At 71.6% G+C, this 49529-nt stretch carries 41 protein-coding genes and 1 pseudogene; 24 read left to right on the top strand and 18 right to left on the bottom strand.

What is annotated here, in order from left to right; all coding sequences use genetic code 11:
- Together AB0D04_RS05495 and AB0D04_RS05490 are read left to right on the top strand one after the other, a co-directional pair.
- Positions 1-510, top strand: a pseudogene (locus AB0D04_RS05495) (ABC transporter permease subunit); the annotation flags it as partial.
- A gap of 103 nt (positions 511-613) precedes the next feature.
- Positions 614-2011: a tyrosine-type recombinase/integrase gene (locus tag AB0D04_RS05490; protein ID WP_362699653.1), complete on the top strand. Its 1398-nt coding sequence runs from the start codon at positions 614-616 to the stop codon at positions 2009-2011.
- A gap of 361 nt (positions 2012-2372) precedes the next feature.
- On the opposite strand, the gene rfbD is transcribed toward AB0D04_RS05490, so the two are convergent.
- Positions 2373-3260: a dTDP-4-dehydrorhamnose reductase gene (gene rfbD, locus AB0D04_RS05485; RefSeq protein WP_362699668.1), complete on the bottom strand. Its 888-nt coding sequence runs from the start codon at positions 3258-3260 to the stop codon at positions 2373-2375.
- Positions 3261-3319: 59 nt separating this feature from the next.
- Positions 3320-4552 carry a class I SAM-dependent methyltransferase gene (locus tag AB0D04_RS05480; RefSeq protein ID WP_362699651.1) on the bottom strand — a complete coding sequence of 411 codons (1233 nt, stop codon included), beginning with the start codon at positions 4550-4552 and terminating at the stop codon, positions 3320-3322.
- Positions 4553-4917: 365 nt separating this feature from the next.
- Between AB0D04_RS05480 and AB0D04_RS05475 the strand changes: the two genes are divergently transcribed.
- Positions 4918-5733, top strand: coding sequence for an AfsR/SARP family transcriptional regulator (locus AB0D04_RS05475; RefSeq protein WP_362699649.1), 816 nt, complete (start codon positions 4918-4920; stop codon positions 5731-5733).
- 110 nt (positions 5734-5843) lie between these two features.
- Here the strand turns inward: AB0D04_RS05475 and AB0D04_RS05470 are convergent, their stop codons facing one another.
- The 4 genes from AB0D04_RS05470 to AB0D04_RS05455 form a co-directional block, all read right to left on the bottom strand.
- A complete protein-coding gene (locus tag AB0D04_RS05470) occupies positions 5844-7481 on the bottom strand; it encodes an FAD-dependent monooxygenase (protein ID WP_362699647.1) in 1638 nt (545 codons plus the stop codon).
- A complete protein-coding gene (locus AB0D04_RS05465) occupies positions 7471-7770 on the bottom strand; it encodes an antibiotic biosynthesis monooxygenase family protein (protein WP_362699645.1) in 300 nt (99 codons plus the stop codon). Before AB0D04_RS05465 ends, AB0D04_RS05470 begins: the two co-directional genes overlap by 11 nt.
- Before the next feature lie 72 nt (positions 7771-7842).
- Positions 7843-9417 carry a class I adenylate-forming enzyme family protein gene (locus AB0D04_RS05460; RefSeq protein ID WP_362699643.1) on the bottom strand — a complete coding sequence of 525 codons (1575 nt, stop codon included), beginning with the start codon at positions 9415-9417 and terminating at the stop codon, positions 7843-7845.
- Between the two features lie 48 nt (positions 9418-9465).
- Complete coding sequence (locus tag AB0D04_RS05455; RefSeq protein WP_362699641.1) at positions 9466-10515, bottom strand: ketoacyl-ACP synthase III family protein; 1050 nt, start codon at positions 10513-10515, stop codon at positions 9466-9468.
- Positions 10516-10776: 261 nt separating this feature from the next.
- Here AB0D04_RS05455 and AB0D04_RS05450 point away from each other — a divergent pair, with 261 nt between their 5' ends.
- On the top strand, positions 10777-11793 hold the full coding sequence (locus AB0D04_RS05450; protein ID WP_362699639.1) for an acyltransferase domain-containing protein: 1017 nt from the start codon (positions 10777-10779) through the stop codon (positions 11791-11793).
- Between the two features lie 114 nt (positions 11794-11907).
- Here AB0D04_RS05450 and AB0D04_RS05445 read toward each other — a convergent pair whose 3' ends face one another.
- From AB0D04_RS05445 to AB0D04_RS05425, 5 genes are all read right to left on the bottom strand, one after another.
- A complete protein-coding gene (locus AB0D04_RS05445; protein WP_362699637.1) occupies positions 11908-12351 on the bottom strand; it encodes a nuclear transport factor 2 family protein in 444 nt (147 codons plus the stop codon).
- Between the two features lie 31 nt (positions 12352-12382).
- On the bottom strand, positions 12383-13156 hold the full coding sequence (locus AB0D04_RS05440; RefSeq protein WP_362699635.1) for a cyclase family protein: 774 nt from the start codon (positions 13154-13156) through the stop codon (positions 12383-12385).
- 75 nt (positions 13157-13231) lie between these two features.
- Positions 13232-14455, bottom strand: a complete 1224-nt coding sequence (locus tag AB0D04_RS05435) for an FAD-dependent monooxygenase (protein ID WP_362699633.1) — start codon at positions 14453-14455, stop codon at positions 13232-13234.
- Positions 14456-14468: 13 nt separating this feature from the next.
- The gene (locus AB0D04_RS05430) at positions 14469-15227 is read right to left on the bottom strand and encodes an SDR family oxidoreductase (RefSeq protein WP_362699631.1); all 759 of its coding nucleotides are present in this window, start codon (positions 15225-15227) and stop codon (positions 14469-14471) included.
- The gene (locus tag AB0D04_RS05425) at positions 15224-16201 is read right to left on the bottom strand and encodes an SRPBCC family protein (protein WP_362699629.1); all 978 of its coding nucleotides are present in this window, start codon (positions 16199-16201) and stop codon (positions 15224-15226) included. The genes AB0D04_RS05430 and AB0D04_RS05425 overlap by 4 nt, the downstream gene beginning before the upstream one ends.
- 202 nt (positions 16202-16403) lie before the next feature.
- Here AB0D04_RS05425 and AB0D04_RS05420 point away from each other — a divergent pair, with 202 nt between their 5' ends.
- From AB0D04_RS05420 to rfbA, 5 genes are read left to right on the top strand one after another with little or no spacing between them, the layout of a single operon-like run.
- Positions 16404-17336: an aldo/keto reductase gene (locus AB0D04_RS05420; RefSeq protein ID WP_362699627.1), complete on the top strand. Its 933-nt coding sequence runs from the start codon at positions 16404-16406 to the stop codon at positions 17334-17336.
- 26 nt (positions 17337-17362) lie between these two features.
- On the top strand, positions 17363-18310 hold the full coding sequence (locus AB0D04_RS05415) for an ATP-binding cassette domain-containing protein (RefSeq protein WP_362699625.1): 948 nt from the start codon (positions 17363-17365) through the stop codon (positions 18308-18310).
- Positions 18307-19089 carry an ABC transporter permease gene (locus tag AB0D04_RS05410; protein WP_362699623.1) on the top strand — a complete coding sequence of 261 codons (783 nt, stop codon included), beginning with the start codon at positions 18307-18309 and terminating at the stop codon, positions 19087-19089. Before AB0D04_RS05415 ends, AB0D04_RS05410 begins: the two co-directional genes overlap by 4 nt.
- Entirely contained in the window at positions 19055-22111 is a 3057-nt protein-coding gene (locus tag AB0D04_RS05405; RefSeq protein ID WP_362699621.1) for an amino acid adenylation domain-containing protein, read from the top strand. The genes AB0D04_RS05410 and AB0D04_RS05405 overlap by 35 nt, the downstream gene beginning before the upstream one ends.
- Before the next feature lie 39 nt (positions 22112-22150).
- A complete protein-coding gene (rfbA, locus tag AB0D04_RS05400) occupies positions 22151-23020 on the top strand; it encodes a glucose-1-phosphate thymidylyltransferase RfbA (protein WP_362699619.1) in 870 nt (289 codons plus the stop codon).
- A gap of 95 nt (positions 23021-23115) precedes the next feature.
- Here the strand turns inward: rfbA and AB0D04_RS05395 are convergent, their stop codons facing one another.
- The 4 genes from AB0D04_RS05395 to AB0D04_RS05380 form a co-directional block, all read right to left on the bottom strand.
- Positions 23116-24273 (bottom strand): nucleotide disphospho-sugar-binding domain-containing protein, encoded by a 1158-nt coding sequence (locus AB0D04_RS05395; RefSeq protein WP_362699618.1) that lies wholly within the window; start codon positions 24271-24273, stop codon positions 23116-23118.
- A gap of 63 nt (positions 24274-24336) precedes the next feature.
- A complete protein-coding gene (locus tag AB0D04_RS05390; protein ID WP_362699616.1) occupies positions 24337-25350 on the bottom strand; it encodes a Gfo/Idh/MocA family oxidoreductase in 1014 nt (337 codons plus the stop codon).
- On the bottom strand, positions 25347-26696 hold the full coding sequence (locus AB0D04_RS05385) for an NDP-hexose 2,3-dehydratase family protein (protein ID WP_362699614.1): 1350 nt from the start codon (positions 26694-26696) through the stop codon (positions 25347-25349). The genes AB0D04_RS05390 and AB0D04_RS05385 overlap by 4 nt, the downstream gene beginning before the upstream one ends.
- Positions 26697-26794: 98 nt before the next feature.
- Positions 26795-27979 carry a nucleotide disphospho-sugar-binding domain-containing protein gene (locus tag AB0D04_RS05380; protein ID WP_362699612.1) on the bottom strand — a complete coding sequence of 395 codons (1185 nt, stop codon included), beginning with the start codon at positions 27977-27979 and terminating at the stop codon, positions 26795-26797.
- A 179-nt stretch (positions 27980-28158) separates the two neighbouring features.
- On the opposite strand from AB0D04_RS05380, the gene AB0D04_RS05375 reads away from it, so the two are divergent.
- The 4 genes from AB0D04_RS05375 to AB0D04_RS05360 all read left to right on the top strand — a co-directional run bounded on the left by AB0D04_RS05375 (position 28159) and on the right by AB0D04_RS05360 (position 31869).
- Entirely contained in the window at positions 28159-28899 is a 741-nt protein-coding gene (locus AB0D04_RS05375) for a glucose 1-dehydrogenase (RefSeq protein WP_362699610.1), read from the top strand.
- A gap of 145 nt (positions 28900-29044) precedes the next feature.
- A complete protein-coding gene (locus tag AB0D04_RS05370) occupies positions 29045-30310 on the top strand; it encodes a beta-ketoacyl-[acyl-carrier-protein] synthase family protein (RefSeq protein ID WP_362699608.1) in 1266 nt (421 codons plus the stop codon).
- Positions 30307-31527: a ketosynthase chain-length factor gene (locus AB0D04_RS05365; protein WP_362699606.1), complete on the top strand. Its 1221-nt coding sequence runs from the start codon at positions 30307-30309 to the stop codon at positions 31525-31527. Before AB0D04_RS05370 ends, AB0D04_RS05365 begins: the two co-directional genes overlap by 4 nt.
- Positions 31528-31590: 63 nt before the next feature.
- Positions 31591-31869 (top strand): acyl carrier protein, encoded by a 279-nt coding sequence (locus tag AB0D04_RS05360; protein ID WP_362699605.1) that lies wholly within the window; start codon positions 31591-31593, stop codon positions 31867-31869.
- A gap of 68 nt (positions 31870-31937) precedes the next feature.
- On the opposite strand, the gene AB0D04_RS05355 is transcribed toward AB0D04_RS05360, so the two are convergent.
- Positions 31938-32780, bottom strand: a complete 843-nt coding sequence (locus AB0D04_RS05355; RefSeq protein WP_362699603.1) for an AfsR/SARP family transcriptional regulator — start codon at positions 32778-32780, stop codon at positions 31938-31940.
- Between the two features lie 220 nt (positions 32781-33000).
- Here AB0D04_RS05355 and AB0D04_RS05350 point away from each other — a divergent pair, with 220 nt between their 5' ends.
- Positions 33001-33624, top strand: a complete 624-nt coding sequence (locus tag AB0D04_RS05350; protein WP_362699601.1) for a dTDP-4-dehydrorhamnose 3,5-epimerase family protein — start codon at positions 33001-33003, stop codon at positions 33622-33624.
- Entirely contained in the window at positions 33621-34595 is a 975-nt protein-coding gene (gene rfbB, locus AB0D04_RS05345) for a dTDP-glucose 4,6-dehydratase (RefSeq protein ID WP_362699599.1), read from the top strand. Before AB0D04_RS05350 ends, rfbB begins: the two co-directional genes overlap by 4 nt.
- 65 nt (positions 34596-34660) lie before the next feature.
- Here rfbB and AB0D04_RS05340 read toward each other — a convergent pair whose 3' ends face one another.
- Positions 34661-35950 (bottom strand): ATP-grasp domain-containing protein, encoded by a 1290-nt coding sequence (locus AB0D04_RS05340; RefSeq protein ID WP_362699597.1) that lies wholly within the window; start codon positions 35948-35950, stop codon positions 34661-34663.
- Positions 35951-36113: 163 nt separating this feature from the next.
- Between AB0D04_RS05340 and AB0D04_RS05335 the strand changes: the two genes are divergently transcribed.
- The 4 genes from AB0D04_RS05335 to AB0D04_RS05320 are packed head-to-tail and all read left to right on the top strand — an operon-like array spanning position 36114 to position 42527.
- Complete coding sequence (locus tag AB0D04_RS05335) at positions 36114-37157, top strand: class I SAM-dependent methyltransferase (protein WP_362699595.1); 1044 nt, start codon at positions 36114-36116, stop codon at positions 37155-37157.
- Complete coding sequence (locus tag AB0D04_RS05330) at positions 37147-40203, top strand: AMP-binding protein (RefSeq protein WP_362699593.1); 3057 nt, start codon at positions 37147-37149, stop codon at positions 40201-40203. The genes AB0D04_RS05335 and AB0D04_RS05330 overlap by 11 nt, the downstream gene beginning before the upstream one ends.
- Positions 40204-40257: 54 nt before the next feature.
- A complete protein-coding gene (locus tag AB0D04_RS05325; protein ID WP_362699591.1) occupies positions 40258-41256 on the top strand; it encodes a dTDP-glucose 4,6-dehydratase in 999 nt (332 codons plus the stop codon).
- A 41-nt stretch (positions 41257-41297) separates the two neighbouring features.
- Positions 41298-42527 (top strand): nucleotide disphospho-sugar-binding domain-containing protein, encoded by a 1230-nt coding sequence (locus AB0D04_RS05320; RefSeq protein WP_362699589.1) that lies wholly within the window; start codon positions 41298-41300, stop codon positions 42525-42527.
- Here the strand turns inward: AB0D04_RS05320 and AB0D04_RS05315 are convergent.
- A complete protein-coding gene (locus AB0D04_RS05315) occupies positions 42524-43264 on the bottom strand; it encodes an NAD-dependent epimerase/dehydratase family protein (protein ID WP_362699587.1) in 741 nt (246 codons plus the stop codon). The genes AB0D04_RS05320 and AB0D04_RS05315 overlap by 4 nt on opposite strands.
- A gap of 168 nt (positions 43265-43432) precedes the next feature.
- Between AB0D04_RS05315 and AB0D04_RS05310 the strand changes: the two genes are divergently transcribed.
- The 5 genes from AB0D04_RS05310 to AB0D04_RS05290 are packed head-to-tail and all read left to right on the top strand — an operon-like array spanning position 43433 to position 49522.
- Entirely contained in the window at positions 43433-44659 is a 1227-nt protein-coding gene (locus AB0D04_RS05310; RefSeq protein ID WP_362699585.1) for a nucleotide disphospho-sugar-binding domain-containing protein, read from the top strand.
- Between the two features lie 11 nt (positions 44660-44670).
- On the top strand, positions 44671-45924 hold the full coding sequence (locus AB0D04_RS05305) for a nucleotide disphospho-sugar-binding domain-containing protein (protein WP_362699583.1): 1254 nt from the start codon (positions 44671-44673) through the stop codon (positions 45922-45924).
- Positions 45925-45935: 11 nt separating this feature from the next.
- A complete protein-coding gene (locus AB0D04_RS05300; protein WP_362699581.1) occupies positions 45936-47174 on the top strand; it encodes a glycosyltransferase in 1239 nt (412 codons plus the stop codon).
- Positions 47175-47204: 30 nt separating this feature from the next.
- Positions 47205-48446 carry a nucleotide disphospho-sugar-binding domain-containing protein gene (locus AB0D04_RS05295; protein WP_362699579.1) on the top strand — a complete coding sequence of 414 codons (1242 nt, stop codon included), beginning with the start codon at positions 47205-47207 and terminating at the stop codon, positions 48444-48446.
- Entirely contained in the window at positions 48443-49522 is a 1080-nt protein-coding gene (locus AB0D04_RS05290; RefSeq protein WP_362699577.1) for an NAD(P)-dependent oxidoreductase, read from the top strand. The genes AB0D04_RS05295 and AB0D04_RS05290 overlap by 4 nt, the downstream gene beginning before the upstream one ends.
- The last annotated feature ends 7 nt before the right edge of the window (positions 49523-49529 follow it).

The raw sequence follows: 49529 nt of genomic DNA, 5'->3' as shown, positions 1-49529 counted from the left end.
CCGCGATCGGCCCGATCCTGAGCGGACTGCAGTCCCTCCCCTCAGTGGCCTGGGTCCCCGCGGCGATCATCTGGTTCGAACTGAGCGACGCCACCCTCTACGCGGTGGTACTGCTCGGCGCCGTCCCCTCCCTCGCCAACGGCCTGGTGGCCGGCGTCGACCAGATCTCCCCCCTCTACCTGCGCCGGCCGCACCATCGGCGCCACCGGCCTCGCCGGCGTACGGCATGTCCTCCTCCCCGCCGCCCTCCCCGGCTACATCGCCGGCCTCAAACAGGGCTGGGCCTTCTCCTGGCGCTCCCTGATGGCCGCCGAACTCATCGTCAACGCCCCCGACCTCGGCACCGGCCTCGGACAGATGCTGGAGCAGGGCCGCGAGCTCGGAGACATGTCCTTGGTACTGTCCGCAATCCTGCTGATCCTCATCGTCGGCATCGGAATCGAACTGCTGATCTTCGCGCCGATCGAGCGGCGGGTACTGCGCAGCCGCGGCCTCCTCGTCAAGAGCTGAAGGCGCCTGCAGCGCACACCACCCTCGCCCAGCCGTCTCAGGCGCAATTGGCGTTGCCTCAGCCCAACTTGGTGGTCGGGGCGCCTCCCGCATGGAGGAGCACATGAGCCCCCGTAAGCCCAACATGGAGCCGTCCATCTACTTCGGCGCCGACGGCTGGTGGCACGGCCGCGTCACGATGGGCGTGAAGAGTGACGGCGGCCCCGACCGCCGGCACCGCCGCGCCAAGACCGAGACCGAAATCAAGCGCAAGGTCAGAGACTTGGAGCGCCTGCGCGACCAGGGGCGCGCCCCGGCCGCAGGCCGCAAGCCGACGGTCGCGCAGTGGATGGAGACCTACCTGACCGACATCGCGAGCCTGAAGCTCAAGCCTCGCTCCCTGGATGACTACTGGTCCAAGACCCGCCACGACATCATCCCGGGCGTAGGAAGGCACCGCATCGACAAGCTCCAGCCTGAGCACCTGGAGCGGATGTACCGAGCACTGCTCGATGCCGGACATGCCCCCTCCCACGTGGTGAAGGTTCACCGCATCCTGTCGCGCGCCCTGAAGATTGCTCACCGCCGCCGCATCGTCGGTGAGAACGTCGCCACGCTCGTGGACCCTCCTAGCGTCGATGAGACCGAAGCGAACCCCTTCACCAAGGAGGAGGCCAAGGCGTTCCTTGAAGCAGCGGCGAAACGGCCCACCTCCATGCGGTGGATCGTGGGTGTCGGTATGGGGTTCCGGCAGGGCGAGACGCTTGGTCTGCGGTGGCCGTACGTCGACCTGGGCGCGGAGCTGTTCCGGCCGGAGTGGCAACTCCAGCGCCTCACGTGGCGCCACGGATGCGACGACCCGCAAGCCTGCGGCTCACGCCTCCACCGCTTCGAGCCATGTCCGCCCGACTGTGCCACGCACCGGAACTACAAGCGGGGCTGCCCGAAACCCTGCCCCAAGGCATGCGCCCAGCATGCAAGCGCCTGCCCGCAACGCAAGGAAGGCGGGCTCGTCTTCACCCGGCCCAAGACCAAGAAGAGCCGGAACGCCGTCCCGATCCCGCCCGTCTTCGTGCCGTTCCTGCGCGACCACAAGGCTCAGCAGGAGGAGATGCGAGCCGCCGCCGCGGAACTGTGGCAGGAGCACCACGTCGTGTTCTCTCGGCCCGACGGGCGCCCCCTCGATCCGCGCGCCGACTACGAGGAGTTCAAGGAGCTGCTCGCCGAGGCCGGGATCGACGACCGCCGCCTGTACGACGGGAGCCGCCACACGGCCGGCACGATCCTGAACGAGCTGGGCGTCGACATGCCCACGATCATGGAGATCCTTCGCCACACCCAGATCAGCCAGACGCGGCGGTACGTGAAGGGCAGATCACACCTGTCGAAGGACGCGATGCGGCGCATGGGCGAGTTCTTCGTGCCCGCTCCCCCGGCTCCCGATCCGGGCCCCACTGAGACCAAAACTGAGACCCTCGACGGCCGCGCAGCCCGCTCCCGCCGCCGACGCCGCATCCGTTGAACGAAAAAACCCCAGGTCGGGATGGTTCCGACCTGGGGTTTCTCACTGAGCCGCCTTCGGGATTCGAACCCGAGACCTACGCATTACGAGGGCATGAGCGATCATGCCGCCGGGTGACAGCTCATGCTGTCGCATACCGTCTTGCCTGATCAGAGCACATGCTTCGTCCTCGGCGCAGATACCCCGTGCCGCCCCGTCCAAAGGCATCCGGCCACCCCGTGGCCACCCATGGCCACACGGGAACGATCATTATGGCGCCACACACCAATTGTGGTGCTCCCACAGCGCGGCTTGCTCATCGACGCTCGAAGGCTCCAGGCGCGTATGCGCAGCACCGTGAGCAAGTCGACAGTGCGCGTGCTCATCCCCTCTGGGGCCGCAGCCCGTGTTCGGCGGCCACGAGCTCGGGAAGGGCCTCGGTCAGGGCATCGCGCCAGGGCCGGATGGGTGGGAGCCCGGCCGACTCCAGTCGGTGGTGCCCAAGGACGCTGTAGGCCGGGCGGCGTGCGGGGCGGGGGTGGGAGCTGCTGTCGACTGGGCGTACGCGTAGGGGGTCGGCGCCGAGCAGTCGAAAGGTCTCGCGCGCCAGCTCGAACCAGGTTGTCTCGCCGCGGCTGGTGCCGTGGAAGACTCCGGCCGGCGCCGTGCCAAGGACGGCCGCTTCTCCCAGGAGTACCAGCAGATCTGCGAGGTCAGCGGCCCAAGTCGGCTGGCCCCGTTGGTCGTTCACGACTTCGAGCGTGCTTGTGCTGCGCTCCATGCGAATGATGGTGCGAACGAAGTTCCCGCCGCCCGCCCCGTAGAGCCATCCGGTCCGTATGACGTAGCCGGTGCGCGGGAGCAACGTCAGCACGGCGCGTTCGCCTGCCAGCTTGCCCCGTCCGTAGGCGGTGCGCGGGTCCGGCTTGTGGTCCTCGGCATATGGCGTGTCCGCGACGCCGGAGAAGACATAGTCGGTGGAGATGTGCAGCAGGCGGGCGCCCGATGCCGCGCACGCGGCGGCCAGGTGCGCGGGCCCGCGGCCGTTGACCAGGAAGGCCTCGTCCTCGTGCGATTCCGCGTCGTCGACCGCCGTCCAGGCGGCGCAGTTCACCACGACGGCCGGGCGGTGGGTGTGCACCGCTCGCCGTACGGCCGACGCCTTGGTGATGTCGAGGCTTCGCCGGCCGAGGCCCACCGCGGCGCGGCCGCCCCGTGCGAGGCGGTCGAGCACCGCGTGGCCCAGCATCCCTTCCGCGCCCACGACCATCCAAGGGCCGGCCGGCGGAGCCTCGGGCGGTCGATGGAGAGGCATCGAGCCGGCCGCCCTCAGCCGTCCTGAGCCGGATAGAAGTAGTTGAGCGGGGTGCGCTTGACCCAGGTGGGGATGGTGCCCTCGTTGTTGACGCCTTTCTGGATGAAGGCGAGGTTGTGGTAGAGGTGCAGCCCCACCACGTGCTGGTCGGTGTAGGACGGGGAGAAGTCGCGGTGGTGGTTGGCCTCCTGGTATTCCAAGCCCTCCATGAGCTGTTTGAGCAGGCCGATGCTCGTGCCCGCGCCCGCCTGTGCACCGCTGGTGCCACCGTACTGCGGCCAGTACGAGGTCTGGATGTCCTCGATCACATACCACCCACCGGGGCGTACATAGGGGAGAAGGGCGTCGAAGGACGCCAGAATGTGCTCGTTCACATGGCTGCCGTCATCGATGATGATGTCGAACGGACCGTGCCGCTCGGCGAGTTCGCGCAGAAAACTGGCGTCGTTCTGACTGCCGACGAAGGTACGCAGACGTGGTTCGTCCAGCCCTGACTTGTCGTAGATGTCCAGGCCGTGGACGAGGCCTCGGGGAAAGTAGTTCTTCCACATCCGCAGGGATCCGCCTCCCGCGGCCGGGTCGGAGTAGCCCCCGATGCCGATCTCCAGGACGCGCACCGGCTCGTGGCGCAGCGGGGCGAAATGGCGGTCGTAGTGTTGCGTGTACCAGTGCCAGATACCCCATTTGTCGCTGCCGAAGCGCAGGGCAAGGTCACCGAGGTCGCGGTCGCGTCCGGCCATCGCGGACGAGACGGCCTGGGCGGCGAGCGCGGCTGGATGGGGGCTGTCCGCCCTGCGCAGTGCGCGCGAGCCGATGCCGAACTCGCGGGCCGGGCGCCCCTCGGACGACTGATCGGCCGCCGGAGTGACCAGCTCGGGACGGACGGTCACCTGCCGGGTGGCCGCGCCGTCGAAGGAGGGCGGACCGTAGACGCTACGGGCCAGGGAGAGCGCGTCCGTCGTGATGTGGGCCAGCGCCCCGCCGGCTGGGCCGCGTCGGCAGTCCACGCCGCCCGGCGACACCGTGAGCAGATACTCGGTCCCCCGGTCATCATGGGTGACCCGCAGGCCGACCGGCACTTCCCGCTCCAGCACCGGAGGCTCGCAGCGGCCCGCGATCTCCGCCACGAGCACGTCGGTGACGACCTCCAGGCCATGCTCGTCGATCAGGCGGAGCAGGTCTCCGTCCCGCGCCCCCGCCGCGAGGATCAGGGGTTCCACGAGGGATCCGTTAAGTGCGTTCTTCATGTCTACGCCTCCAGGGCCGAGTTCGGGGCGGTGACAGTGTCTGGGCCGGACGTCGGGGCCTGGTCGAGGACCGCTGGAGACGTCCACCCCGCCCCCAAGGCGGACAAAGAGGACGGAACTCCTTTTCGGCGACATTGAGTCAAACGATGTTAAATATTCCTTGAATAGAACTTTAAGAAATTGAACGAATCTTTATTGAAACAAAGATTCACTTGATGGCGATTTGAGAGGATGCATCCACAGACCGGACTAATGTGCGATTGACACTGCGGTCGGGGGCCGCGGTGCTCGATTGAGAATTAGGGGGCGTCGGCGTGCGGTGTGAGAGCCCGACAGATGCGGGGCTGAGTCCGGTAGATGAGGGGATGCGATTCAACATTCTTGGCCCCCTTGAGATCCTGCGCGGCGGAAGGGACATCACGCCGAGCGCGGAGAAGCTCCGCTGGCTGCTGGCTCTCCTTGTGGCTCGCGGCAGTCAGGTGGTGAGCATCTCGTCGCTGATCGACGAGGTGTGGGGGGAGAACCCGCCGCGCAGCGCCATCGCGACCACCCGCGGCTACATCTGCCAGCTGCGCACGTCCTTCCGGAAGGCGACGGACTACTCGACCACCGACTCGCTGATCGTCACCCGCCCACCGGGGTACGGCCTGCGGCTCAGTACGGGGCAGGTGGACGCCAAGGCATTCGAGAAGGCGACCGAGGGGGGCCGGAACCTGCTGGCCGCCGGCCGGCCGCGAGAGGCCGCACAGCGGCTCGGTCAAGCCCTGGGGCTGTGGCGCGGTCCCGTCCTCGCCGACCTCCCGACCGGCCGCCTGCTGAGGGCACACATCGCTCACCTCCACGAGATGTGGACCACGGCCCAGGAACTGAGCATCACCGCGCGGATGCAGGTCGGGCTGCACCGTGAACTCATCCCCGAACTTCGCTCCCTCGTCATCGAGTTCCCGTTCAACGAATGGCTGCACGGTGCGCTGATCGAGGCGCTCAACAGGTCCGGACGGCGTGGGGAGGCGCTGCGCGCCTACCGCGACCTCCAGCGCATTCTCGACGATGCGCTCGGTCTGGCCCCCTCCGCACCACTGCAGCGCCTGCAGCGGCAGCTCCACGTACCGGAGCAGGAACGCGAGGAGCCCGGGCTCCCGTTCGCCCGTGGGGTGGTGCCGGGACTCCGGTCGGCCTGAGGCACGACGGCCGGTGGCGCTGGGCAACGCACCCTCCACAGGTCCGTACGGCTCTTTCGCACGCCGGTCACCTCGGGGCCGTGGCAGTGGTGCCACGGCCCCGAGGTGCGTCAGGCGAGGATGTGCGCGGCGGCGAAGGCCGGCTTGAGCGAGTCCTCCCCCAGCCTGCTGCCCCTGGCGCAGAGGTAGCCGTCGGGGCGGATCAGCATCCAGTCAGCGGCGGCGAGTCCGAGGTCGGCACCGAGCGTCCGGTCCGGATCGGGGAGCGGACGGGGAGTACCGGCGCCGGCCCTGCTGCTTTCGGGGTCCTCCGTGGCGCCGACGGTCCGTACGGAGAGCCAGGCGGCATGACGCTCGGCGAGTCCGGCGGCGGTGCTCCGGGCCGTGGTGTCACCCGCGGCGACCAGCAGAGTCCAGCGCGGGTCGCGCAGCTCGCCGAGGAGCGCACCCCAGCCCGTCGTGGCGCCGCGCTCCGGAGAGACCTTGGCCACGCGCTCTCCCGGCACAGGCCCCCGCCGGGCTCCTGCGGAGGAGGGGGAGATGGTCAGCGGGCTCTCCGGATAGCGGAGGTTGAGCCCGGAGACCCCGCCCAGGATCTTCCGCTGCATCTTCTTCCTGACCTGCTTCACGTTGCGTACCACCGCGAAGACCAGCGGCAGCGCGACGCCCGCCAGGGAATTCTTCAGCTGCACCAGGAACGTCGCCCGCTTGGTCGAGCCGAGCAGTGCGCGGCCCACCGGTACGCGCTCGGCGCTGTAGCTCTCCAGCAGGCCGTCCCCGGCCCAGCCGTGCTCGACCATGGCCAGCTTCCAGGAGAGGTTGACGGCTTCTTGAATGCCGGTGTTCATCCCCTGGCCCGAGGCCGGGCTGTGGACGTGTGCCGCATCGCCTGCGACGAAACAGCGCCCAGCCCTCATGGCCTGCACCATCCGCTGCTGAAAAGTGAAGACCGACACCCAGTCCGCGGGCTGCACGGTGACCGGACGGCCCAGTCCCGCACGGAACTTGCGAGCGAACCGCCTGGACACTTCCTCGGGGCCCGCCGCCTGGTCGACGTCAGCGGTGTCCAGCATGCGCCAGCGGCCGGGCTCGGGCATGGGCACGGTCATCACCGTCCGGCCGCCGGTGTGCACCCAATAGATGCTGTTGCGAGGCAGGTCGACGTCCATCCGTGCGTCAGCGATCAGCCAGGTCTCGCTGGATTCACCAAGGAGCTGGAGACCGAGCTGCTTGCGTACGGTGCTGTGACCACCGTCGCAGCCGACCAGCCGGGACACCTCCAGCCGCTCCCGGCCGCCCTCCGGCAGCCTCAGCGTCGCCCGCACGCCGCCCTTTTCCTGGCTGAACTCCTCCAGCCGCACGCCCCATTCGATCTTCACGCCGAGCCTCGCCACCGCTTCGCGCAGTACGGCCTCGGTGCTGACCTGGTCGATCGCCACGGTGAAGGGGAACCTAGTCGGCATCGTGGAGTAGTCCGCGTCCAGCTTCGCCAGCCGGGTGCCCTCGCGGAACATCGTGAAGCCTTCGATGCGCCGGCCTCTGTCCAGGATGTCGGAGACCACGCCCATCTGGTCGTAGCTCTCCAGCGTGCGCGGGTGGGTCGCGATGGCCCGGCTGGTCGTGGCCGGACCGGACTTGCCGTCCACGATGCGCACCCGTAGCCCGTGCCGGAGCAGTTCATGGGCCATGGTCAGCCCCACCGGCCCGGCACCGACCACGAGGACCTGGGGCGTACCGTCAGGCGTCACCGGCACGTCCCTCGCGAACCAGCGTGTAGACGTCCGGGTCCACGGTGGCCAGCGCGCCCAGTGGCTGGACCCTCTGCCGGAAACCCTCGCTCCGGACCGCCGTGAGGTGCGACTCGGCGTCCGTCCACTCCGCGATCTCGACGAAGACGTTCTCGTGCCGCACCGAGCGCAGCAGCTCGAAGCGCAGGTACCCGGGCTGCTGCCGCATGTAGGCGGTCAGCTCCTCGGACACCTTCTCGAACTCCGCGACATCGCCGGTCACGGTCAGCTTGTTGACCAGCTTCACCATCGTCAGGCTCCTCTGCTCTGTGGGTGGTCAGGCTCGGCCCAACCCGGTCTGATGGGGTGTGGCACGGCCCGCTCAGCGGGCCGCGGGGGCCATGGGGGAATCCGCCCGTACCTGCTCGCGCAGCGTGCGGCGCTGGATCTTCCCGGTGGCCGTCCGCGGGATCTCCGGCACGGCCCTGATGTGCTGAAGCCGCTGGAAGACGGCCACCTTGGCGTTGACGTACTCGACGATCGCGTCCAGCGCGCGCGTCTCGTCCGCGGCCCGGTGCGAGGGTTCGAGCACGACCAGTCCGAACGGCACGGCGCCGCTGAACCGGTCCGGAAAGTCGACCACGGCGCAGTCGGCCACCAGGGGGTGGGTGACCAACACCCGTTCCACCTCGGTCGGCGACACCAGCTCGTTGTCGCACTTGAACACGTCTTTGATGCGGTCCGTCAGGAACAGCGCGCCCTCCAGGTCGATCAGGCCGATGTCGCCGGTGGAGAACCAGCCGTCCTCGTCGATTTCGGCGGCGTGTTCCCGGCCCAGGTAGCCGAGCATCAACTGCGGTCCCCGGACCTGCACCTCGCCCTTCTCGCGGTAGCGCAGCGGGGTCCGCCGGTCGACGTCGACGACACGGCATTCCGTGCCGGTCACCGGGTAGCCGACCGAGTCCCACTTGGGTCGGTCGATCCGATCGCAGTGGGTCAGCGGCGAGGTTTCCGCCATGCCGTAGCCCTGGAGGACGGGCACGCCAAAGTGCTCGGTGAGCGTTCTGGCCACGCCGCCCGGGAGCGCCGAGCCACCCGAGAGCACCGCCTGGACGGTGTCCAGGCGGAGTTCCGGAAGCCTGGGATCGGCCGCCAGCCGGGCCAGCCACACCGGCAGGCTGTAGAGACGGTCCGCCTTGTGCTGGTTGGCCAGTTCGATGGAGGCGGCCGGGTCGGCGTCGCGGCAGAGCACCTGGGTAGCCCGGGCGTACACGGCGGAGTTGAGGTGCATCAGGTGATAGCCAGGGATGTGATTGACCGTCAACGAACTCTCGTCGAGCCCGTGCGCCACCGCCACCTGGACGGCGTTGGCCACCACGTTGCGGTGGGAGAGCTGGACGCCCTTGGGGGCGCCGGTGGAGCCGCTGGTGAACTGGATACAGGCCGGCTCATCAGGGGCGGTTGCCGGGCCCGGGGTGGCAGGGTGGGCCGGGGCGGCTGCCATGAAGGCGTCGAACGACAGCGTTCCGGGGACGGAGGCGGGACCGTCCATGACGACGATCGTCCTCAGCTGGGGGAGGCGGTCCAGAGCCGGGGCCAGCTCCTCCAGCATGGCCGAGGTCAGAAAAGCCGTCCGCACCTCCGCGGTACGGCAGATGTGCTCCAGAGTGTGGCCGCGCAGCATCGGATTCATCGTCACGACGACATTGCCCGCGCGGGGAATGCCGTAGTAGGCGGTGGCGAAGGCCGGGTCGAGCACCATCGCGAGCCCCACGGCACCATCGGTGCCGGACAGAGCGGCCGCGCAGCGGTCGGCCGCCGCGTCCAGTTCCGCGAAGGTGAGCCGGTGGCGCTCTGTGACGATGGCCACGCGGTCCGGGTCCTTGGCTGCCGCTCGGCGCAGCAGTTCGTCCACGGTGACGCGGTCCGGGAGCAGGTGCTTGTCGGCAGGGGGCACGGTGGGAGTCCTCTTCTTGCTCGTTCGGGGAGGGCGGGGAGCTGGTTGCTACAGCTGGGGCGGCTCGGCGGCCCAGCCAGGGGTGTCGAGCATCTCGACCACGGCGCAGGACCAGGTGAATCCGGAGCCCACGCCAACGAGGAGGCACCGCTGTCCGGCGCGCAGCTGCCCGGAGGACACCAGGTGGTCCAGGCCGGCGAACTGGTCCCCGGCTCCCAGGTGGCCCACCGTCCGGCCCCATGACCAGGTGGTGCGCTCGGGGTCGATGCCGAAGGGACGGAAGTAGACCGAACTCAGCCGGCGCCTGCCGAAGTGCGGCAGCACGAACCAGTCGATATCCGGAAGGTTGAGGTCCGCATCGGCCAGTGCAGCCTTGATCGCCGCACGCTGGCCGCTTCGGACCTTGGCCGCGCTGAAGGACATGCCGAACACATCGAGAAACTCGTTCCGGGTCGCGTCCAGGTCCACGGGCAGCACAGGATTCACGGTGGCGGGGCCGGTGCTCGGGCCGGCCCGGTGCATGCCCTCCAGCTCGGGGTCGGAGACCGTGACCAAGCTGCTGATTCGGGCGAAGCCGCCGGCCGGAGAAAGCACCAGGGCGGTGCCACCGTCGGCGTAGACGGTGCCCGAGTCGCTGCGCCACCTGTCGACGGAGGGGAGGGGCCAGGTGTCCCCCGTGGTCAGCAGGGCTCCGCCGTCCTGCGGGTGAGCGCGGAGCCGGGGGGCGGCGAGTTCGAGCGCGGCCATACCCCCGTTGGACGCCTGCCGGACCTCGATCGCCGGGCAGCCGTTGCCCAGGGTCCGCCGCTGGACGTAGGAGGCCGGGGCCCACAGCCGGTGCCCCTGGTAGTGGACATGGGCGTGCAGGATCAGGCCGATGTCCCCGGGGTCCGTCCCGGCCCTGTCGAGGGCCACGGTGGCTGCCCGTGCCGCCAGCTCGGGCGGCGCTTCCGGGGAGTCGCAGACAGCCACCGACGCGATGTCCGCCTTCCGGACGACCGCGGGGGCGGCGAGCTCGCGCCGCACCGCGTCCTGTGCCGTCATCCTCGGCGGCAGCGCGCAGCCGGTACCGGTGACGTACAGGTTCTCGTGTCTCACTTCACCACTCCAGGCAGGCGGGCCGACGAGCCGGCCACGCGGGTCGGCGATCTGAGAAGAGGCTGACGGGTGCTTCTCGAAGCTGCCCGGAACGGCGCTTGAGCTGGGCCGGGCCCCCCTTTCTCCGCTCGCGGCCCGAACCGGTCGTCTGGGAGTCCAGCGGTGATCCGCCGCGCTTGGATCCGGCGGGGCGACGCTGCCGGGCGGGGCGGTCCAACCGACGACAGCTCCGGTCCCGTACGAGAGCTGGGAAGGCCGACGATGACCACACGCACCCTCACCATGGGGGCGGCAGACGCCGCCCTCCCCGAACAGCGGCTGCCGCTGGCCTTGCTGTTCCCGGGGCAAGGGGCACAGCACCCCGGCATGGCGGCCGGACTCTACGGCGCCGAGCCGGAGTTCACCGCCGCCGCCGACGAGGTCTTCGGCCATCTCGGAGATGAGGGCGCGCGGATCCGCACGGACTGGCTGTCCGATACCTCGACCGTGGGCATCGATGACCCGGTACGGGCCCAGGTCATGCTGTTCGTCGTCGACTACGCGCTGGGCCGGATGGTGCTGAGCTGGGGACGGCGGCCGGCGGCGCTGCTCGGGCACAGCGTCGGCGAGATGGCCGCGGCCACCCTCTCGGGGGTGTTCGCCCTGCCGGACGCGGTGGCCCTGGTGCGCGGGCGGCTCACGCACTTGATGGACTCCCCGCCCGGCGGCATGCTCGCGGTGGCCGGCTCGACCGGCGAACTCCTGCCGTTTCTGCGCGGCGGGGTGGCGATCGGCGCGGTGAACGCTCCCCGGCAGACCGTCCTCTCCGGACCGTCTGGCGCACTCGCTGAGGTGCGTGGGGATTTGACCGAGGCCAGCTTCGTCTGCCGCCGAGTGGCCGCCGAAGTGGCCTTCCACAGCCCCGGGCTGGCGGACCAGGCCATGGCGTGCGAACCGGACTTCGCCCGCGTACCGCTGAGCCCGCCCTCGATTCCCGTGTTCTCGACCGCCTCCGGCGCGCTGCTGTCCCCGCAGGACGCGACCAGGCCGTCCTTCTGGGCAGCGCAGCCGGCCGCTCCGGTGCTGTTCTGGCCCGCGTTGAACGAACTGCTGGCACAGGGGCCGCACTTGATCGTTGAGGCCGGTCCGGCCGGGGGGCTCGCCGCGCTGGCCAGACAGCACCCCTCGGTACGTTCCGGGCAAAGCGAGGTGCTGGCGGTCCTGCCGACGCGGCCGCGGAGCCGGCAGGACGATCTGCGCGCCGCGCGGGCAGTCGCGCTCCGCGTCCGCTCCGCGTGACGGCAGCACCGCCGTTTCACCCGCGCGGGGCCGGGCCTCGCGCCACGGCCGGGTGGCGGTGGGATCCGGCTCTCTTCGGCCGGAACCCACCGCCACGCGGACACCTGGCCCGGTTCAGCGGGGCAGGTCGTCCCGGTGCACCCGGCGCTCCGCCACCCGCAGGCCGTCGTCCGTGTGGACGAGAACGTCCTCGCAGATGCACGTCAGATGCAGCCGGGGTTCCCCGCCGGCCGGAGTGACGAAGATCAGCGCATAGCAGCGGACGAAGACCGAGCCGTCCTCCCGCGGTCGCACATCGACCATCCCGTGCCAGTGCCGCCGCTGTACGCCCTGCTCCTCGAAAGCGGCGTGCGCCTTAGCGGCACCGGCGGCGAGTGCCGCGCGGCCCCGTACCGGCTCCGGCAGGGTGGGCGGGAAAAAGGCTCCGTCAGGGGTGAAGGTGTCCGCCCACGCCTGGGTGTCGCCACCGTCCAGGAGCTGGAAGTGACGTGCGTAGAAGAGCTGGACCTCGGCGTACAGCTCGGTGACCGGCCGCTGCTCCGTCTGGCTTGCCGTCATGACAGGTCGTCCTCCGTCTCCGTGTGCGGGCTCAGTCTTCGAGCAGCGCGACGGCGCGCGTCCACCCGGCGCTGCCGCCGGCGAGCTTGAAGGGGAAGCAGGCCACGGTGAAGCCGGTGGACGGCAGCTGGTCGAGGTTGGCCAGCCGCTCGACATGGCAGAACTCCCGCTCCCGGCCGATGAAGTGGGCCGGCCAGAGCACGCCGGGGTCCTTGGTCTCGTTGTAGCGGCTGATCATGTCCCCGAAGGGGGCGTCCACGCTGAAGGCGTCCGTGCCGATCACCTTGATGCCGAAGTCCAGCAGCAGTTCGGTCGCGGAGCGGTCCAGGCCAACGAATTCGGAGAAGTACATCGGGGTGCCCACCCACTCGCTGGCCCGGGTGCGCAGGAGCGCGATGTCGTTGGGCTTCGGGGTGTAGTCGATGCGTGCCAGCTCCGCGCGCAGGAAGTCCGCGTCGGCCACCTGCTCGGGCGCCGCCGTCAGGTCGAGCACAAAGCCCGGATTGAAGAACCACTCCAGTGGCATCTGGTCGATGGAACGCGGCTTTCCGTCGCCGTAACTGACCGAGGAGCCGTAGTGCGCCGGGGCGTCGACGTGCGTGCCGGTGTGGGTGGTGAGCGTCATGGTGTCCACGGACAGCAGTTCGCCGTTGGGGAGCACCGAGGGGTCGATTTCCAGCCCGAACTCCTTCATCTCCGAGGCCATATGGGCCGCGCCGGCCGCGTGGTCCATGACCTCGTGCACCACCGGCTCCGGCTCCCAAGCGGACGCGTCCACCGCGACCGACAGGTCGATGATTCGCATGCTCTGCTCTCCTGTACTCATTGGTTATGGGCGAATTCGGTAGTTCTTCATGAGGCCGGTGCACTCGCCCGGTGTTCAGGCGGCGGCGAACAGGTCGGTGCGGACCTCGACGGCGGGATTGCCGAAGGCGATCCGTCGGGTGACCTTGGCCCCGATCGGGGTGTGCTGGATGAGCCGGGCCGCGACGGGCCGGACGAGATCGCCAAGCCCGTCCCTCCCGAGCATCCCCTTGCTCTGCATCCGCTGGACCTTCATCACCCGGTCGATGTCCGGCTGCCGCCGGCGCCGGAAGGCGGCCAGCCGCCGCGCGCCGAAGTCGTCGTGGCGCAGCGCGTCCAGGAGGACCGGGTGCAGCAGGGCGGCGTCCTGCACCGCCAGGTTGATGCCCTGGGCCCCGAGCGGCCCGTGCGTGTGCGCGGCATCGCCCAGCAGCACGAGGCCGTCGCGCTCCCAGTGGGGGGCGCAGCCGCCGAAGACATCCAGCAGGGTCAGCTCGCGCAGGCTGGTCAGCTGCTCGTCGATGAGGTCCGCGTAGCGCGGCACCGCCTCTCGCAGCCGGGCCTTCACCTGCTCCACGCCCTGTTCGGCGAGTGTGCGGTAGCCACCGTGGGGCAGGGTCCAGCCGATCTGGAGCCGGTCCGGGTAGGAGTCGTGCACCAGCACAGCCCCGGCGGCGGCCCGGAAGATACGCACCCGGCCCGCCGTCCGCCCGGCCGCCTCCAGCTTGAACCAGAGGACATCCTGGTCGAAGACGTCGGCGCGGCCCGATCCGATGCCCGCCAGCTTCCGGACCTTGGAGTAGCGGCCGTCGGCACCGACGACGCAGCGGGCCCGCACCGTGACCGACTCCGAGGTCCCGGTCACCTCGGCGCCGGTCACCCGGGTGCCGGCCAGGACGAGATCGCGTGCCCGGTGGCCGGCGAGGTAGCGGAACCCCAGGTAGCGCTCGCAGTGGGCGAGCAGCTCCGCCAGTACGTGCCGCTGCGGCACGCTCAACAGGGTGTTGTGCGGCGGATCGAGACGCCCGTAGTCGATGTTCATCAACACCCGTTCCCCCTGGAGCAGCTGGAAGCCGTCCAGGCGATGGGCGCCGCGGGCCACGATGCCGTCGAGGACGCCGAGCCGCGCCAGCACCGCCTGCCCGCCGGGCTGGAGGATCTCGCCGCGGTAGGCTCTCTCCAGCGATCCGGAGCGCTCGGCCACGGTGACCCGCGCCCCTGAGCGCAGCAGCAACAGAGCCAGGGACAGCCCGGCCGGGCCGCCGCCGATCACGCAGAAATCCGTGGACACCACGGTCATGTGCGCACCTCTCTCAAGGGGCCCGCAGGGCGAGGCCGTAGTCCGCCTCCACCACCTGCCCCTGGATGCACCGGGCCTCCCGTGCGCACAGCAGCCACACCACGTCCGCGAGATCCTCCGGGGTAGTCAGCCGTCCGGAGGGCGAGCGGCCGGCAAGCGCCTGCGAGACGGGATCGGCGGGGCCGCCCTTGTCGAGCTTGGCGGCCGACACCGCGTTGACGGTGATCCCCCGGCCCGCCAGCGCGATCGCGAGATAGCGGACCAGGCTCTCCAACGCGGCCTTGGCCACGCCCAGGCCGACGTACTGGGGAACCACCCGGCGCGCGCCGACGCTGGAGACCGCGACGATCCGCCCTTCGCCGTGCGCCATCAGCCCGGCCAGCCGCTCCACGCCGTATAGCAGCGGGTCCAGGGCGGTGGCCAGTGAGGCGTGGACGTCCTCAGGGCGCGGGGCTGCGGCGTCCATCGGACGCAGCGAGGCCACGTTGTGCACGAAGACATCGAGCCGGCCGGTCTCCGCTTCGGCACGGTCCAGCACCGCGCCGAGGGCGGCCGGGTCGGTGGCGTCGCCCTTGACGGCGGTCGCCGTGCCGGGGAGGCCGCGGAGCCGGGCGAGCGCCCGTTCCGCATCGGCCTCCGAGTGGGCGTAGTTGAGGAGAACGTGGAACCCTTCGGAGCACAGCCGGTGGGCGACGGCCAGGCCGACGCCCCGCGTCGCACCGGTGATCAGAGCGGTCCGGCCGGCCCCTGCCGGAGCGCCGTCCCGGGTCACGCCGGGTTCCCGTTGATCGTCTTCTCCTCGGCGTAGGCCTTCGCCAGCCGGAGGTTGGTCATGCTGTTGTTCCCTAGCACTCGCCGCAGATACCGCCGGGCGTCCGCCACGGTGGTGCCCTCGCCCAGCAGGTGCAGGGCGCCGGCCTTGATGACCGCGGTGTGCCGGGCGCTGACGACCAGTCCCTCGGGGGTGGGGCTGAATTCCCAGTGGCCGGTATGGACTTCGAGCAATGGGGGGAGGGAGATCTGCTTGTAGACGATGCGGTCGTGCGGCAGGCAGATGCGCACGGACCGGGTGGTGTGCTCGTTGCCGTCCGGCGAGACGCTCACCATGTCGAAGAACTGGATGCCGGGGACGTCCTCGGTCATGTCCAGGCGGGCGACATGCGGCAGCCACTCAGGCCACCGGTCGGCCTCGTACAGCATCCGGTAGGCATCCTCGACCGTGCCGCAGACGAACAGCGGGTCCTCGAATTCCACGGTGAGTTCCGCGAGTTCGCCGGCTCGCTCCACGGCCGCCTTGAGCTCGGCGAGCTGCCGGCGGCCAGCGGCCTCGAACTCGCCGGCGAGCCGTTCGACCTCAGACGCCGGGGTGCCTTCCGCGGGGGTGAGGCGGTGCCGCAGGCCGATGGCGGTGCCTTCCGCGGTGTCGGCGAAGGTCCACTCGCCGTCGGCCCTGTCCAGGCCGGGTGGAGCCGTCTCGTTCTCGAATCCGATCCGCAGGGCCGCGCGGTCCACGGTGCGGCGCGAGGTCCAGTGGCGCACGGCGTCACCGCCGCGCAGCGCCCAGACCGTGACGCGATCCTGTTCGGCGCCCGCCTCCGCGGACCCGTCCTTGGCCCGCTCGGTGTGCACGACCGCCGAAAAGTACTGCGGCCAGCGGGACACGTCAGCCATCAGGCCGAAGGCGAGGCCGGCCGGCCCCTTGGCGTCCGTGCTGCACTCGATGCTGTGCGGCCCTCTCTCGGCCATGGAATCCTCTCTCCCACTTGGTTTCCGGGCCGCCGGCATGCGATGACACGGCGACCCGGGACACTGTCGACGGCGGACCTTGACACCGCCTGGAGCGGTCCTGGAGCCCCGCGCCGCGACCGGCGGCGGCGCCCCGGCAGGGCCGGTCCGGCCCAGTGGGGGTCCAGTGACGCTTGAGCCGCTGTACCTAACGTCAGCGCCCATGAGGCACAGACAGCTCGGTACCGGCGACCCGACCGCCGCGGCGATCGGCTTCGGCACGCTGGCGCTGGTCGGCGGATACGGCGCGGTCGACGGGGAGACGGCACAGGCCACGGTGCGGCATGCGCTCGACCTCGGGGTGACCCTCCTGGACACTGCCGACTTCTACGCCGGCGGCGAGATCGAGCGACTGGTGGGCCGGGCGGTCGCCGGGCGGCGCGAGGACGCGCTGATCGCCACCCGCGGCGGCGCCGTGTTCACGGGCGCCGCGCGGCCCACAGCCTTCGACTGCAGCCCGGAGCGGCTACGCCGGGCCTGCGAAGCCTCGCTGCGGCGCCTGGACGTCGACCACATCGACCTCTACTACTTGGCGCGCGTCGACCCTGCCGTCCCGGTCGAGGAGAGCGTCGGAGGCCTCGCCGAGCTGGTCGCCGCCGGCAAGATCCGCTGGATCGGGCTCTCCGAGGTCTCCGCGGAGCAGCTGCGCCGGGCGCACCGGGTGCACCCGGTGACCGCGCTGGAGAGCGAGTACTCCCTATGGGAGCGCGGCATCGAGAACGAGATCCTGCCTGCGGCCCGCGAACTGGGCGTCGGCCTCGTGGCACACAGCCCGCTCGGCAGGGGGTTCCTGGCCGGAGGCCTCGGCTCGGCACACGACCTGGTCCCCGGTGATTTCCGTCGCCGGCAGGAGCGGTTCGCCGACGAGAGGCTGCGGCGGGACCGGCGCCGTCTGGCCACCGCCGAGGGCATCGCCGCCGCCCACGGGCTCAGCCTCGCCCAGCTCTCGCTCGCCTGGCTGCTGGCACGCGGCGAGGACATCGTGCCGATCCCCGGTACGCGCACGGCGGCACACCTCGCGGAGAACGCGGCGGCCGCCGACGCCGTGCTCGACCCGGACGAAGCCGAACAGCTCTCGGCCGTCCTCATGGGCTGATCAACATCTGCTCCGAAGGGAGAGCCATGCCTCAGGCCGCTCGCCACACCCCCGTGATCTGGTTCGACTCCGTGCACCGGGCCCCCTCCGAACCCCCGTCAGCCGAACTCTCGTTCACCGTCCCGGCGGGACAGCTCGCCGCGGTGGTGAGCCCGGAGCCCTCGGTCGCCGCGTCCGTGGCGGACCTGGCCACGGGGCTGGCCGCGCCGGCAACCGGGACGGTACGCCTCTTCGGGAACGACCCCTTGGCGGCGCTGCGTGATGGCCGGGCCGGGGCGGTCTCCCGACGCTGCGGACTGCTGCAGCAGGTGACGGTATCCGAACTGCTCTCCATCGTCGGTGAATTGGCGGGCGACCGGTGCCCCGTGGCCGACCTGGCGGAACGGGCCGGGGTGGGCGGACTGCTGCGTCGCCGCACGGAGTCCCTGACGGCGGGCGAACAGGCGCGGGTGAGCCTCGCCGTCGCCCTGGCCGGCGCGCCCGAGCTGCTGATCCTGGAGGAGCCCGCGGACGGCCTGGACGAGGCGGAGCGCGCAGAACTCCTCGTCCCGGTCCGTGCCGAGGCGGCGGCCGGGCGCACGGTGCTGCTGGTGACCTGCGACATCGATACCGTCAGCGAGCTCGCCGACCGGTTCCTGATCGTGGACCGGAGTGGCCTGGTCGCCGACGCTCCCGCTGCCGGGCTTGGCGCCGGAAGTACCGCGCACACTCTGGCCTTCTACGCCCCCACGGCCACCGAGGACCTGCTACGGGAGCTGCCCGGCACCCTGCGGATCCGGCTGTCCCAGGGGTGCGCCCGGCTCAGCACCACGGACGTGGCGGCGACCCTGGCCGGCTTACGGGACGCGGGCATCGAACCCCGACGGCTTGAGGTCGGCGACGGCGGGGTGGCGGACCGCTACCTGCGGCTCGTGGAGCCGGGCGGCGGGCAAGCCTCAGGGGCCGGGGAGACCACCGAAGGAGCCGCACGGTGAGGACCTTGTTCCGGGTGGAGCTGCGGCGTGTGCTGCGCGACCCCGCCTACCTGTGCGGCAACCTCATCATCCCCGTCGGGATGTGCCTGCTGCTGTCCCTGAGGTTTTCGCCGCCCGTGCCGGACGGGGTGGACCCGATGACCCGTATCGCGGTCTCCATCGCCCTCTTCAGCTCGGTCAGCGCGGCACTGAACAGCACCGGGCTGCGCATCCTGAAGGAGCGGCACACGGGCTGGACCACCAGGCTCGGTCTGACGCCGCTGCCCGCCCACCGCTATCTGCTGCTCAAGCTCGGTGTGGGTGCGGTGGCCTGTCTGCTGCCGGTCCTGCTGATCCCGGGGCTGATGGCCGGGATCATGGGCACCCAGGTGCACTGGACCGCGTTCCTGCTCTCGCTGCTCACGGCCTGGCTGGGGACACTGGTGTTCTGCGTGCTGGGCGCCCTCGTCGGATGCCTGCTCGGGGAGGCCGTCGGCGGACTGCTCTGCGTCGGCCTGCACGTCGTGCTGTCCGTACTGGCCGGAGTGTTCTGGCCGGTCTCCGCGATGCCCGGCTGGCTGCAGGCGGCCACCCTGGCCAACCCGCTCCGCCACCTGCTCGAAGCGGTCGGTCACACGCAGGCGGGCGGGGTGCCGGGGTTGGCCCACGTCCTCGTGCTGCTCGGCGTCCTGTTGTGCGTCAGCCTCGCCCTGGTGATGACCCACCACCGCGTTCTCGTCCCCCGGACACGACTGGAGGTTCCCCGTGGCGCCCAGCCACCGACCGTACCGACGCAGTGAGACCGTCCACGGCCTCTTCCGCTGGTGCGCCGAGCGGTGGCCGGGCGCCGTCGCTCTGGTGCACGGGGACCGGCGGATGACCTACCGGGAGCTCGATGCGCTCTCCGACGACTACGCGGCCGAGCTGGCCGCCCGCGGGGTGCAGCCGCGCTCCTTCGTCCCCGTACTGCTGCCGCGCGACCCGGAGATGGTCGCGGTGCTGCTCGCGGTGCTCAAGTGCGGTGCCGCTTACGCCGCGCTCGACCCGGCCTGGCCTCGCGAGCGCCGGCTCGCGCTGATCGGGCAGCTGGACGCCCGGCTGGTGGTCGCCCGCGAAGGCGGCTGGCCGGTCCCGTCCTGGGCGCCGGTGGCGGGCGCGACGGGACGCGGACGGCCGGCGCCCGCGGTCGAGGCGGACGGCGAGGACCCGTGCCAGGTCTTCTTCACCTCGGGCTCGACCGGCCGACCCAAGGGCGTCGTGGTGCCGCACAGCGGCACCGCGCGGCTCTACGACGCCTGCGTCTGGGGGGACTTCGGCCCGGGCACGGTACAGGTGCAGACCCTACCCGCGCACTGGGACGGGTCGATCGTCGACCTCTGGAGCGTGCTGCTGTGCGGGGGCACCTCGGTCTTCGTCGACGAAGTGCTGCGCCCGGAGCTGCTGCGACGGCTGCGCGGGGAGCAGGGGGTGAACACGGCGTGGCTGCCGACCGCCGTCTTCAACATGATCGTGGATGAGAGCCCGGATGCCTTCGAGGGGCTGCGGCAGGTGTTCATCGGCGGCGAGCAGGTCTCGCCGGCGCACTGCCGCCGCTTCCTCGAACACCACCCCGGCATCCCCCTCAGCAACACCTACGGGCCGGTCGAATCGGCCGGCATCGTCACCCACCACCGGATCACGCCGGCCGACACCACCGATCCCCTGGGCGTCCCTATCGGCGTGCCGGTGTCCCACAGCGAGGTGTACGTCCTCGACGGCGACCGGTCCTGCGGCCCCGGCGAGTCCGGCGAACTGTGTCTGGCGGGCGACGGGCTGGCGATCGGGTATCTCCGCGAACCGACGCTCACAGAGCGGCAGTTCACGGACGTCGACACCCCCGAGGGCCCGCGGCGGATCTACCGCACAGGGGACTGCGGGCTCCGTACCGAGCGGGGCGTCCTGCACATCCAGGGGCGCACGGACCTCCAGGTCAAGATCCGCGGCCACCGGGTCGAGCCCAGCGAGGTGGAGTGCGCCGCCGAGGAGCTGCGGGGAGTGCGTCAGGCCGTGGCCGTCCCGCTCCGGGACGCCGAGGGCGCCTGCACCGACCTGAGGCTCTGCTACGTCGCCGAGCCTGGTGACCCGCTCGACGAGGAGACCCTGTGGGGGGCTCTCGTCCGGCGCCTGCCCCAGTACCTGGTCCCCCGCGAGATCATCAGGGTGGGAGCGATCCCGCTGACGCGCAACGGGAAGACCGACCGCGCGCGTCTGGCCGCCCCCCGTGCGGTGGCGCGGCCTCACGAGGACCCGCTCACGGGCACCGTGGCCACCACGGTGGAGATCTTCCGCCAAGTTCTGGCCCGCCCGGGCGTCTCCCCTTCCGCGTCACTGCTGTCCCTCGGGGCGAATTCGCTCGAACTCGCCCGGATCTGCACGCGTGTGGCGACGGAGACCGACCGGCCGGTCCCGCTCTCGCAGCTCTACCGGACACCGTCTGCCGCCTCCCTCGCCGGCTGGCTGGAACGAGCCCCGGCGGCCGCAGACCCCGCCCCGGGCGCGGAGGACGACCTGGGAGGTGCAGTGCCGTTGACGGTGGGCCAGCTCAACTACCTCCACAGCTCCGACAGCACCAGCTCGCTGCTCGCCTGGCGGGTCGAGGGCGCACTCGATCTCGATGCGATGGAGGCGGCGCTGAATGACCTCCACCGGCGGCACCCGGCCCTCCGCGCGCACTACCGGCGCACCGATCCGCCGACGCTGCAGGTGCCGTCGGCGCCGGGCGAGGTGGAGTTCGTCCGACTGCCACGGGACGCGGCCGACGGCACCCGTCGGGAACGCTTCTTCGCGGCGCTGCAACAGCCGCTGGCTCCCACTCAGGGGAAAATCTGGCGTGCCGTGACGGTGCCTGAAGACGACGCGGGGGCATGGCTGTTCGGCCTCGCCCTGCACCACATTGCCTTCGACGCCAGCTCCAGCGGCCTGATCACGGACGACCTGACGCTGGCCTACGCCGCCCGGCTCGGCGGCCGGGAGCCGGTGTGGCCACGACCCGTGCCGCATCTGGCACAGGTCGCGGCAGAGCACCTCAAGCGGCTGGAGGCGAGCGACCTGCCGGCCCAACGGGACTACTGGCGACGTACGTTGCGCGGGCTTCCCCCGATACGGCTGCCGGGCGCGGCCGCCGCGAGCGCCGTGGCCGGCCCGGCGCTCGGTCGGGTGCGGCGGCTGCCTGCGGAGGTCCTGGTGCCCTGGGAGGAGGAAGTGAAGTCCGGGCGCACCACCCGCTTCGGCTACTTGGCGGCGGTCTTCGGCGAGGCTCTGCGGTCGCTGACGGGCCAGTGGGACATCGGCTTCCTGGCCCCCGTCGCGGCCCGCGGCAACCCGCTGCAGGACGCCACCGTCACCTGCCGGGTCAACCCGGTCTGTCTGCGCCTGCGTCGGCCCCGGGGCTCGCGTGCGGATGTGCTGACGCAGACGCAGCAGGTGATCAACGAGGCGTTCGCCGGGCAGGACCTCTCCCTCGGCGAGGTCGTCGCCGCGCTGTCCGCCTTCGGGCCGTTCGGCTCGGTGCTGCGGACGCTGCCGGTCCTGTTGGTCCAGGACGACAACCGCAGGCAGCTGTCCCTGCCCGGGTGTACGGCCGAGTTCATCGACGACCGGCCGGGGAAGGACATGCCGAGCCCGCTGGCGGTCGAGGTGCTGCTGGACCAAGAGGGAGCGACACTCCGCGTCGGGGTGCGTACCGATCTGCTGCGGGTCGGGTTCGCGGACACCGTCGCCGAGGAGTTTCTCCGGGTCTTGCGCGCCGGCCCCGGCAATTCCCGTCCTGCTGAGGTCGGTTGACCGCATCTGCGGATGCGCCGGAAATACGAGGGGGAGCCCATGCGTGGAATCATTCTGGCCGGTGGGACCGGCTCACGGCTCTGGCCGATCACCCAAGCTGTGTCCAAGCAGCTGATGCCCGTCTTCGACAAGCCAATGATCTACTACCCGTTGAGCACGCTGGTGACGGCCGGCCTCCGGGAGATTCTGATCATCACGGCCCCGGAGGACCAGCCGCAGTTCGCCCGGCTGCTCGGAGACGGGAGCCAGTGGGGGCTCCGGCTGGAGTACGCCGTGCAGGAGCGCCCCGAGGGCCTGGCCCAGGCGTTCGTGATCGGCGCGGATTTCCTCGACGGCGGCCCGGTGGGGCTGATCCTGGGGGACAACATCTTCCACGGGGCCGGCCTGGGCCGGCAGCTGGACTCGGACCGCGAGCCGGCCGGCGGGCAGGTCTTCGCCTATCCGGTGTCCAACCCGTCGGACTACGGAGTGGTGGAGTTCGATCCGCAGGGCCGTGCGGTGTCCATCGAGGAGAAGCCCGCCCGGCCCAAGTCCCGCTACGCCGTGCCGGGACTGTACTTCTACGACAACCGGGTCGTGGACATCGCCAAGAACCTGACGCCCAGCACCCGCGGCGAACTGGAGATCAGCAGCGTCAACGCGGCCTATCTGGAGGCGGGCGAACTCTCCGTGCGGCCGCTCGACCGCGGCACGGTTTGGCTCGACACCGGGACCTTCGCCACCCTGATCCAGGCGTCGGAGTACGTCCGGGTGATCGAGGAGCGGGAAGGGCTCAAGATCGGGTGTGTGGAGGAGGCCTGCTGGCGGGCCGGCCTGATCGGCGACGACCGGCTGTACGAACTTGCCGAACCGCTGGTCAAGAGCGGTTACGGCGCCTATCTGCGCGGGCTGCTGGAGCAGGAGCGCTGAGCCCGCCGCGCGCCCGGACCAGGGCGCGCACACCGAACGGGCACCGCGGCGCCCGCGGCGCCCGTGCTCGTTGACCACCTGGCGGCCGACCCGGCTCAGACCGCCCGGCCGGCCGCCAGCTTCGCCAGCTGTCCGACCACCTCGTGCGGGGAGGGCTGCGCGACCATCTCCTCTCTCAGCCGTGCGGCCGAGGCCCGGTACTCCTGTCCCCGCAGCAGGTCGCGCACATGGCTCCGGGCGAGCGGACCGGACAGCTCGTCGACCTCGATCGTCCGCACCGCCCCGGTCTGCGCGAAGCGTGCGGAGCCGAACCGCAGGTCCGGCAGGTAGGGGATGGCCAGCTGCGGCACCCCGGACAGTGCGGAGGTGAACAGCGTGCCGTCTCCGCCGTGGTGGACCACCGCGTCGCAGGTGGGCAGCAGCGCGCCGAGCGGGCAGGAGCTGACGACCCGTACGAAGTCCGGAACGTCTCCCAGGGCGGCCCGGTCGGCCGCCGAGACCGCGAGCCGCAACTCGGCGTCCAGGTCCCGCAGCCCCTGGAGCAGCGGGGACTCCCCGAAGCCCGGGCCCGTGACGAACTCCCGCATGGCGATTCCCGAGCCGAAGGTCAGACAGACCCTGGCTCGCTCGCCCCGCTCGAACAGCCCGGCGGGCACCTTGCCGTTGGGGCTGTAGGGCACATAGCGCACCGGCAGGCGGCGGTGCCGCAGCGAGTCCGGGACGATGCTCGGCGGACAGGGGTCCACGGTCCACCAGTCGGGGTCTTCCGGTACCTCCTGGCCGAAGCGTCCGAACAGCTCATGGAACGCGGCAGGCAGCCGCTCCACCAGCGTGGCGCCGCGCCCGAGGATGTCGACGCCCCAAAGGCAGCGCACGCTGAGTGCGCCGGTGACCGCCGCGGCCAGCGGCCCCGCGAAGGCGGCCGGATCCCAGACCACCGCGTCCGGCCGCCAGATCCGGGCCAGCGCCACCACCTCGTCCGCCATCGCGTCGGCGACGCGGCAGAACAGCAGCTTGGGGTCGTAGCGCAGCTCGCCGCGCGCCACGCGCCCGACCATGTCCCGGTGCAGCCGCTCGAAGTCGACGGACGGTCCCGCGGTACGGACCGGCAGCCCGGACCGCACCGCCACGGGAGCGAGATCCGGGGAGGTCACGACCTGGACGCTGTGGCCGGCGGCCATCGCGGACCAGGCGAGAGGAACCATGGTGAAGTGGTGTGACGCCAGGGCGGACGTCACGAACAGCAGGCGCACAGCAGCGGTCTCCTTGGGATGACGAACACGGAGTGCGGCGGCCCGGACGTGCGGGCCGGAGGGTCATGCGAGGGTGCGGATCTGCGCGGCGTGGCGCACGGCGGCCACCAGCGCGGCCTGGCGGACCATCGCGTCCGCCGCGTTGATGCCACCCGCCGCCGCGGTGTCGTCGACGCGCGCTCCGGTGAGCACGTCCCGCGCGAACGCCGCCGCCACATTGCGGAATTGGTCATCGGCCGCCAGATCGAGGTGCCGCACTCCGCCCGGGCGCTCCACTCGGACCGACGGCGCCAGGTCGGCCGGCGCGGTGTACGCGCGCTCCACGACGATGCGGCCCTCACTGCCCCACAGCTCGTACGCGCCGCGGTAGTGGCGGTCGAAGCCGAACTCCACCTGGGCGGTGAGTCCGGACACGGTGGCCAGTAGAGCGCTGCCGCCGATGTCCACCCCCGAAGTCCGGTCCACCCGCAGCCGGGCTCCGGCCACCTCCAGCGGGCCGGAGAGCAGCAGCTGAGCGGCGCGCAGCGGATAGACACCGACATCCAGCAGGGCGCCGCCGCCCAGCTCGCGCCGGTAGCGCACATCGTCCGCCGGGCGCGGGGGGATACCGAACACCGCCCTGCAGGAGCGGACTTCGCCGATCTCACCGGCGGTCACCAGCTCCCGCACCGCACGGTGCTGGGCGTGGTGCAGAAACGCGAAGTTCTCGCGTAGCAGCAACCCGCGCTCCCGTGCCAGGCCGGCCAGGCGCGCGGTCGCGGCATGGTCGTCGGTCAGCGGCTTCTCGGCCAGGACGTGCTTGCCCGCGCGCAGGGCCCGGTCGACCCAGGTGTGGTGCAGTCCGGTCGGCAGCGGTACGTACACCGCGTCGATGTCGGCCCGCTCGATCAGCCGCTGATACCCGGCCACCGCCCGGCAACCGAACTCCGCGCCGAACGCCTCGGCTCTGGCCCGGTACCGGCTGGCCACCGCGGCGAGTTCGAGCTCCGGTACGCGGGATACCGCCGGGAGGGTCCGCCGCCGGGCGATCGAGGCACAGCCCAGGACCCCCAGCCGCACCGGCCGCGCGCCGTTCACCGTGCACCAGCCCACAGGCTGTGCAGCGAGGTCACCAGCGAACGCGCCTGCACGTTGAGGTAGTTGCTGTGCTGGAGGAGCAGGCCGAGCTGGTGCACGGTCAGCCATCGGAAGTCCTCGGACTCGGGTATCGGCGTTCGCTCGTCCACCTCGATGATCCGGTAGCGGCTCCGGGCGTGGTGGAAGCGCCCGCCCTCCTCGGAGAGCACCGCGTCGTAGCGCACCGACTCCGGGGCGGCCGACCACACCAGGTCCAGCAGTGGCGGCTGCTGCTCCGCCGGTCTCCCGGCGTGGCTCAGCGGCTGGCACTGCACCGTGGGGGCGAGTTCGACAGCACTCTGGAAGCCGGGCTCCATCCGAATGTGCAGCAGGGCGTGCAGGGTCCCGCCGATGCGCTTCACCAGCATGGCGACCTCTCCGTCGCCGCGCGGCTCGATCAACGGCTGGGTCCACCCGGCCACTTCCCGGTTGCTGGCGTTCACCGATACCGCCATGACGTCGAAGAACCGGCCCTGTTCATGGGAGATCGCACTCTCGGTACGGTGCCATCGGCCGATGGCGTTCAACGGCAAGAGCTCGGTACTCAACCGGTACCGGGCCCGGCCCTCGGTGATCCAGCTGAGCACCTCACGCAGGCCGGTCTCCGCGCCCTCGCCCGCCAGCGAGCGCAGCAAGGCGGTGCGGAAGGCGCCGTCCGGGGCCGCCGCGGCGGGCGGCGTGAAGGGCATGCAGGCCAGGACCGTCCTGGTGTCCATGTTGACCAGGTTGTCGTGCCGCATCAGCCCGAGGATCTGGCCGATCGTCAGCCAGCAGTACTCGGGCCCGGCTTCGACATCCTCGTCGACCTCGACCACCATGTTGCGATTGCGCTTGCGGTAGAACCAGGATCCCTGTTCCGACTGGAGCACATCGACCAGGATCCGGCCCCGGCGGCGGCCGGGCAGGAAGTACTCCAGGTAGGGCGTCGCGGCACCCCGGTGGACCCGGGTGTAGTTGCTCCGGGTCGCCTGAACCGTCGGGGAGAGCTGGAGCAGATTGACGTTGCCGGGCTCCATCTTGGCCGACATCAGGCAGTGCAGCACCCCGTCGATCCGCTTGACCAGGATGCCGAGGATGCCGATCTCGGGCTGGTTGATGACGGGCTGGGTCCACTCCCGTACGGGACCGTAGTCGGTGTGGACCCGCAGCCCCTCCACCGAGAAGAAGCGCCCGCTGCCGTGCCGCAGATTGCCGGTGCCGGGTTCGAAGTCCCAGTCGCGCAGCTCGTGGAAGGGGATCCGGTCGATCCGGAACCTGTTGGCGGTCAGCCGCTCCTGCAGCCAGCCGCGCAGCGATCCGGTGGGCATCGGCCGACTGTCCGCCACGGTGGCGGAGGCGCTGAATTCCAGGGCCGGGCATGCTTTACCGGGCCCGCTCGGAGCCGCTGCGGCCCCATGGGCGAGGGTCACCGCTGCCCCCTCGTACCGATGCCGGGGCACCCGCCGTCCTCGACGAACAGCTCGACGTGCCGGGCCACGTCGGCGGGGGTCGGGCGGGTCAGGTTCTCCGCCGCGACCTCGGCGGCACGCTCCGCGAATCCAGGCTCCTCCAGCAGCCGGGCGCAGTGATCCACGACGGTCCCGGCGTCCAGCTGCTCGGGCGGTACGGAGAGCGCGGCGCCGGCCCGGATCACCCGTTCCGCATTGGTGAAGTGGTCCAGGCCACGGGGGAGCACCAACTGGGGCCGGCCGGCGAGCACGGTGGCCATGGTGGTGCCGGCGCCGCCGTGGTGGACCACCAGCCCGCAGGCCGGCAGCACCGCGTTCAGCGGCAGCCACCCGGCCGTGCGCACGCCCGGGGGCCAGGGCCCGGCGTCGGCGGCGATGCGGTCCGCCACACCCACCACGACGTCGACGCCGAGCTTCGGCAGTGCTTCGGCGGTCTCGCGCAGCAGCGAGACGAAGTCCACCAGGCCGAACCGCGGGAGCAGCGATCCCATGGTGACCAGCACCTTTGGCCGGCCCTCGGGGCACAGCGCCCAGTCAGGGGCGACGCCGCTGCCGTTGTACGGCACATAGCGCATGGGCAGCCCGGCCCCGGCCGCGTCGCCGCGCAGCGCGCCGGGGCAGTTGTCGATGCGCAGGGCGGGCCCGGGAATCTCCGCCAGGCCCAGCGCGTCCAGTTCCCCGGCCAGTTCCGTAACGGCGGCCAGCTTGAACACGGGCATGGTCATGATCCCCCAGCCGTGCTCCACCCAGGGTATGCCGCGACTGGCCGCCGCCATCGGGCCGGCGAATTCGTTCGGCTCGCAGATCAGCAGATCGGGCCGGAAGGAGTCCACCAGGCCCAGGGTTGCCTCCAGTGAGTGCGCGGCCAGCCTGCCCCAGGCCCGGCCGCCGAACTCCTCCCGGTCCCGGGGGTCCCGCGGCGGGCGCAGCCGGCGGCCCTCCCGGTCGTGCAGCATGAAGCGGTCGAAGGCGATGGCGGGCACGCCACCGGCCGCGTGCAGGCCGGCGCTCGTGATCCGGTCCGAGAAATTGGCCGGCGCGCTGACCAGTACGTCGTGACCCTGAGCACGCAGCGCCCAGGCCAGCGGGACCATCGGGAAGAAGTGGCCCTCCAGAGCGGAGGTCGTCATCAGTACCCGCATTCATCGCTCCCTTGGGACCGCACGGGCCCCGTGCCCGCGTCACCGCCTGCTTTCTACTGGCACCGGCATTAATCCCGGTCGAGGGGCGCTCCAGAGCAACTCGGGTTCCGCCGTCCACGATCGACGGACGCAGATCGCAGGGGCTTTCCGGGCTCCGGGACACGGGACAGGGGACAGGAATGGGCAGGCTGGCCGGCCGCGTCATGCTGATCACGGGCGCGGCGAGGGGGCAGGGAGCGGCCGCAGCGCGCTTGTTCGCGGCCGAGGGGGCGCGGCTGGTGCTCACCGATATTCGCGAGGATGAACTCCACTGCCTGGCAACGGAGTTGGGTGAATGCGCCGTCGCCGTGGGACTCGATGTACGTCTGCCGGAGAGCTGGGAGCGGGCGGTAGCGGCCGCCGTGGAGCGCTGGGGCCGGCTCGACGGACTGGTCAACAACGCCGGCGTGGCGCTGTACAAGACCTTGGAGCGCACCAGCCACCGGGACTGGAGCGAGCTGATGGACACCAACCTGCTCGGGGTGTTCCTCGGTATGCGCGCGGTGCTTCCCGCGCTGCGCGCGGCGGGCGGCGGCACGGTCGTCAACGTCGCGTCCGTGGGCGGCCTCTCCGGCATCCCCGGCATGGCCGCCTACTGCGCCAGCAAGGCCGGGGTGCTCGGCCTGACCAGGGCCGCCGCACTGGAGTGGGGGCCGCACGGCATCAGGGTCAACGCCGTGTGCCCGGGCCACATCGACACAGCGATGACCCGGCTGCCGTTCCAGGATTCCGGCGCACTGGCCCGGGCGCTGCCGCTGCGCCGGGTGGGGACGCCCGAGGAGATGTCCAGACTGGCGCTCTTCCTGTCCTGCGACGACTCGTCCTACTGCACCGGCAGCGAATTCGTGGCCGACGGCGGCCGGACGGCGGGCACCTACTGAGCGGCAGCGCTCCCGGCCGCGAGCCCGGTTCCAGGCCGCTTCCAGGGAATCTCGACGCCGCGCACCCATCATTCCGGGGTGGTTCCGACTCATCACCAGGAAAGAGGTGTTCGTTGATGGCCGAGGACGACGCGGGGCACCCCCGATGAGCCGCCGGGTCGCGATCACCGGAATGGGCGTCGTGGCTCCCGGCGGCATCGGCGTCACAGCGTTCTGGGACCGGATCACTGCCGGGCGGACGGCCACCCGCCTGATCAGCTCCTTCGACCCGGCACCGTTCCGCTCCAGGATCGCCGCCGAGTGCGACTTCGATCCGGCACAGCAAGGCCTGTCGGCCCAGGAGATCCGCCGCCTCGACCGTGCCGGGCAGTTCGCCCTGGCCTGCACCCGTGAGGCGCTGGCCGACGCCGGCCTGAAGCATGGGTCGGCGGCCGAGCGCACCGGAGTATGCATGGGCAGTGCGGTGGGTTGTACGACACGTCTTGAGGAGGAGTACACCGTCCTCAGCGACGAGGGCCGGAACTGGCTGGTGGACCACACCTATGGCGTGCCACATCTCTACGACTGGTTCGTCCCCAGCTCTCTCGCCGCCGAAGTGGCCTGGGAGGTCGGCGCCGAGGGGCCAGCGACGGTGGTGTCGGCGGGGTGCACCTCGGGCATCGACTCCGTCGGGCACGCCTGCGAGCTGATCCGTGAGGGCAGCGCGGATGTCATGATCGCCGGCGGTGCCGAAGCGCCGATCTCCCCCATCACCGTGGCCTGTTTCGACGCCATCAAGGCCACGTCGGCGCTCAACGAGGAGGCGGAGAGCGCCCTGCGGCCCTTCGACCGCACGCGCAACGGCTTCGTCCTCGGCGAGGGCGCCGCCGTCCTGGTGCTGGAGGAACTGGAGCGGGCCACGGCACGCGGCGCCCGCATCTACGCCGAGATCGGGGGCTTCGCCTCGCGCAGCAACGCCTACCACATGACCGGTCTGCGCGCGGACGGCCGGGAACTGGGCGCCGCCATCACCGGTGCGCTGGACGCCGCCGGTCTGGCCCCCGCCGAGGTCGACTACGTCAACGCGCATGGCACGGCCACCCGGCAGAACGACCGGCACGAGACCGCCGCGATCAAGCACGGGCTCGGCGAGCACGCCTACCGGACACCGGTGAGCTCCATCAAGTCCATGATCGGGCACTCGCTCGGCGCGATCGGCTCCATCGAGGTCGCCGCCTGCGCCCTGGCGATCCGTCACGGTCTGATACCGCCGACCGCCAACCTGCACGAACCGGACCCGGAGCTGGACTTGGACTATGTACCGCTGACGGCGCGCGAGCGGCGCGTGGACGCCGCCCTGTCCGTGGGCAGCGGCTTCGGCGGCTTCCAGAGCGCGATGGTACTGACCAAGCACGGGCGGAGGGCACGGTGAACACTCCAGCGGTGGTGACCGGTATCGGAGTCCTCTCCCCTGTGGGAGCGGACCTCGAAGAGCACTGGTCAGCGACCCTGCGTGGGCAGAACGGGATCGGGCCGCTCACCCGCTTCCCGGCCGAGCGCTACCCAGCCGGCCTGGCCGGCGAGGTGCCCGGCTTCGACGCGACGGCCCTGCTCCCGGGGCGGCTCGTCCCCCAGACGGACCGGGTGACCCAGCTCTCCCTGGTCGCCGCGGAACGGGCCTTCGCCGATGCCGCGGTCAACCCGGCGGATCTGGACGGCTTCGAGATGGGGGTGTCCACCTCCAGCGCCTCGGGCGGATTCGAGTTCGGCCAACGGGAGTTGCAGCATCTGTGGCGGCACGGCCCCCGCCATGTCAGCGCCTATATGTCCTTCGCCTGGTTCTACGCCGTCAACACCGGCCAGATCTCGATCCGGCACGGCACGAACGGGCCCACCGGCGTCTTCGTCGGCGAGCAGGCGGGCGGCCTCGACGCGGTGAGCCAGGCCCGCCGGAGCATCCGCAAGGGCCTGCGGCTGATGGTCACCGGCGGAGTGGACAGCGCACTGAGCCCGTACGCATGGGCATGCCAGCTCGCCGGGGGCGGCCTCAGCACCCGCAGCGACCCCGCGCGCGCCTATCTGCCCTTCGACGCCGAGGCCGACGGGCACGTCCCCGGGGAGGGCGGCGCCATCCTGCTCGTCGAACCGGACTCCCCCGAGGTGCGCGCCCGCGCTCCCCGGGTGTACGGCGAGATCGCCGGGCACGGGGCGACCTTCAGTCCGAAGCCGGGCTCGGGCCGACCGCCGGGGCTGCGCAGGGCAGCCGCACTCGCGCTGGCCGACGCCCGCCTGGAGCCGGCGGACGTTGACGTGGTGTTCGCCGACGCGGCCGGTCGGCCCGGCCCGGACCGGGCCGAAGCGGAAGCGATCAGCTCGCTGTTCGGACCGCGGGGCGTACCGGTCACCGCTCCGAAGAGCATGACCGGGCGCCTGTACTCCGGCGGTGCGCCGCTCGACCTCGCGACGGCGCTGCTGTCCTTCCGGGACCAGGTGATTCCGCCGACCGTCAACGTCGGCCGGCTCGCCGAAGGCTGCGACCTGGATCTGGTGCTCGACCGGCCCCGGGAGGCGCCCCTGCGCACCGCACTCGTCCTGGCCCGGGGCCACGGCGGGTTCAACTCCGCGATGGTGCTCCGTGCCGCCGGCTGAGCACGGCCGCTCCTGTTCCTCTCCCCACGGATGTCTCACCCCCTATCGATTGGAAGTGCTCCGATGAGCTCGTTCACCCTGGATGACCTGTACCGCATCCTGCGCGAGTGCGCCGGCGAGACCCAGGAGGCGGAGCTGGGCACGACCGCCGCCGACCAGACCTTCCCGGAGCTCGGCTACGACTCGCTGGCCCTGCTGGAGACGCTGAGCCGCGTCGAGCGCGCACTCGGCGTCTCCCTGCCCGACGAGACGCTCAACGGGGTAGAGACGCCCCGGCAGTTCGTGGAGCTGGTCTGCCGGCTGGCGGCCGAGGCCGAACCGGTGGCCGCACAGGCCTCCTGAGCACCTCGGGATCGCACGAAGGGGCGCACACCAAAAGGTGTGCGCCCCTTCGTCTACGCTGCGTGAGGTCAGCCGCGCGAGCCCACCAGCCGACGCTCGTGCACCGTCGGCAGCGCGTCCGGGTCAGCGTCGGTCAGGACCGCCTGATGCACCTGCTGCAGCCAGGAGGACGGCTCCAGTCCGACGTCCTCGATCAGCGTGGAGCGGATGCGCTGGTAGGTCTCCAGCGCATCCGAGCGGCGCCCCGAACGATGCAGGGACAGCATGAACTGCCCCTGCAGGGTCTCGTTGTACGGGTGCTCGATGCTCAGCGCCGCCAGCTCGCTGAGCACTTCCCTGTGCCGCCCGCACCGGAGGTCCGCGTCGATGCACTGCTCCAGCACCACCAGACGGGCCTCCTCCAGGCCGCGCACCTGCGGCTCGATCGCAGGGCCGGCCGGGACGTCGACCAGGGCCTGCCCCTGCCAGACGTCCAGGGCCGCGCGCAGCTTCTGTGCCGCGGCGGCGAAGTCCCCCGTGGCCAGCGACTGATGGCCCTGCGCCGCCAGCTGCTTGAACACCGCGAGGTCCAGCTGCTCGGGGCGGATCCGGAAGACGTATCCGCCCGGGACCGTCTGCAGCACGTGCTTCGAGGCGGTCGACTGGTTGATGTTCAGGGTCCGTACCAGGAACTTGCGGAGCTGCAGGATGTACGTCTGCAGCGTGGTCAGCGCGCTCGATGGCGGGTTGTCGTCCCACAGCTCCTGGACGAATCCGCTCACCGACACCGTCCGGTTGGCGTTGAGTAACAGCAGGGCGAGCGCCTGGCGTGGCTTGAAAGCGCTGAGCGAGTGCGGCACCCCGTTCACTTCGATCGCGAGCGATCCCAAGACCACAGCCCTCATGCCCGGCAGTTCGACGGTTGGCCGCATAGTGCTCTCCCCCAGCGATTTCTAGCCTGTCGCCCTAATCCACAGACCTCTTACCTTCTACTAAAGTCCGTCACACTAGAGGCGTGATGGGAAAGAACTTGTGTGTCTATTGGAGCATGTTGTGATTCATGAGCCGTGAGCACTCTGTCCAGTTTCATCACGATCTATCCGCACTGTGGGCTTGAGCCAGACTGGACCCGCGGTGGTTAGCGTCCCGGGCATGAAGATCCGTCCACTGGCCGTGCCAGGGAGCTTTCTGCTCGAACCGCGGCTGCTCGGGGACCACCGGGGGCACTTCTATGAATCCTTCAAGGACAGCGCGTTCACCGCTGCCGTCGGCAGAACCTTCCACGTCGCGCAGACGAACTTCTCGGTGTCGCGACGCGGTGTGGTCCGAGGCCTGCACGCCACACACGTACCGCCGGGCCAGGCGAAGATCGTGACGTGTCACCGCGGCGCGCTGCAGGACATCGTCGTCGACGTCCGGTGGGGTTCGCCCACCTTCGGCCAGTACCAGGTGACCGTCCTGGAGGCCGGACGCGGCACCGCCGTCTACATCGCCGAGGGCCTCGCCCACGGCTTCGCCGCCCTGACCGACGACACCTGCATCGGCTACCTGTGCTCCAGCGAGTACGCTCCGGGCCATCAGCTCGACCTGAACCCCTTCGATCCGGACCTGGCCCTGCCCTGGGACGTCCCCGACGGCACGCCCCTCGTCTCGGAGAAGGACCGCGAGGCCCCCGGCCTCCGAGAGGCACAGGCAGCCGGACTCCTGCCTCCGTACGCCGACTGCCTGCGCCTCCACGGCCAGGAGTCAGACCGGCAGGAAGAGGTGCGGCCATGAGAGTTCTGGTCACCGGCGGCGCCGGGTTCATCGGCTCGCACTACGTGCGCACCATGCTCTCGGGCGGCTATCCCGGCTACGAAGCGGCGCGGGTCACCGTGGTCGACAAGCTGACCTATGCCGGCAACACGGCCAACCTGCCGCTGGACCACCCGCGGCTGGACTTCGTACGCGGGGACATCACCGACCCCGCCCTGCTGCGCACGGTGCTGCCCGGCCACCAGGAAGTCGTCCACTTCGCCGCCGAATCCCATGTCGACCGGTCCGTGGAGGTCGCCGCGGAGTTCGCCCTCACCAATGTGGTCGGTACCCAGAGCCTGCTCGACGCGTGTCTGCACGCGGGCGTCGAGCGCGTGGTGCACGTGTCAACCGACGAGGTGTACGGCTCCATATCCCAAGGCGCCTGGACGGAGGAGTGGCCACTGCAGCCCAACTCCCCTTACGCGGCGGCCAAGGCCGGCAGCGACCTGATGGCGCGCGCGTATTGGCGCACGCACGGCCTGGACGCCCGTACCACCCGCTGCTCCAACAACTACGGGCCGTACCAGCACCCGGAGAAGCTGATCCCGCTGTTCGTCACCAGACTGCTCAGCGGACGGACCGTGCCGCTCTACGGCGACGGCCGCAACGTCCGCGAATGGGTCCATGTGGACGACCACTGCCACGGTGTCCACCTGGCCCTCACCCGGGGCCGGGCCGGGGAGGTCTACAACATCGGCGGCGGAACCGAGCTGACCAACCGGGAGATGACAGAACGCCTGCTGGAGCTGTGCGGGGCGGGGTGGGACAGCGTCCGGCACACCGACGACCGCAAGGGGCACGACCTCCGGTACGCCCTCGACGACAGCAAGATCCGCAAACAGCTCGGCTACCGCCCCCGGATCCCGCTCGACCAGGGCCTGGAGGACGTGGTCCAGTGGTACCGCGACAACCCCTGGTGGTGGAAACCGCTGCTCGACGAACGGGGCTGAGCCGTACCGCCGTCCCGCTGTCCCCGTCCGGAAGAGGACGGGGACAGCGGGGCGGCCGCAGTGCGTCACACGGCGGGCGGCGCACCGGCCATGCGGTACTCGAAACCGACCAGGCCGGCGACTCGGTCCGCCAGGTCCAGCAGGGACGGCAGATCGACCGTCCTCGCCCCGAGGAGGTAGGCAACGCTCTCGCTGGGACGCAGCGGGTCCGGCCGCTGTCCCACGTCCAGCAGCGGGACCAGGTACTGCACGCCGGGCAGCCGTGCGGCGGCGGCTACCCCGCGGACCGCCGTCACCTCCTCGGCCTCCAGCGGCGCATAGCCGCGCAGCACCATCGAGTAGCCCGAGAACCGGCCTGGCAGTCGCGGCCGCTCACCGAGCGCCACCCGGGCGATATCGGTGAGGTAGTCGTAGCCGTGCGGCAGCAACGCCAGGGGAACGGCGAAGCCGTTGCGGCCATTGACCTCGATCACCCGGGGCCCGTCAGCGGTCAGCTTCACCTGGACGAGCACCGCACCGTGGTAGGCACCAACGGCCCGGATGGCCCGCTCGGCCATGTCGGCCACAGCCTCGCACAGTTCCTCAGGCAGAGCGGAAGGAACGATGTGGCCGGCATCCCGGAACGGCGGTGCCTGCGGCGGCTTGGCCCCGACCACCACATGATGGATCTCCCCTTCGAACAGCAGGCACTCGACCGAGAACATGTCGTCTAGCCGCGGATCGGCCGGATGCTGCTGGTCGCCCCCGAGGTACTCCTCAAGCTGGAAGACCGGCTCCTCCCCGGGCGTCGGCGGGGTCTCGGAGTACACCCGGCGCCCTTCTTCCAGGCAGCGTTCCAGGTCGTCCGGAGTGGTGATGCCAAAGGTGGCGATGCTTCCCATGCCGCGTACCGGCTTGAGCACGGCCGGCAGCGGTACCACGCGCAGGGCCGCCGGGATGTCCTCGCGGCCGCGCAGGGTGGCCCAGGCCGGTGTCGGCACGCCCGCCGCCCGCAGCCGTTCCCGCTGCACGTCCTTGCGCAGCAGCGCCGGTATCGCGGAGACCGGGTGGTGCGCCAGACCGAGCGCCTCGGCGACGGCGGCGCCCTCGGCCAACAGCACCTCGCTGCTGGCCAGCACGCCGTCCACCTGGTGCGTCGCGGCGAAGTCCAGTGCGGCGGCGACCAGTTCACGAGAGCCAGACACCTCGATCACCGGCCCCAGGGCCGCCAGCCGGTCCAGCTCCGCTCTGCCGCCTGGCATCCGTGACGTCGGCACCATGAAGGCGATCTCCACATCCAGCGCCTCGACCAGCCGCTCGGCCTCTTCCGGACCGAGCGGTGAGACCGCGTGCAGGACCAATAGCCGCTTCTGCATTCCTCGACCACCTTTTCTTGGGAGCGGGCCGGTTCATGCTGCGCGCCGTGCGTCGAGCGGGGGTCGGGCGGCGCTGGACTCCAACGACGCTCCAGGGTTTTTGCACCCCGGTCCTCCACAGTCGCCGTCGAGGGACCGCGGAGCGGACAGGGAGGAGACCAGCATGGAACTCACCAAAAAGCGGCTGTTCGAGATGGTGACGGGCTACCAGACAACCGCCTTGCTGCGCACGGGACTTGAGATCGGTGTGTTCGACGCCCTCGCGGACGGCCCCACCGACGCGGCGACGGTGGCCGGCCGACTCGGCATCGACCGGCGGGCCTGCACCACCCTGCTCGCCTGCCTGGCCCTGCAGGGCCTGCTCATCCGGGACGGCTCACGGTTCGCCCTCGGCCCCGGCGTGCGGGAACTCCTGGTCAGCACCGAGCCCTCCTACGCGGGCGGCATCCACCGCGTCGCCGCCGGCGCCATGGAGTGGCAGGCGCTCGGTCGGCTGGCCGAGGCCGTGCGCCACGGCGGACCGCTGGACGGATTCGACAGCACCGTTCCCGACTTCCCGTACTGGCACGACTTCGCCGCGACGGGCACGTTCGCCACCGACCGGCTCGCGGCCATGGTCGCCGACGCCCTGGCGGCGACGACAGCCGAACGACCCGGCCCGCGGATCCTCGACGTCGGCTGCGGCTCGGCCGCCGTGGGCATCGAACTCGCCGCCCGCCACCCCGGCGCCCGCCTCTGGGCCCAGGACTGGCCCACCGTGCTGGCCGTGGCCGAGGAGCGCGCGAAGGAGCGGGGGGTGCACGACAGGACGACCCTGCTGCCGGGCGATGCGTTCGGCATCCCCCTCGGCGGCCCCTACGACGTGATCGTCGCCGCCAACCTGCTGTTCCACTTCTCACCGGAGCGGGCCGTCCTCCTGCTGGAGCGCCTGGCCGGGTCCCTGGCCCCCGAGGGCTCCCTGGTGATCGCCGGCTTCGCGGCCGGCGAGGCGGCTCCCGCTGAGGAACTGAGGGCGCAGCTGCTCGACTTGATGATGCTGTGCACCACACCCGGCGGGCAGATGCACAGCACGGACGCGTACACCCGCATGCTCACGGCCGTCGGCCTGACCGAGCACGAGATCCACACCCGGCCCGGCTTCCCGCCCAAGGTCATGGTCGCCACCCGCCCCCGCGGCGCCGACCTGAGCGGTCCGCATGACCAGTAACCCCCGTCACGGTTCCCGGCACACGTACCGGCGCGGTGACACGCTGGTGGAGCAGTTCCGCTGGTCCGCGCGGCACCACCCCCAGGCGCTCGCCCTGGTCCACCACGACCGCCGGGTCCGCTACGCCGAACTCGACGCGCTCTCCGACCACTACGCCGCCGAGCTGGCGGACCGTGGTGTGGGGCCGGGCGACTTCGTCCCCGTGCTGCTGCCCCGTACTCCTGACACGGTCGCGGTCCTGCTCGGCGTGCTCAAGCGCGGAGCCGCCTACGCCGCGCTCGACCCGGCCTGGCCCGCCGCCCGCAATGAGGAGCTGGTGCGTCAGCTCGCGGCCCGCCTGGTCGTCACAGACGCCCCCGGCCCCTGCCCGCGGGTGCCGGCCTGGGCGCCCCGGCCCCCGGCGCGGGGCGAGGAACGCCCGCACTCCCCGGTGCCGGTGGCGGGTGCGGACCCCTGCGCGGTCTTCTTCACCTCGGGCTCGACCGGGATGCCAAAGGGGGCGGTGATTCCGCACTACGGCCCGGCCCGGCTGTTCGACGACTGCGACTACGGCGAGTACGGGCCGGGGTATGTGGTGCCGCAGATGTTCCCGCTGCACTGGGACGGGCCGATCCTCGACCTGTGGGGCCCGCTGAGCTGCGGCGGAACCGCCGTCATGGTCGACGAGGTGCTCCAGCCGGCCCTGTTGCGCCGGATGGTGGCCGAGCACGGGGTCAACGCGACCTGCATGCCCACCGCGGTCTTCAACCTGATCGTCGATGAGGACATCGATGCCTTCGAGGGGTTCCGATGGATCGTCACCGGCAGCGAGAAGGTCTCCCCGGCCGCCGTGGGGCGGCTGATGCGCCGCCACCCGGGGATCGCCGTCAGCAACGGCTACGGACCGGTGGAGTCGGCGGGGCTGGTGACCGTGCACCCCCTCACCGAGCGCGATCTGACCGACCCGGACGGCCTCCCCATCGGCCGTCCGCTCACCGACAGCGGGGTCCGGATCGTCGACGGCGGACGGCCGTGCGGTCCCGGCGAGCGCGGGGAGATCTGCCTCTCCGGTCCCGGCCTAGCGCTGTACTACGTGGGCGCTCCCGAGCTGACCGCCGAGAAGTTCGTCACCCTCACCGTCGAGGGGCGCACCGAACGGCTCTACCGGACCGGTGACCTCGGCTGGGTCACCGAGGACGGCACGCTCTACTACGGAGGGCGCGGCGACTGGCAGGTGAAGATCCGCGGACACCGCATCGAGCCGGGTGAGGTCGAGCACCACGCCGATCAGGTGCCGGGCGTGCAGCGCAGCGCCGTACTGGCGGTGCAGGGAGGCGACGGGCTGGGCGCGGCGCTGTGCCTGTGGTTCGTACCCGACCCCGCCGCGCCCGCCGACGCGGACGGTCTGCGGCGCGCGCTGGCCCGGAGACTGCCCGAGTATCTGGTGCCGCGCGACATCATCCCCGTCGGCACCTTGCCGCTCACCCGCAACGGCAAGGTGGACCGCCGTGCCCTGGAGTCCACGCTCGCCCCGGCCCGTCATCGGCGGACGGACCCGGCGGGACCCTCCGGCGACGCCCCGCACACCGCACTGGACGCCCTGTTCCGCCAGTTGCTCGACCGGGACGCGGTGGGCCCGGAGGACGACTTCTTCGCGCTGGGCGGCAGTTCGCTGGACGCGGCCCGGCTGTGCGCGCGACTGGGGGCGGCGCTCGGCGTCACCGTGCCGGTCTCGCAGATCTACCGCACCCCGACGGTGCGCGCGCTGGCCGACTGGCTGGACCGTGACGCCACGGCCGCGGCCGACGCCGCTCCGGTCACCGCCGGACCGTCCGGAGCCGCCGCACTGACCAGCGGACAGGCCGGCTATCTGCAGACGTCGGACGGGTTCAGCTGCCTGCTCTCCTGGTGGATCGAGGGCGACCTGGACACCGCGGCGCTCACCGCGGCTCTGGAGGACCTGCACGCACGCCACGAGACTCTGCGTGCCCGCTACGCACGGTCGGGGCCGCCGTCCGCCCAGCTCTCCTCCCCCGCCGAGCCGTTGGAGATCCATCTGCTGCTGGACCGGCCGTCCGCGGTCGCCACCGCCCAGGCGTTGCTGTGCCGGCCACTGGCGATCGAGGAGGGCCGCGTGTGGCGTGCCGTGCTGGCCCGCGATACCGGCGGCACGGCCACCCTGCTCGGGCTGTCCTTCCACCACATCGCCTTCGACGGGTGGACGGAGCGCCTGGTCGTGGCCGACCTGGCCACCGCGTACGCCGCGCGGCGGGCCGGCCGGGCCCCGGTGTGGCCGGTCGCCGCTCCCTCGCTCGCCGCGCTCGCCGCCGAGGAGGAACGTCGTTTCCGGGCTGTCGATCTGGCGGCCCAGCGTGCCTACTGGCAGGACGCGCTGCGTGGCGTGGTGGGGCTGCGGCTGCCCGGCGTGCGGCCCGGCCCGGCCCCACTGGCGGGGCCGGTCGAGAGTCTGCGGATGCGGGTACCGGCCGAGGTGCTGGCCTACTGGGACCGGACGGCGCGAGCCCTGGGCTGCACCCGCTTCGCCGCGCTGGCCGCCGTCTTCGGGCAGGCGCTGAGCGAGATCGCCGGGCAGCCGGAGGTGGCCGTGCTGCTTCCGGCAGCGGTCCGCGGTGAGCCCCTGCTCGACCGCGCCGTTGTCTCGCGGATGAACACGGTCTGCCTGCGGCTGCGCGCCACGGGGCCGCTCGCCGAACAGGTGCGGCGCGCGGGGCATGCGGTCACCGCGGCGCTCGCGGCCCAGGACCTTCCGTTCCACGAGGTCGTGGCGGACTTCGCCGCCGTACGGCACGACCTGCACGTTCTGCTGAACCTCCCGGTGTTCCTGCTGCACGACCAGCCCCGGGCCGCACTGGACCTTCCGGAGTGCCGGGTCCGGCTGGCCGAGGACCAAGTGGCCCAGGACCAGACGAGCGCGCTGGCGGCCGAGGTGCTGCCCGAAGCGGGCGGCGGGGCGGTCCTGCGGATCACCGTGCGCACGGACCGTGCCCCGGTCGCGCTGGCCGAGCGGCTCGGCCGGTGCTTCGTCCGGCTTCTCGCCGTCCCCTGACCCGGTGACGCACTGCTCAATACGCCCCACGGCTTCAAGGAGAACGACGTTCGGATGCGGATTCTGGTCACCGGCGGCGCGGGCTTCATCGGCTCTTGCTACATACGCCAGCTGCTCGAAGGCTCCCACCCCGGATACGAGAGCGCCCGGATCACCGTTCTTGACAAGCTCACCTACGCCGGGCACACCGGCAACCTCCCAATCGGCCACCCCCGGTTGTCCTTCGAGCAGGCGGACATCTGCAATCTGAACCGGCTGTGCGAGGTGCTGCCGGGGCACGACGCCGTCGTCCACCTCGCCGGCGAGTCGCACGTGGACCGCTCGCTCAGCGGCGCGCTGCCCTTCGCGACCACCAATGTGATCGGCACTCAGACCCTGCTCGACGCCGCGGTGCAGGCCGGGGTGTCCCGCTTTGTCCACGTCTCGACGGCCGAGGTCTACGGCTCGGCCGCGACCGGTTCCTGGAACGAGCGCCACGTGCTGGAGCCCAGCTCGCCCTATGCCGCGTCGAAGGCAGCGAGCGACCTGGTCGCCCTGTCCTACTGGCGCACGCACGGGATGCATGTCTCGGTCACCCGCTGCGGCAACAACTACGGCCCGCGTCAGTACCCGGAGAAACTCGTCCCGCTCGTCATCGCCAGCCTGCTCGACGGCCGGGACGCGCCGATCTATGGGGAGGGCAGCAACCGGCGGGAGTGGATCCACGTCGCCGACCACTGCCGGGCGATCCAGCTGGTGCTGGAGAAGGGGCACGCGGGCGAGGTCTACAACGTCGGCGGCGGCACCGAGCTGAGCAACCTCGCACTCGCCGAGCGGCTGGCCGAGCTGTGCGGCGTCCCGCCGGAGCGGCTGCGTCGCCGCCCCGACCGGAAGGTCAACGACCTGCGGTACGCGCTGGACGGCCGAAAGCTCCGGGAGGATCTGGGCTTCGTCCCGCGTATCCCCTTCGACCAGGGCCTCGCCGAGGTCGTGGCCTGGTACCGGGAGAACCGCGGCTGGTGGCAGCCGTTGCTGCGCCCGGCGGGCCTACGGACGCGGGCCGGACGCGGCTGAACACGGCCGGCTGTCCGGCACGAACGACAAGGAGACAGATCATGCGCGTGCTGTTCGCCTCGGTGGACTGGACCGGGCACCTCTACCCCATGGTGCCGCTGGCCCGGGCGCTTCAGGAGGCCGGCCACGAGGTGCGGGTGCTCTGTTCGCCCCGGGTGGCCGAGGCCGCCGCACAGGCCGGGCTCACGCCCCTGCCGCTGCTGCCGAACGCCGGGGTGGGGCAGGCGCGGATGAGCAACTACCTGCTGGCGCGCGAGGGGCGGTCCCGGGTCAGCGGGCTGCCACACGTGCACCCGCTCACCGGGCGCCCCATGGCCTCCCTGGAGGAGTTCGACTGGGAGGCCTTCGCCAAGGGGGCGGAGGCGCTCAACTCCCGCTGGCACGCGCGCCGCAGACGGACACTGGAGAAACTCGCCGCCGACTGGCGCCCCGATCTGGTGGTGCACGACCTGGCCGGCCTCGACGGGCGGGCGGTCGCCGAGTTCGCGGGCGTGCCCGCGGTGGCCCATCTGTGGGGGCTGGTCGCCGACGCCGAGGCCGACCCGCGCCGGGACTACCGTCCCGAGCGGCTCGACGGGGACTTTTCCCGGTTCGGCCTGCGGGGCACCGGCGCGGAGATCCGGCACATCATCGACCCGACCCCGGACTCGCTGGCCCCGCCGACGCGGGCCACTCGGCTGGCGGCGCGCTACATCCCGTACAACGGCCCGGGTGACGTGCCCGGCTGGATCGGCGAGGGCCGCGGCCGGCCGCGGATCTGCGTGGTCTGGGGCACCTCGGTCACCCAGATTTACGGCCCCGGCTCCTTCCTGGTCCCGCGGGTGGTGGACGCCGTACACGACCTGACCGGGGTGGAGGTGGTGCTCGCCGTCACCGCCGACGACGCCCAGCGGATCGGCGCACTGCCGCCCCACATACGCCTGTTGCCGCATACGCCGCTGCACCGGCTCCTGGAACACTGCCAGGCCGTGGTGCACAACGGTGCGGCCGGCTCGGTGATGACCGCCCTGGCGGCCGGAGTGCCGCAGCTCGCGGTGGCCGTCTCGGACGAGCAGTACGGAAACGGCTCCCGCGTCGCCGAGGCTGGTGCGGGCCTGCTGCTCGACGGCCCACGCTGTGAACCGGGTGCACTGCGCGCCGCCGTCGAACGGCTCGTCACGGACGCGGAGTTGGCCCGCCGCGCGGGAAAGCTGGCCGCGGAGAACCAGGCCCGCCCCGAACCCGCCGCGCTGGTACCCCGTCTGGAGGAGATCGCCACCGCTCAGCGCTAGGTCCGGGGCGTCAGGGAGTTCAGATAGGCACCCAGGGCCCCCCGGTAGTAGGCGGCCTCGAAGTGGAAGCCGGGGACGAGCCGGCGCAGCTTGTCGATGCTGACGGAGCCGCCGTCGCTGGCGCTCAGGTACTCCCGTTCGGCGAAGAGGCCGAGCCGCATCTCCAAGTAGTCGACGATGACCTCGATCGGCACCGGAACCCCGGAAGCGACGTTCACCACCTGGCGGCTGACACCGCCGCTCAGCAGGGCGTTGGTGATGCGCACCATGTCGCGGACTTCCAGTAGATCGCGCCGGGTACCGCTGCGGATCTGGATGCGTCCGGTGCGCAACTGGCCTACCAGGGCCGGGATGAGCTGGTGCGGGCGCTGGTGGGCTCCCACCAGGTGGCTGAGCCGCGCCACCAGATAGTCCGTGCCGGACCGCTGGATCAGCCGCTCCAGCCGCCACTTGTGTTCCGCGTAGGGATTGCGGGGCGTCACGGGGTCGTCCTCGCGGCCGGTGCAGCCGGTGGCGCCGTACATGCCGGACGACGCCGTGGAGAAGAACACCAGCCTGCGCCCTTCCCGCGCACAGCGCTCGACGGTCTGCTCGACCAGTTGGCGCTCGCGGCGGAAGCCGGCGTCCGAGGTGGCGACCGCGCTGGACACGCCGGCGGCCAGCACGACGGCATCGGGATGACGGCCGGCGATCGTCGCCAGGTTCGTGGCGATGAATCCGCGCCCGACGATCTCCATGCCCCACTGCTCCCTGCGCTAGCCGACTGTCGGGGCGCGAAGTTAAGGCCACCTCCTCGAATGCCGGTCCAAGCCGGTTGGAACCGTCCGATCGGGCTGTTCTCCACCGGTCTTCGAGAAACCGGCGGGAACGTGTTCCCGAGCCGATTCAGGACAGGGGTGCAGCGGATGCGTGTGATGTTTGCGGTGTCGGACTTCCGGCCGCACTACTATCCGATGGTGCCGCTGGGCTGGGCGCTGCAGGCCGCGGGACACGAGGTGCGCGTGGTGTGCGCGCCGGGCCAGCGACGGCACATCCAGGCCGCGGGCCTGACACCGGTCCCGGTCCTGCGCGACATGGATCCGCTGCTGTGGGCCCGGCTCGGGGTCCACCTGGCGGCCAGGGCGGGTACCTTGCCGCCGGACCTCGGCCTGGTGCCGCTGCACCCCGTCACCGGCAAGGAGCTCGCCCGCTTCGAGGACTTCGACAGCGACGCCTTCCTGCGCACGGTGCGCGCGGAGACCGCGGCGACCATGGGGCAGCGGATCGGCTCCTCGGTCGGCTTCGCCCAGCAGTGGCGGCCCGACCTGGTGGTGCACGACCTTCTGAACCTCGATGCCGTGGTGCCGGCCAAGGTGCTCGGTGTCCCGGCGGTGTGCCACCTGACCGGGCCGATCGGCACGGAGGAGACCGAATGGGGGCTGGACTTCATCCCGTCCCATTTCAGCCGCGAGTACGACCGGTACGGGATCGAGGAGCGCGGCACCGGCCTGATCGACCGAGTGGTGGACATCTGCCCGCCCTCGATGGCACCGCCCACCCGGGCGTCCCGACTCAGCGTCCGTCACGTGCCCTACAACGGCCCCGGCGCGGTGCCCGGTACGGCCGTACGACGCGGTGACCGCCCGCGAGTCTGCGTGATGTGGAGCGCCACGGTCCCCTTGCTCTACGGGGCCGGGTCCTTCACCGTGCCCACCGTCCTCGAAGGACTCGCGGACCTCGACGCGGATGTCGTCCTGACCATGAGCGCCGAGGCCTGCGAAAGCGTCGGTCCGCTGCCGGCCAACGTCGAACTGCTCGAACGGGCCCCTGTACACACCTTGTTGCCCACCAGCGATGTGCTGGTGCACAACGGCGGCGCGGGAGCGGCCCTGGCGGCGATCGCCGCCGGTGTTCCGCAGCTGTGCCTCACCTTCGGCGCGGAGTACCGGGCCAACGGGCGACGGGTCGGCGCGACCGGCGCGGGACAGGTACTGCCGGGCACCGCCGGAGCGCAGGACATCCGCTCCGCGGTGCTGGACCTGCTCGGCGACCCGGCCTTCACCGAGCGGGCCCGTGCGCTGCGAGACGAGACGCGAAGGCAACCGAGCCCGGCCGAACTGGCGGGCACCCTCGAAGAGATGGCGACGAGCTGACGATGCGCGTGATGTTCGTGGTGTCCGATTACGGCGGGCACTACTCCCCGATGGTCCCCCTCGGCTGGGCACTTCAGGCCGCGGGGCACGAGGTCCGCCTGGTGTGCGGCCCGGCCCACACCGCGGTGGCGGAGTTCACCGGCCTCCCCGTGGAGTCCAACGGCACGGACGTGGACACCGTGACCCAGGCCAGGCTCGGCACGTGGCTGGCGGCCAAGTCGGGAGCGCCTCAGGCGCCGGGGCTACCGCTGCTGGACCCCTTCACCGGCGCGCAGCTGGCCGACCCCGATGACTTCGACTGGCCCGCTCGCGAAGCGCAGTACACCGCGCGGGTCGCGACCGCGGGCCGCGACCGCGCCCGCGGCGTCGTGGGCGTGGCCCGGCGCTGGCGCCCCGACCTGGTGGTGTACGACCTCTTCTCCCCCGAGGGGCTGCTCGCCGCTGAGCTGACCGGAGTGCCCTCGCTCTGTCAGCTGTGGGGGCCGACCGGCACGGACGAGACCGGCTTCGGCGACGCACTGCCCTCCCCGGACATCCCGCGCGAGGTCCGAGAACGGCTGGGCATCGACCCGGAGGCGGACCTGCTCACCGGTGTCATCGACCCCTGCCCCGAGGCCCTCGCACCGCCGTCCCGCGCTCCCCGTCTGCCCATGCGCTATGTGCCGTACAACGGGCCCGGAGGGGCAGCCGGTGCGCCGCCGGCGCCGTCGGCCAGGCCGCGGGTCTGCCTGATCTGGAGCCACTCGCTTACCGAGATCTTCGGCCCGGCCTCCTTCGTGGTGCCCGACGTCGTAGGGGCCTGCGCGGACCTGGACGTGGAGCTGGTGCTGGCGCTCAACGAAGGCGATGCGGCCGCGCTCGGCCCGGTGCCGGAGGGGGTCCGCGTACTGCGCAACTTTCCCGCCCACGCACTGCTGCCCACGTGCTCGGCGGTGGTCCACCACGGCGGGGCCGGCTGCCTGATGACGGCGATGGCGGCGGGAGTACCCCAGCTCGCGTTGCCGCTGGGGCCTGTGCTCGGGTCCATGGCAGAGCGGCTCGCCGGGACCGGGAGCGGTCTCGTGCTGCCGGGCGGTACGGCCACCGTCGAGTCGATCCGCGGTGCGCTCGTCACGCTGCTGAGTGACCCGGGCCGTTCCCGGGCCGCCAGGAGCCTGGCCGAGGCCAACGCCGCCCGGCCGGCTCCGTCCCAACTCGTCCCGGATCTGGTGCGGTTGGCTGCGGGGCAGCCGGTCCGCCCCTCGGCGTCCGTGACGCAATCATGAGAGGCCAAGGGATGCGCATCCTGTTCACGGTGTCGGACTACGCCGCGCACTACTACCCGATGGTCCCGCTGGGCTGGGCCTTCCAGGCCGCCGGGCACGAGGTCAGGGTGGCCTGTGCGCCCAGCCAGACCGCCCTCGTCAGCCGGGCGGGGCTGACGCCGCTGCCCATACTGGGCGGGCCGGACATGATGGTCCGCGGCAGGCTCTTCCACTACTTCGCCGCCGTGCAGAACGGGATCGGCCGGCTCGGTATGCCGCTACACCCGGTCACCGGTGAAGTCCTGGACAATCTGTGGGACTTCGACTTCACCGCGTACAAGCGGGCGAACCGGGTCGGCAACATCGCCGCGATCCAAAAGAGCTTCGACGACACCGTCGCCTTCGCCCGGGACTGGCGGCCTCACATGGTGTTCCACGACATCCTCAGCTCGGAGGGGGTCCTGGCGGCCAAGGTCACCGGAGTGCCGGCCGCCTGTCACCTCTGGGGGGCGATCGGCACCGACGAGGACGCGCCGGGCGTCGACCTGGTGCCGCCGGATCACACGGGAACCTTCCGGCGCTACGGCCTGCCGGCGATGAGCGCCGATCTCATCGAGCGGGTGCTCGACCCCTGTCCGGCTGCCGTGGCCGCGCCCACCCGGGCCGAACGCCTGCCGGTGCGCTTCGTCCCCTACAACGGACCGGGCCCGTCGCCCGACCGGTCCCTGGAGCGGCCCGGACGGTCCGGGCGGCCCCGGGTGTGCGTGGTGTGGGGCAACTCCCTGGCCAAGCTGCTCGGACCGGGCTCGTTCCTGGTGCCGGACATCGTGCGGGCGCTGGCCGGGCTGGACATCGAGGTAGTGGTGACCACGGCCGCCGGAGCCGCCGGCCAGATCGGCCCGGTCCCCCGCAATGTGCGGCTGCTGGAAGACTGCCCGCTCAACGAGCTGCTGCCCAGCTGTGACGCGGTGATCTACCACGGCGGCGCGGGGTGCGGAATGACCGCGGTGGCCGCCGGCACCCCCCAGCTGGCCCTGCCCTTCACCCCCGAGCAGAGCGCCAACGCCCACCGGCTCGTGTCCACCGGAGCCGGTCTGTGCCACTCCGGACGCACGGCCGGGCCTGCCGTCATCCGCGACTCGGTGATGCGGCTGCTGGAGGACGACTCGTACCGGGCCACGGCCCTGGCCCTGCGCGAGCAGGCAGCCCGACTCCCCACCCCGGCCGAGCTGGTGCGCGAGCTGGAAGCCTCAGCCCTGGCCGCCGCCTGAGCCGCAGTCCCCGTTCGAGGAGCCCCGACGATGCGCGTACTGTTCACGACCTCCGACATCTCCACCCACTGGTTCCCGATGGTCCCGCTCGGCTGGGCGCTCCAGTCGGCCGGACACGAGGTGCGCCTCGCCTGCACACCGCGGGCGGCCGGGCAGATCTCTCGTACGGGCCTGACGCCCCTGCCCGTCCTGGACGGCCCGGACCACTTCTTCAAGGCGCGGCTGGCCCGATACCGCGCCCTGACCGCCTCCGGTGCCCCGGTCGAACCGGGCACGGTGCTGCACCCGGTCACTGGGGAGCCAATGGCCAGCCTCGCCGACTTCGACATAGCCGAGTACGCGGCGCGGAACCGGGAGCACAACTTGGCTATGATGCGGGGCAGTTGCGATCGCATCGCGGCCTTCGCCCGCTCCTGGCGGCCGGACCTGGTGGTCACCGAGCCACAGAATGTCGAGGGTGTCCTCGCCGCCCAGCTGCTGGGGGTGCCCTCTGTGTGCCATCTGTTCAGCACGGTCGGTACGCACGAACCGGGCCCGGGGCTCGGCATCGTGCTGGAGGACCACAGCGACTCGTTCCCCAGGCTCGGGCTGCCCGAGATGTCCGCCGACCTGATCGACCACGTGATCGACCCCTGCCCGCCCGGTCTCGGCGGGGCCTGCGAGGCGCCCCGGCTCCCGGTGCGGTTCGTGCCGTACAACGGGCCCGGCACGGCGCCGGACTGGGCGACCGAGCGGCCGGCGGAGCGGCCCAGGGTCCTGGTCTCCTGGAGCACCGTGGTGAGCAAGGTGTGGGGCCGGCAGACGTGCCGGTTGCCGACGATCCTCGACGGACTCGCAGAGCTGGACGCGGAGGTGGTGGTGGCCGCCGCTCCGGAGGACCGCGCGGAGCTGGGCACCCTGCCCCGGAACGCCCGGCTGCTGGAGACGTGGGCCCCGCTGAACCAGCTCCTGCCCGCCTGCGAGGCGATCGTGCATCACGGCGGTGGCGGCAGCATGCTGGCCGCACTGGTGGCCGGGGTACCGCAACTGTCCTTGGCCATCACCCCGGAGCAGGCGGCCAACGGCGAGCGCCTGGCCGCCGACGGCGCCGGCCTGGCCGCCGACGGCAGGGCGGCCACCGCCGGGTCGGTCCGGGGCGCGGTCGCCGCGCTCCTGGGAGAGACCCGCTGCCGCGGAGGCGCAGCGGCCCTGCGCGACGCGGCACTGGCCCAGCCCGGCCCGGCCGAGCTGGTCGGCACGCTGGAGCGGCTGTCTCGGACCGGAGCGGCGTGAGCGGGGTGACAGCGGACCACCGCCACCCGCCGCGCGTAGTGGTGCTCGGCGGCAGTGGCTTCCTCGGCGGCCACGTGTGTGCCGCCTTCCGGCGCGGCGGCTATGACGTGCTGTCGATCGCCCGCCGGCCCGCCTCGGCGGCGTGCTCGGTCGCACTCGACATCGCGGCGGCCACCCCCGCCGCGCTCCTCGACACCGTGGCGGCGGCGGGCCCGGTCATCGTGGTGAACGCGGTGGGCGCGGTGTGGTCAGGCGACGAAGTCCGGATGGTCCGGCTCAACACCGATCTGGTGGAGCGGCTGCTGGAGGTCGTCGAGCGGTTGGAGCACCGGCCCAGGTTCGTCCACCTCGGTTCGGTCCACGAATACGGTGCCGCCGAGGGCGGGATCCTCACGGAGGACGGCCCGACGTTCCCCACCACCGTCTACGGGCGGACCAAGCTGCGGGGCAGCGAGGCGGTGCTCGCAGCGACCGCCGCGGGGCGGGTGGACGGCGTCGTGCTGCGGGTCTCCAACGCGCTCGGCGCCGATATGCCCGGCAACAGCCTCCCCGGCACCGTGGCGCGCCAGCTCGCCGACGCCCGCCGCACCGGAGCCCCGGCGGCGCTGCGGCTGTCACCGCTGGTCGCGGAGCGGGACTTCGTGGACGTCCGGGATGTGGCCGACGCCGTCGTACTGGCCGGTCAACGGCCGGTCGCCGGCTGGCTGATCAACATTGCCGCCGGCACCGCGGTGCCGGTGCGCACCGTCGTCGAGCTGCTGATCAGGATGAGCGGCGTCGGCGCCCGAGTGGTGAGGTCGGCGGGCCCCGGGGATGGCCAGGGCAGCCGGGGCGGCTGGGACGGTCGTCAGCAGGTGTCCGTCGCACGGGCGGCCACCCTGCTCGGCTGGCACCCCAGGCGCTCCCTGCGAGACGCTCTGCGCGAGGTCCTCTCCTCGGCCGGGGCGGCGCCGGAGAGACGGGCTTCCAACCCGGCTCCACAGGTATTCGAGGGCCCGGCGTCAGGGTGGGCTGAAACGACACCGGGCGACCGGGCCCGCGCTTCGGCACGGCTGCCTGAAGAGTTGCAAACGTAAGAGACAT

Origin of the sequence: Streptomyces sp. NPDC048483, assembly GCF_040651455.1 — a bacterium.
In the GTDB taxonomy this organism is placed as follows: Bacteria; Actinomycetota; Actinomycetes; order Streptomycetales; family Streptomycetaceae; genus Streptomyces.
Note: the sequence above shows the minus strand (reverse complement) of the source record. Positions and strands in the feature narration are given on the sequence as shown.

Excerpts from the sequence above, each read along its gene's own strand:
- rfbB (WP_362699599.1), top strand. The coding sequence starts at position 33,621 with ATGAGAGTTCTGGTCACCGGCGGCGCCGGGTTCATCGGCTCGCACTAC.
- AB0D04_RS05360 (WP_362699605.1), top strand. The coding sequence starts at position 31,591 with ATGAGCTCGTTCACCCTGGATGACCTGTACCGCATCCTGCGCGAGTGC.
- AB0D04_RS05420 (WP_362699627.1), top strand. The coding sequence starts at position 16,404 with ATGAGGCACAGACAGCTCGGTACCGGCGACCCGACCGCCGCGGCGATC.
- AB0D04_RS05335 (WP_362699595.1), top strand. The coding sequence starts at position 36,114 with ATGGAACTCACCAAAAAGCGGCTGTTCGAGATGGTGACGGGCTACCAG.
- AB0D04_RS05330 (WP_362699593.1), top strand. The coding sequence starts at position 37,147 with ATGACCAGTAACCCCCGTCACGGTTCCCGGCACACGTACCGGCGCGGT.
- AB0D04_RS05385 (WP_362699614.1), bottom strand. The coding sequence starts at position 26,696 with ATGCCCACCGGATCGCTGCGCGGCTGGCTGCAGGAGCGGCTGACCGCC.
- AB0D04_RS05300 (WP_362699581.1), top strand. The coding sequence starts at position 45,936 with ATGCGCATCCTGTTCACGGTGTCGGACTACGCCGCGCACTACTACCCG.
- AB0D04_RS05465 (WP_362699645.1), bottom strand. The coding sequence starts at position 7,770 with ATGGTGAAGCTGGTCAACAAGCTGACCGTGACCGGCGATGTCGCGGAG.
- AB0D04_RS05380 (WP_362699612.1), bottom strand. The coding sequence starts at position 27,979 with ATGCGGGTACTGATGACGACCTCCGCTCTGGAGGGCCACTTCTTCCCG.
- AB0D04_RS05415 (WP_362699625.1), top strand. The coding sequence starts at position 17,363 with ATGCCTCAGGCCGCTCGCCACACCCCCGTGATCTGGTTCGACTCCGTG.
- AB0D04_RS05315 (WP_362699587.1), bottom strand. The coding sequence starts at position 43,264 with ATGGAGATCGTCGGGCGCGGATTCATCGCCACGAACCTGGCGACGATC.
- AB0D04_RS05305 (WP_362699583.1), top strand. The coding sequence starts at position 44,671 with ATGTTCGTGGTGTCCGATTACGGCGGGCACTACTCCCCGATGGTCCCC.
- AB0D04_RS05490 (WP_362699653.1), top strand. The coding sequence starts at position 614 with ATGAGCCCCCGTAAGCCCAACATGGAGCCGTCCATCTACTTCGGCGCC.
- AB0D04_RS05440 (WP_362699635.1), bottom strand. The coding sequence starts at position 13,156 with ATGCGAATCATCGACCTGTCGGTCGCGGTGGACGCGTCCGCTTGGGAG.
- AB0D04_RS05480 (WP_362699651.1), bottom strand. The coding sequence starts at position 4,552 with ATGAAGAACGCACTTAACGGATCCCTCGTGGAACCCCTGATCCTCGCG.
- AB0D04_RS05295 (WP_362699579.1), top strand. The coding sequence starts at position 47,205 with ATGCGCGTACTGTTCACGACCTCCGACATCTCCACCCACTGGTTCCCG.
- rfbA (WP_362699619.1), top strand. The coding sequence starts at position 22,151 with ATGCGTGGAATCATTCTGGCCGGTGGGACCGGCTCACGGCTCTGGCCG.
- AB0D04_RS05475 (WP_362699649.1), top strand. The coding sequence starts at position 4,918 with ATGCGATTCAACATTCTTGGCCCCCTTGAGATCCTGCGCGGCGGAAGG.
- rfbD (WP_362699668.1), bottom strand. The coding sequence starts at position 3,260 with ATGGTCGTGGGCGCGGAAGGGATGCTGGGCCACGCGGTGCTCGACCGC.
- AB0D04_RS05375 (WP_362699610.1), top strand. The coding sequence starts at position 28,159 with ATGGGCAGGCTGGCCGGCCGCGTCATGCTGATCACGGGCGCGGCGAGG.
- AB0D04_RS05340 (WP_362699597.1), bottom strand. The coding sequence starts at position 35,950 with ATGCAGAAGCGGCTATTGGTCCTGCACGCGGTCTCACCGCTCGGTCCG.
- AB0D04_RS05370 (WP_362699608.1), top strand. The coding sequence starts at position 29,045 with ATGAGCCGCCGGGTCGCGATCACCGGAATGGGCGTCGTGGCTCCCGGC.
- AB0D04_RS05450 (WP_362699639.1), top strand. The coding sequence starts at position 10,777 with ATGACCACACGCACCCTCACCATGGGGGCGGCAGACGCCGCCCTCCCC.
- AB0D04_RS05320 (WP_362699589.1), top strand. The coding sequence starts at position 41,298 with ATGCGCGTGCTGTTCGCCTCGGTGGACTGGACCGGGCACCTCTACCCC.
- AB0D04_RS05350 (WP_362699601.1), top strand. The coding sequence starts at position 33,001 with ATGAAGATCCGTCCACTGGCCGTGCCAGGGAGCTTTCTGCTCGAACCG.
- AB0D04_RS05445 (WP_362699637.1), bottom strand. The coding sequence starts at position 12,351 with ATGACGGCAAGCCAGACGGAGCAGCGGCCGGTCACCGAGCTGTACGCC.
- AB0D04_RS05310 (WP_362699585.1), top strand. The coding sequence starts at position 43,433 with ATGCGTGTGATGTTTGCGGTGTCGGACTTCCGGCCGCACTACTATCCG.
- AB0D04_RS05355 (WP_362699603.1), bottom strand. The coding sequence starts at position 32,780 with ATGCGGCCAACCGTCGAACTGCCGGGCATGAGGGCTGTGGTCTTGGGA.
- AB0D04_RS05435 (WP_362699633.1), bottom strand. The coding sequence starts at position 14,455 with ATGACCGTGGTGTCCACGGATTTCTGCGTGATCGGCGGCGGCCCGGCC.
- AB0D04_RS05425 (WP_362699629.1), bottom strand. The coding sequence starts at position 16,201 with ATGGCCGAGAGAGGGCCGCACAGCATCGAGTGCAGCACGGACGCCAAG.
- AB0D04_RS05325 (WP_362699591.1), top strand. The coding sequence starts at position 40,258 with ATGCGGATTCTGGTCACCGGCGGCGCGGGCTTCATCGGCTCTTGCTAC.